Consider the following 57,671-nt stretch of genomic DNA (forward strand, 5'->3'; position numbering starts at 1 on the left):
TACCTTCGTTATTTAAAACTTTAGAGATTGTCATTTTCTCACAAATAACTTATACTCTATTTTTCAATTCCCTTATTTTTCATTGCTTCACAAAGAATTATCGGTAGATTTGCGTCATTATTTTTATTTGTTCTAAATTAAATATAAGTGCGCTACATTATAATTCTCTTACTGTTCACTCAAATACTTTTTTCTCAAAAAACCATTTCTGGTAAAGTTTTGTCGAAAGAAACATCTACATCATTATCTGGTGTTTTAGTTCGCGATACCAAAACCGAAAGCTGGACGATTTCTGATAAAAATGGAAACTTTTCGATTACGCTTCCTTATTTTCAGGATATTGAATTAAATTTTTCAATTCTTGGAAAAAAAGACATTAATCAAACTTTAAAAAACGACCAGAATTCAGTTACGGTTTATTTAGAAGATAATACACTTCATCTTAAAGAAGTAATGGTTACGGCAAATAAAGAACGTAAATATTCTGAATTAACTCTCGGAACAAATGCCATAAACAATGTTCAGGCTTTTTCTTTAGATGACGTTTTACAACAGCTTCCGGGACAAAAAACCGTAGATTTTACTTTAAATGAATATAAAAATATTGTTTTTCGTACAGCATCTGATGGTAATTCTTCTAAAGGCAGTAAAGCTTTCGGAACTTCATTTGTAATAAATGATATTCCAATTTCGAACAATGAAAATATGCAGGCACTAAGTCCAAATACACCTACTTTAGCCGGCAATGATTATGGCGTTCGCGATAAAATTTTCAACAATCCAAATGTAGGTGTTGATCTTAGGGAAATTCCAACTAATACTATTGAAGAAATAAAGGTTATTCAGGGAATTCCTTCTGCAAAATATGGAGATTTGACTTCAGGACTTGTTTTGATAACAACTAAAGTTGGAAACAGTCCGTACCGAGTTTCTGCTTCTATCAGAGATGCCACAAGTGAATTGAATTTAACTAAAGGCGTTAAATTAGATGCAAGAAACTCCATGAATTTTGGAATCAACTTTCTAGATTCTAAAGCAGATCCAAGGGATAATCTATTGAGTTACCAGCGCATAAGCGGAAGCTTAGCGTGGAAAACCACAGATAAACTTTCAAAAATAAAAAACACCCTGAATTTATCTCTAAGATCAAATCTTGATGATGCAAAACAGGATCCGGATAATATTACGGCGGATGTAGTAAAAAATGAAAAGCAAGGTTTTTCGATCTCTAACAATTTAATGTGGAAACCTTCCAATATTTGGCTGGATGGCATAAACATAAACAGCGGTTTCTCTTATGACAGGCAGTTTTCCAGAAAAGAAAGATGGATGAATCGATCTTTAACCGCTGCTACCGATTCTAAAGAAGAAGGGATCCATGAGGCTTTCGTTATTCCGTCTCAATATACCAGTATTAGTACAGTCGAAGGTATTCCGATTTCTACTTTTGTGAATCTTGAAACTACTAAAACACTTACCACCAAAACCAATTGGGTGCACAGTTTCTCGTTTGGACTATCAGGAAGATCAAGTTCAAACAAAGGAGAAGGAAGAAAAAGCAGTGCAACGGGTTTAATAAATTTTTATGTTCTTGCTGAAGGAGGTGACAGCAAATTAGGCTATAGAGATTATGATTTTAACAGAACCCGAACTGAAACCCAATTTTCTGGTTATCTGGAAGACAGGGTATATAAAAAATTTGAAGAAGATAAAATCCTGAATATTGATTACGGAATTCGATATGAAAATCAGTCGGGCAACGTATCCTTACAGCCGCGTATTAATTCCTCTTATTCTATAAACAAAACTTTTAGAGTCCGCGGTGGATTTGGATTATCGTCTAAAGCCCCTTCGCTTAATCAATTATATACCGGAGACCGATACTTAGACCGATTATTAGGCAACGGAATTTACAGCTATCCCGGTGTTTATCAAAAAGCATGGATTTTGACTGTAGTAAGCCCCGGTGACAACCTGAATTTAAAACCTTCTAAGTCATTAAAAACTGAAGGCGGAATAGATATAGACCTTCCTTTTGCCAATATAAATCTAACCGGATATTATAACAAACTGACAAATGGTTTTACAGGCCAGCAGGTTCCAGTCTCAAAAGAAATCCCACAGGCAAACGTCATTACAAACGGAACGGAAATTCCAACGTATGAGATTGTTGGCACAGCAAAATTGTATTACCTAACCAACAGCATTCAAAACAATACGAATTCTGAAGATATGGGTATTGAAACGATAATAAATTTCCGCAAGATCAAAACATTAAATCTGGATGTCAGCATGAATGCCTCTTATGTAAAAACTAATGATAATAGTAAGTCTATTAATTATTATGCTTCTACAAATTTGTTATCTACAGAAAAATACGGCGTATTTCCTTCAATGCCAACAACAAACGAAAACTTTACAGCAAGTTTCAATTTTAGTTATCATATTCCCAAAGCAGGCTTATTACTGTCCTTGAGAAGCGAGCATACTATATTGCGTACTTCCTACATTCCTACGAGTGAGTTTCCAAATGGTTATTTAGATGCGACATTGACTTACCACGAAATTCCGGTGGAAGAACGTAGTGATTTACAAAAATACGGTCACATTATTCGAACTGTAAAAGGTACTCAAACCAAGCTTGGAGATATACTGCACAATTTTCATCTGCGCATTTCTAAAGATTTCTTAAACGGATTTAGTGTTTCGTTTTATTCTACCAATTTTTTAAATCTAAAACCTTATTACGACAAAGACAATTTAAGAACCATGTATGATATTGCAAACTTTTCGTTTGGAACCCGACTTAATTATCAATTTTAAATCTATATACTATGAAAAAAACGCTCTCTATTTTTATAATACTCTTTGGATTAATTATCCAGTCTTGCAGCAATGACGATAACGAAAGTGAAGCATTAAAACCTGTAGACTTTAGCGTTTCGCTTAAATACGATGCCGCTTTTAACAGTCAGGTAGTTAAAAAAGGAAGTGTTACTATTGTGAATACAGAAACTGCTAATAAATATACAGTTGAATCTGACGAAAATGGTGTTGCTCTTTTTAAACAAATTTTACCGGGATCTTATTCTATTACGGCTACAAAAGTAATACAGTCTGCTGAATTTACTGAGACTTTTGGATATACTCCAACAGAGGCAGAAATTAATTTTAATGGAGCAGAAAGCAACGTTATTGTAAATGCCACTTCTATTACTGCAAACGTAGAAATGAAAACTTCTAAAGTAGGTGATTTTGTTATTAAACAAATTTACTACGGCGGTTCTGATACTAAAAAAGGGGCGGTATTTAGAGATCAGTTTATCGAAATTTACAATAACTCAAATACGGTTCAGTATGCAGATGGTTTATACATGGCGCAACTTACAGGATCTACTGCGACAACAGTAACTCCATACTCTTTAGCAAACGGTCAATTTGACTGGAGCAAATCAGATGGAATGACTATAGGAAATACTGCAAATACAGATTTTGTTTACGGAATTAACATCATCAAAATACCAGGAAACGGTACACAATATCCTGTACAGCCGGGAGCAAGTATTGTTATTGCTCAAAACGCAATCAATCATAAAGCCAATTATGTTGATAATAATGGTAAAGCAGTTAGTATTGTAAGCCCCGAACTGACTGTAGATTTAAGTACGGCAGATTTCGAATCATTTTTAGGAACTTATTCAGGTGATCTTTATCAATACGATATCCAAAATCCTGCTGTTCCGGATGTGGATATTGCATATTGGGGAAATAGTAATAATGATATGATCTTAGATTCAAACGGAAGACAGGCGTATGTTATTTTTAAAATGGAGAATGCTGCATTTACTGCTTTAAAAACATACAAAAACCCTAAAGGAGATAAAAACTTATTCCTTCAAATTCCTAATTCAGTTCTTATTGATGGTGTTGACACTACAAAAGATTTAGGATCTAATTTAATTCCTAAAAAATTACCATCTCAAATTGATGGGGGAAATACTTATCTGCCTTCTGGAGCGTATTCTTCAAAATCAGTAATGAGAAAAACTAAAACTACAATTGCCGGAAGAATTGTTCTTCAGGACACTAATAACTCTACAAACGATTTTGTGGAAGTAACTGCAAATCCTAGAGGATTCAACTAAAAATTTTCTTTAATGAAAATCAATAAGATTAAAACAAATAACATTAAAAGTAATGCCTGGAAATACTGGGCATTACTTCTTTTGTTGTTTTCTTTTGTTTTTAATGTAAAGGCACAAGACACTATCAAAGTGCAAAACCACATTGTTGACGATCAGATCAAAAATCAAGTTTTTAAATACCCCATTATTTATACAACTCCAAGCATTAAGGATTTTACTTTTACTCAAGTTTCTTATGAGCATCAGCAAAATGAATTTGCCCGAAAGCAAATTGCAAATGAGGTTAATACGTATCAATTTTCAGCACAGGGATATTTTACAACAAAATCTAAATGGAAGCTATTTGGCGATTTGACCATCAAAAAAATACTCGAAAAAAATCTCGGATTTGTTCTTTCTGATGATCGTGCCGAAGAACAGGAAGTCATTACACCGCATTATTTTTATGTTCCCAGAAAAGCCAATTGGGACAATCAGGTTTATGCGTTAAACGGCGGTTTTTCTAAAGACATTACCAATCATTTATCTGTTGCTGTTAAAGCTAATTATGGTGCCGAAAAATACAGCAGGACTTTAGATCCACGATCACAAATTATCAACAGAAAATTGGGAGGAGAATTGCAGCTTGGTTATCAAATTTCAAAAAACCATAAAACCTTTATTTTAGGCAGTTATGCCGAAAACCAAAAAGATTTCAGTTATACTTATAATAATAACACTTTAAATTACGAAGCCTATCCAGAAACGTATCTTCGTTTTAATGCAGGTTATGGAAGAATTCTAAATTATTTTAAATCTATTGAAGGCAGTTACTCTTACAACTATAAAGAACTTATAGACAAAGCAGGTTTAGGATACACTTTCTCAAATAAAAAAACAATTTTTACGGCTTTGTATTACAAGCAAAATTCAAACAATATTTTTTATCCCAGTTCTTATTCTCTTAAAGAATATGAAAGAATGAAAATAAAAACAAAAGCCAATCATGCAGAATTATTTGCTTTTCATAAATGGAATCAAAAAGAAATTCAGTCCACTTTACAATTCGATCAAAGTGATGCCCGCAATTTTGACAAACAAAGCAATGGTTACAATTATACCAATTCATTAAGTAAAATTAATTTGATAGCGTCATTATCAAAAAAAACAGGTTCAAAAATTGATTATTTGCTGGGTTTGAATATGCTTTACCAGCAAAACGAATACAATGATATTTTGGCGACAGCACATGTCGAATTAAATTCATTAAATACGGGAATTTACAGCAGTAAAGATTTTGCTTTCGATAAAAGTAAATTAAATACAACGGTAAGTTTCAATATGTATTTCCCGCTTCCATCAAAACTGGAATATTATGATACTTCGGGCGGAACGAATGCCCGTTTTTTTGATGAAGTAATTCTTTATGATTACGCTGTTAACACCACAAATTATTTTGCACCGGCATTACGCTTAGAATACAGTTATCCTGTAAAAAACAACAAAACCGTGGTTTTCTTCACCAATCTAAAAGAGAAAATTGCACTTAAAAAACAAACTGATTATCCAGTCAGCATCAATACCAATACCACCTATTGGGTTCAAATGGGTGTACAATTAAATTATTAAAAAATGAAACCAAAATTTATTGCTTTTACGGCAATGCTATTTTCTCTTGTTATCCTTTCTTATTCTAAGATTGAACCAACTTTTACAATTACAGAATTAAAAAGATTATACAGTAGCGGCGATTATCAAAAATGGCCAAAACCAGAAGTAGATTCGATTGTTTACGCGCAGGGATTTGAAGACATCGGAATTTTAGGTAAACCTGAATTTCCAGAAAATAATCAGTATACCGAAGAAAAAGCCGAATTAGGCAAAGTACTCTTCTTTGATCCTAGATTATCCAAATCTGGACAGATTTCGTGTGCCAACTGTCATGATCCCGAATTAAACTGGGGAGATGCCAGAAGAGTTTCCTATGGTGAAGGCAGACAACAGGGAAATCGAAATGCACCAAGTTTAGTGAATATCGCCTATTCTAAAGTTTTCTTTTGGGATGGAAGAGCCAAAACTTTAGAAGATCAGGCAGGTTTTCCAATAAAAGATACTAAAGAAATGAATTTCCACATTGACTTAGCAACAAAACGTTTAAATAAAATTAAAGGCTACAAACCATATTTCAAAAAGGCTTTTGGAAAAGAAAAGCTGACTCAGGAAGAAATTCTAAAAGCAATAGCAACATTCGAGAGAACTTTAATTACTCCTAAAAGTAAATTTGATAGATTCATTGAAGGCGATTCAACCCAATTAACCAACAGACAAGTTGAAGGTTTGCATTTATTTCGTACCAAAGCAAGATGCATTAACTGTCATAACACAGCCAATTTCGCTGATAATAAGTTTCATAATGTTGGTTTAACGTATTATGGAAGACAATACGAAGATTTAGGAAGATATAATGTTACAGGAAAAGCTGAAAATGTAGGGGAATTTAAGACACAGTCTCTACGCGGTGTTTCTCAAAATGCACCGTATATGCACAATGGTTTATTCCCGAATTTACGTGGTGTTTTAAATATTTACAATGCCGGAATGCCTCAGCCAAAAAGAAAAGAAAGTCAGCTGAATGATACTTTGTTTCCAACAACTTCTAAACTGATAAAAAAATTAGATTTGAGTCAATCAGAACTAGTTGCTTTGGAAGATTTTATTATGAGTTTGTCAACCACAGGGTATAGAATGAAACAGCCTCTTTTACCGCAGTAGTTTTTTGAGAAGAAGAAGAAGAAGAAGAAGAAGAAAGAAGAAAGAAGAAAGATTTTAAGAAGATTAAAAATAGGAGAGATTTATAAAGCAAAAAAGAGTCAAACTATCATTCTAGTCTTGACTCTTTCTTCTTTATTCTATTTTCAAAATTCTTTGCTCTTCCTTCTTTGCTCTTGCTTCTTTGTTCTTGCTTCTTTGTTCTTTAATTCTCTACTTCACCATAACTCCTTCAACAAACAAAATCGGCACTTCTTCCGTTTTATTTACGTCAAGCGAATTAGCTTTAAATATGAATTTCTTATCGTACAAAGTATTTCCGATAAAGAAAGTTACCATGAATTCGTTGTTAAGTACTAAAAGGCTCTTTTCTACCATTTCTATTTTCACAACAGAAACCGCTGGAACCTCAACAAAAGCATGACGCAAAGTAGATGTTTTTTTCATTTCCCCATCGATTGTTCCAAATGCTTTTGAAACCACCATAACACTGTCTAAGTTAAAATCGCTGTCATTAACCAAGTAAGCGTACCATACTTTTTCCATAAAGTCATCGCTCCATTCCTGCACTGCAGCAAGAAATACGTTTTCGACTTCCGGAATTATTATATCTTTTTTCATTGTTTTAGTGAATAGTAAAAGTAAATAGTGATTAGAAAGAAAGCTCTTTACTAATCACTATTTACTATATAACTTTTTTAAATATTTGCTTTAAACTGCTCTAAGAAACGAACATCGTTTTCATAGAACATACGAATGTCGCCAATTTGGTATAAAAGCATCGCGATACGCTCTACTCCCATTCCGAAAGCGAATCCGTTGTATTCATCTGGATTGATATCACAGTTTTTCAAAACATTGGGATCTACCATTCCGCAGCCTCCAATTTCTAACCATCCTGTTCCTTTAGTGATACGATAATCGGTTTCTGTTTTTAGACCCCAATAAATATCAATTTCAGCACTTGGTTCTGTAAAAGGGAAATAAGACGGACGAAGACGAATCTTAGATTTTCCGAACATTTCTTTTGTAAAATAAAGTAATGTTTGTTTTAAATCGGCGAAAGAAACATCTTTATCAATGTATAATCCTTCTACTTGATGGAAAATACAGTGAGAACGAGATGAAATCGCTTCATTTCGGAAAACACGTCCCGGAGAAATCGTACGAATTGGCGGTTTATGATTTTCCATGTAACGCACCTGAACAGATGATGTATGTGTACGCAGCAACACATCAGGATTAGTCTGAATGAAAAATGTATCCTGCATATCACGCGCCGGATGATATTCCGGCAAGTTCAATGCAGTAAAGTTATGCCAGTCATCTTCAATTTCCGGACCTTCAGAAACGTTGAATCCAATATTAGCAAAAATATCTATAATCTGGTTTTTAACGATTGATATTGGATGGCGCGAACCAATAATTACCGGTTCAGCTGCACGTGTTAAATCGCCAAAAATTCCTTTTTTCTCTTCCTTGCTTTCGAGTTCTTCCTGAATAACTCGTACTTTCTCTTCAGCAACTGCTTTTAAAGTATTTATAACTTGTCCGAAATCCTTTTTCTGGTCGTTTGGAATATTTTTAAACTCAGTAAAAAGCTCTTTTAATAAACCTTTACTACCTAAATATTTAATACGGAATTGTTCTAAAGATTCTTTATTTTTATCATTAAAGGCTTTAGCGTCCTCTATATGCTGTTTTATCTTATCTATCATTTTCCTTCAATAATTGAGAGTACAAATTTAGTGTTTTTAGTTTAAAGTGAACAGTCACGGCCGCAGTTTTAAGAATTTTACAACCGTATTTAAAGAATCACAGGAATTTTTGAATTACTTGATAAGTGCAATTTTATTTTCAATTTCTCTGACTTTTGTAAGCCAGTGATCGATACCTTCCTGATTTTTCACAATTTCTTTTCTATGTTTAGATGCTATACTGCCTAGTTTTGCCCAGTTTTTATTCCAATCTTTATCTCTTTCAATATTATTTGAAGGCTCAATTCTGGTACGCCAAAAGTCAAGATTTTTAAAATAACCTTCTTTCAGCTTTTCAAAATATTCAATTAATTTTTCTTTTGAATTTGGAATATAACCCGGTCCGCTGCAGCCACAAGAATGAAATGTAATACCAATGGAATATAGACTTTTAAGATGTTCCCACTTTTTGACATCATCTTTTTTAGGCGATTCAAAATCAAGCCCCATATTTGCCATCAATTCCCCGCACTGCGGACATTTGGCTTCAAAAACAGATGCTTCTCCTTTTTTGATGTCTCCCATTAATCTTCTTTTAAACGTCTTTCGACAATTAAAACAAGCATAATGCGGTTTATAAGAGGTCATTGCGTATCTACACATTTTCTTTAGTGATCAGTGATCAGGGTTTAGTGTCAGTATACAATGAGCAGTTACTGAAAACTGAAACTGTAAACCAAAAAGTTCTACTCAATCAATTTCCTTTCTAAAAAGTAACTCACGATGGCTTCTTTCATTAAAACCGATTGTTCTCCGGCTTTTAGCGGAGGTAATTGTTCTTTTACTTTGTAATGCGGCCAGCCTTCAGCATCAAAAAAATCAAACTCATAAAACCCATAAGGTTCAAGCAATCTGCAAATTGCAATATGCATTAAGTTTAATTTTTCATCTTTTTTGAATTCACGGTGTACTTTTCCGAGTTCCTGAACTCCAATTAGGTAAATTATGGCATCCAAATCTAAGTCTTCACCTTGCGAAAATTGATTTGAAAGTATATCAACGAGCTTTTCCCAGCGCTCTTTTAATTGTGTATCTCTGGACATTTAATTTATGTTTTTTGATTGTAGACTTTAGACTGCTGATTTAAAAATCAATTCTGAAGGGGACAGAATCGCAATCTGAATTCTAAAATTTGATTTGCAAAGATACACAGTTCAAATTTCAATCATACCAAAAATAAAAAATATAGGATTTTAAAATAATATTACAGGAAGTCTGCTTGTTTATTGATATTCAATAACCGTTTTTGAAATCACAAAATTATTTTCCTTTGCGATCTTTTTTATTTCAATTGGAAAATCATCAGCATTATATGTTATTTCAAAATTATAATAAACAGGAGTTTCAGTTGTAACAGGATAATAATATTCTCTTGATGTAACATTATTATTAGATATTCCGTCAAAGCCTTCGGTTTCAAAAACAAGTCGAAAATATTTATTCATAAATTTCATCGGGTTGTTTTTATTTTCATAAAAATATTTGCTTTTAGAAATTGTTTCGGGACCAAATAAAGAGGATTTGTCTGTAATTTCCGTCGCATTTTTATTCTGATCAAAAGAATATATTGATTGTTTCTGAACTATAAAATTTCCATCCGTTAAGTAACCGGATTTTTGTGAAGCAAGAATTCCATTTGTATAAGCATACTCAGTTCTTTCATCTTGATTTGCTCCTGATAAAGTATATTTTAAAAGATCTCCATCATAATTAAATGTTGTAGAACCATTTGCAATCTCATTTTTAAAATAATCTACCTTACTGATTTTATCTCCGTTATATAAAAATTCAGATCTGTTTTTATCCGAAGTAACACTTTTTAAAACATTATTTTCATATGAAAAATTTAATATTCGTGTTTCAGAATCGTTCGAAAAATAAATGGTTTCAGTTATTTTTTTTATCAGAATTGATTTTGGATCAACTGTATTATCTTTGTCTCCGTTGTCGTTTGAACAAGATGTAAATAATACAACAGCTAAAATTTTGATTAACAGTTTTTTTCTCATTGTGGTGTTTTTCACAAAAATAGAAATATAATTCATTTCATAACCTTACCATGAGTTTTTTTGATATTATCGTTGCCGCGCTTTTAGTTTATAGTCTTTATAAAGGAATTAAAAATGGGCTTTTTGTAGAAGTTGCTTCTTTTATTTCTTTGCTATTAGGAATTTATCTTGCCATTAAATTTTCTTCGTTAATGACTGGAATGATTTCAAAACACGTTTCTTGGAATCCAACCAATATTCAAATTACAGCTTTTATCCTAACTTTTATTTTGGTAGTAATTGGTGTTTATTTCCTTGCTAAAATATTAACCGGAATCGCTGATTTTGCAATGCTGGGATGGATGAATAAGTTAGGCGGAGGATTTTTCAGGATTTTAAAAACCATTCTTATTTTGAGCATTTTTATTGCTTTGTTCGAAAAAATCAATTTCAACAATACTTTCGCTAAAAAGGAAACTTTAGACAATTATATCTTTTATAATCCAGTCAAGAAAGTTGCAGCTTTTGTGTATCCGTCGATTGAAAAATGGTACGAAACTTTTAAAGAGAAACAGGCTGAGAAATCTGAAGAAGAAAAAGAAACTTCTAAAAAAGAATAATATTCTTTGCGCAAATTAAACCCGACACGTTTTAAAACGTGTCGGGTTTAGTCTAAAGATAATATTCATTTCCAAAATGACATTTAGAATTTCACTTCTAATTTTTCTCCTTTTTTCAAAACAATTTCCTGTTTTTTATCGCCAAAAATCAAAGTCGTTTTCGCTCCATTTTTAGAAGAAATAATTACTTTTTCTGGCTTTTTATTTTTCCATGTCATTTCAATTTCGAAACCGCCTCTTGCACAGATTCCTTTTACAGAACCTTCTGACCAAGTATCTGGTAAAGCAGGCAGTAATCGAATTTCGTTTTCGTCTGACTGAACCAGCATTTCAGCAACGGCTGCTGCGCCTCCAAAATTTCCGTCAATTTGAAATGGCGGATGTGCATCGAATAAATTCGGGTACGTTCCTCCTCCTCTTCTTGGTTTTTCTGTTTTCTTTCCGTCGGGATCTACGTAACGTAATAATTCACGATACATTTTATAAGCACGGTTTCCGTCCCAAAGTCTTGCCCAAAGATTGATTCTCCAGCCTTTTGACCAGCCTGTAGTTTCGTCACCTTTTATTTCTAGTGTTTTCTTGGAAGCTTCTGCTAAATCAGGAGTTTTTAATGGTGTAATATGGTCTCCAGGAAAAAGTCCGAATAACTGTGATTGATGACGATGTTTTGAATCATTATCTTCCCAGTCAAAATACCATTCCTGTAAATTTCCTTTTTTACCAATTTGATACGGATACAGTTTTGAAAGTGCTGTTTCGAGTTCTTTTCTAAAACCAGCATCTGTATTCAGTACTTTTGAAGCTTTTATCGTTTTATCAAAACATTCACGAATCATGGCTAAATCTGCTGTTCCGCCATAAAGTGTTGCACCAACAAAACCATCTGCCAGTTTATATTGATTTTCCGGTGAAGTTGACGGCGATGTAATTAAATTTCCGTTTTTATCGGTTACGAGCCAGCCTAAACAAAATTCGGCCGCACCTTTCATTAACGGATAACCTTCTTTTTTTAAGTAAGCTAAATCTTGAGTAAAAGTATAATGTTCCCAAATATGTGTACTCAGCCAAGCGCCTGCCATTGGCCAGCATGCCCACATTGGATCTTCTTTTCCAAACTGCCCAACCGGATTGGTCATTGCCCAAATATCTGAATTGTGCGCTGCAGCCCAGCCTTTATTTACACCATAAAAAGTCTTAGCCGTTATTTTTCCCGTTACCGAAAGGTTTTTTATAAAACTTAAAAGTGACGAATGCATTTCAGAAAGATTGGTGTTTTCTGCCAGCCAGTAATTTTCTTCCAGATTAATGTTCATCGTATAATTACTGCTCCAAGGCGGACTTAAATGCGGATTCCAAAGTCCTTGTAAGTTGGCCGGAACTCCTAAAGTTCTGGAAGAACTTATTAATAAATAACGTCCGAAATTGAAATATAGAATTTCAAGGTTTTTATCTTCTTTCCCATCAGCGTAGCGCAATAAACGTTCGTCTGTTGGTAAATCCGGAGCAGTTGTTTTACCTAAATCTAAAGTAACACGATTGAAGAATTTTTGATAATCAGAAATATGAGATTCTTTTAATTTATCGAATGGTTTTGCATAAGCTTTATTCAGGTTTTGTGCTGCAATTGCCACATCGTCTAAACCTTCGGTTGCGGGGTTTTTGTCAAAACCATTAAAACTTGTCGCAGCAGCAACATAAATAATAGCTTCTGTCGCATCTCTTAAACTTAAAGTTTCTCTGGAACTTGTAATTTTTCCGTCTGTTTTTTTGATTTGCACTAAGCTGGTAAATCTTGTTCCTCTATCTGGTATAGTTAGATATTTTGGTACTACATTATATCCGGCATTTTCATGAATTGGCGCAGAACCTCTCATAACCAAAATATTATTTCGTACTTCAACATTTGATTTTAAAAGGCTTTTTAAAGTGATGTCAAAATTTAAAGCACCTTTTTGATCAGCTGTTAATTTGATCATCATGATTTGGTCTGGTGCCGAAACAAAATATTCTCGTGTATATTTTATGCCGGCCATTTCATAACTCACTTTTGATATGGCGCTCGAAATATCCAGTTCACGATGGTAGTTTACCGCTTTTCCTTTCTCAGTATTATTAATTTCTAATGTTCCTAAAGGTGCATACGATTCGGAGTTTTTTCCTTGTACTTTTTTGTTGAGTTCTTCGGCCAGTTTGTAGTTTTCATTCTGCAAAGCTTCGCGAATTGTCGGAATGTTTTTATAAGCTTCCGGGTTCATATTGGCATTTACGGGTTCGCCTGACCAAAGTGTAATATCATTCAAATAAATTTTATCTGAATTGGCACCTCCAAAAACGGTTGCTCCTATTTTTCCATTTCCTAAAACCAGGCTTTCTTCAAAAAATTCTGCTGGTTGTTTGTACCATAAAACATTTTTTGATTGTGCGGAGATGTTTGTATAGTACGATGTGAGAAGTAAAATGAAAAATGTTTTTTTTATGATTTTTGGATTCATAGCCTTGTTGTTTTGGTCATGTTTTTTTACATCTGGTATTTATTCAATCTTATTATTCCGAGGAACGAGACCCGGAATGACAAAACTATCGTGTTAATCTTGCACTACCAAATAATTGTTACTAACGGAAAATTTCTTATCACCTTTGTTCGCGTGAGGGATAGGAGCAAACTACTGAAGTAGTGTGGATAGCCCGACCATAATGAGATAAGAAGGCGTATTTACACAAAGTATATTTGCCTTCTTATCTCGTTATGGTCACGCCCTTATAATTAATTTGATATGTATCTAAAATTTCTAAATGTAACCTGACCTTCGCCAACAGCAGAAAGTCCTAAACGCAGGCTCATAAAACCGCTTAAAACATTATGGTGAAATGCCGAAACTTCGGCTGAATTTTCAATTTTTGTCCACTCTTTTCCGTCGATGCTGTAAAACATATTTACAAGCTGTTCTTTCTTTTCTAAACGAAGAAACAAATGTGTTTTGTTAATCCCTTTTTGAGTAGGAAACTGCCAGGATCTTAGAATCGCCAGAATATTTTCTTTATCGGCTGCGATTCCGGTGTACAATTTACTGTCGTAAAACAAGATAAGTCCTGCCGTGGTATTTCCTTCTATTTCGACTTCTACTTCGGCGGTATAAGAATGGTCGGGAGGCGTGCATAAAAGCGGTGAGCTTTCGCCGATGTTTTTTCCTTTGGCTTTAAGCTGTAAACCGTTATTGGTAAGTTTGAATCTTTGCGAATCAAATTCATTAAAAAACTGCCATTGTGGTTTGAGTTCTGATGCTGCAAAATTATCTGAAAGTGTGAAATTGCTTTTACTATTTTTTCCTGCGGGTTTCTTAATTGGTTCTTCGGTTTTGATATTTTCCGGACTTTTAAACCAACCGTCTTTTGTCCATTCTACAGGTTCTAAAAGTGTCTGGCGCCCCATATTGTGATAGCCGTTTTCGTAACCGTGAAAAACCATCCACCAGTTTCCGTTTATGTCATCGATTAGGGTTGAATGCCCTTTTGACCACCATTTTTCTGATTTATCTTTTGTGCGGATAATGGGATTGTTGGGTGAATTTTCCCAAGGTCCTAAAGGCGATTTTGATCTTGCCGAAATTACCATATGACTTGTAGCCGGACCGGCCGTTCCTCCTTCGGCAACGGTTAGGTAATAATAATTACCGTGTTTGAGCACTTTTGGTCCTTCCATACAAAAACATTCAATTGACCATTCTGATGGAATTTTCCATCCGTCATAAACATGTTTGCCTTTTCCGGAAACGGATAAACCATCTTTTGATAACGGAACATAATCTCCGTTACTGAAATAGAGATATCGATTTTCTTTTTCGTCTGTAAAATGTCCCGGATCGATATTTCCAATTTTTAAATCTATAGGATCGCTCCAAGGTCCGTTGATGGAATCTGCCCAAACTACATAATTGGTTTCGTTAGCCGGAAAATAGATGTAGAATTTATTGTTATATTTTACCAAATCAGGTGCCCAGACTGAACCTACACTTTTTTTAAGTGCATGAGTAACGGGTTTCCAGTTCACCAAATCTTTAGAAGTCCAAATTAATAATCCCGGATAATAATTGAATGACGAATGTACAATGTAATAATCTTCGCCATCCCGAATAAGAGAAGGATCTGCATAGTCTCCCGTAAATATGGGATTCTGGTAAAATCCATCGGGCACTTTTGCATTTTGCTGCTGTGCCGTAATTGTAAATGAGAAGGAGAATAGAAGGATGAGAATGGTATTTTTCATATTCAAAAAAAATTACTTGCTGATTTTATATTTCTCATTCTCTGTAATCATTTCCCAATTATCGGTTCTAAATGGCGATGCCGGGAATTTTTCTTTATTAAAAAGATTGATTTCGGTATCATCGTCTGCCCAGCCGTAATGAACGGCAGCAGGATTTTGAACCTGATCGCTGGAAACTATTATTTTGTTGTCTTTTATTATCGCTTTCGCGGAATGAAAAATTTTGTCTGCACCAGCAATTTCAAAACCTTTTAATTCATCTTTATTTGGCGTTGATAATCCGCTGCCAATATTATCGAAAGTCAAAATAATCTGATTACCTTTTATTTCCTTCGATTTATAAGCTGGCCCGCTGTGAACTTGTTTTTTGCCGTAAATAGTATTCATCGCAATTGCTGCCAAACGCAATCCAATGTCTTGTTTATTGGTTGGATGAATATCTTTTGCATTTCCAATATCAGTCGTAACGGCCATTCCTGTATTTGGTACTTTTAAAGTTTCAGCCTGCGCTTCACGAAGTTCTGCCCATCGGCTTCCTTTTTGACTGTTTCCTCCAAATTCATCAAAAGTGGATAATTGAACGAAATAAAAAGGAAAATCGCCTTGTTTGAACTTATTTCTCCAATCCTGAATTAGTAACGGAAATGATTTTTTATATTCTTTTGATCTCCAAACATTGGCTTCGCCCTGATACCACAAAACGCCTTGAAACGCATATGGCACTAACGGATTTACCATAGCATTGTATAATAATGACGGATAACTGTTTGGCGAAACTTCGATTCTTACTTTTACTACATTGAATTTCCATAGTCCTTCCAACGGTAAATTTGAATCTTTAAAATCGATTTTTAAATCGGCCGGATCGCCGTAAATACCGCCTCCGCCACTGTAATCTGTAATTCGTACTGCGATTACGTTTGTTCCTTCTTTTAAAACATTTGCAGGAATTTTGTAAACCCTTAGTTTGTCCCAAAGATTATTGGTTCCTATTTCAACTCCGTTTATATAGGTTTTGTCTTCGTCGTCTACTTTTGCTAAATGCAGAACGGCTTCTTTTTTAGCTTGTTCGGCGGTTAAAACAATTGTTTTTCGCATCCAGACGATTCCGTCGATATTTCCTAATTGCTGGTTTTCCCAAAGTGACGGCACTTTTATTTCCTGCCAGTTTTTATCCTGAAAATTGAGTTCTTTAAACTGGTTTTCGTTTTCCATAGAAACATCAAAACCTTGTACTTTTTTCAGATTTTCTAAAATCGATTTTTTATAGTTTTCAAAAACAGCATCCATATCAACAACCGGAACATCGGCAATCATGGCTTTAAAATCGGGGCTGTTTTGAAATGCTTCACGGCTTGTCCAGGTTTCTACATTGGTTCCGCCCCAGGAAGTATTGATAATTCCGATTGGAATTTTTAATTCTGAATATAGTTTTCTGGCAAAATAATACCCAACGGCTGTAAAATTCCCAACGGTTTCTTTATTTGCTGTTTCCCATTTTCCGGCTTTTAAATCGTCTTTTGGTTTGCCGCTTAAATCTTGTGCAGTTCCAAAATGACGAATCATTGGATAATCTGAATTTTTAATTTCTTCGGATGCATTCATGGTTTTGAAAACCTGAAATTCCATATTCGATTGTCCGCTGCAAATCCAGACTTCACCAACCAAAACATTTTTAATGGTGATTTTATTTTTTCCGATGATGATTAACTCAAAAGGACCGCCGGCTTTTTCGGGATTCAAATTAAGAGTCCATTTTCCGTTTTTATCGGTCGTGGTTTTTTGAATTTGTTTATTAAAATGGACTTCTATTTTTTCATTCGCGTCAGCAAAACCCCAAATTGGAATTTTCTTGTTCCTTTGCAGCACCATTCCGTCTGAAAACAATAAAGGCATTGTGACATTAGCATTAACAAATACGCTAAATATCAACAAAATAGACAGAAAATGTTTTTTCATATCTCATAATTTAAAATAGTTAAAACTACATAAGTGATATAAGAAAACATAAATTCAAAATTGAGTTTAAACTTAAATTATCTTATATCACTTATATGGTTTAGAAAGTTTTTTTACTGTAATCCTTCTTTCAAAGCGGTCAAGGCCTGAGTATCAAAAACGGTGTTATCACTTCTTTTAAAAATTCCAAAACCGTTATCTCCAGTACTTCCTTCGTCCCAATAAAAAGGTAATAATCCGTTTGCCCGAGCTGTTTTTACCACCGTTTTTAAATAATAGGCTCTCGAAGCTAAATGTAAAGTTAAAGCATCTCCCGTTAAACTCGTTCTTCTGATTGCTCCAAACTCTCCTAATAAAACCGGAATCCCTTTATCTACGAATTGGGTTTTCATTAATTTGAAATTTTTATCTAAATCTGCTTCTTCACCCCAGCTTGCATTACGTTCTGTATCAGTAGCTGAATGATATCCTGAACCCCAATAATAGAACATTTTACCCCAGGATTCATCTTTGGTTAAACCGGCAAAATTCCACGGTGTATAATAATGAACTTCAACCATCATTCGGCTAGCTGCTGTATCTGTTGGTAAAACGGTCATTAATTTATTTGTTTTTTCAATGTCGGTTGTTGGTCCCTGAACTACTAAAGTACGATATGCATTTTTTCCTCCTGTTGAACGAACAGCATTAATGAAAGTTTGATGATACGATGTTAAAACAGCCATTTGTGCTGCATCTTCAACAGCAGGTTCGTTGGCGCTGGCAAAAAGTAAATGTTCGTCGAAGTCACGTAAGTGTGTGGCAATTTGTTCCCAGAAAGCTTTTTGCCTGGCATTGTTTTCTTCTTTTTTGGCTTCGGTAATATTATTTTCCAGCCAGCCGCCGTCCCAGTGAATATTCACCAAAACATACATATCATTATCAACACAATATTGTACAACTTCTTTAACTCGGTTAAGCCAAACGGTTTGGATTTGAGCTGTTGAAGCATTTGCTAAATTTTGATTCCAAGAACATGGAATTCTAATGGCATTAAATCCATTTGCTTTTACAGCATCGATCAACGCTTTTGTAACTTTTGGATTTCCCCAAGCAGTTTCTCCGCCTGTTGCTTCCATTGTGTTTCCGATATTCCATCCTAGTTTTATTTTAGCCGCTAACTGTACCGCATTACTTGACATTCCGGTTTGGTCTGCCGCAATTGGATTGGTATTGTAACTTGGATATAAACCCGCAACAACTGCACCTCCTGCCTGAGAAACCGCAATTTGTATTGGCGAAGTTTCATCGGAAGTAAGAGTAATAACTGCTGTTCTCGCTTCTTTTCCAGTATTTTCTAACGCTGCAATTTTTACTAAAACTGATCCTGTAACACCAGAAGTCTGGCTTAGTTCGAGCCATTTAGCATCGGTACTGCTTATTTTCCATGTTCTGGCATTTGTTGTCACTTTTATATTGACCTCATTTGCTGTGTTGGCAAAATCGATTTTATTGGCATCAACCGTAAGTGTTTTTTCAGTTGTTTTCTCTGCTTCTTCCTTATCAGAGCTGCAGGCCCAAATACTTAAAAAAGAAAAACACAATACAAAACTAAAGAGGTAACCTTTGATTATCTTTTCCATATTATTTGATTGTAAAGTTGATTTCCTTTTTAATATCTCTTGATGAATTTCCAATTTTCAAACTATATTTTCCAGTTTCAACTACCCATTTTTTAGAAGCTACGTCATAATACGCTAATTCTTTTACAGGAAGTTTAATGCTAACCGTTTCAGATGATCCAGCTTTTACCAATACTTTTGCAAACCCTTTTAATTCTTTTGAAGCACGGGTTACTTTTGAATCTAATTTTGAAGAATACACCTGAACAACTTCTTTCCCATCTGCTTTTCCTGTGTTTTTTACTTCAACAGAAACTGAAATAGTTTCATTTTGAGCATAAGACGTTTTATCTGTTTTAGCATTTTCTAAAGCAAAAGTGGTGTATGATAATCCGTATCCGAAAGGATATAATGGAGCCACATTTTTTGTATCAAACCAACGGTATCCTACCAAAATTCCTTCAGCATAATTAACCGTTTTATCTCCTGGAAAGCTGTTTGTCGCGTGCGCTGGAGAATCCATTAGTTTTTTTGGCATTGTCCAAGGCAGTTTTCCTGACGGATTTACTTTTCCTAACAGAACATCGGCTAAAGCATTTCCTCCTTCAGAACCATTAAACCAAGTCCATACCAAAGCTGACGTTTTTTTACTGACTGCATCAATATCAAAAGGTGCTCCGGCAACAAAAACTACAATCGTTTTTGGATTTACGGCCAATACTTTTTGAATTAATTCTTCTTGCCCGAATGGCAATTTTAAATCTCTTCTGTCTGATGCTTCTGTTTCATAATCACGGTTTGAACCGGCAAAAATAATTGCAACATCAGATTTCTTTGCTGCTTCAACCGCTTCCTGAACTTTTGCAGGATCTAACTGGTCTATTGTTACCGGACCGTTTGAAGTAATGTTTCCTAAGTTTCCTTTATTTTTTTCATCATAACGCTCTAAATATCCTTCGGCGTAATTGATTTTAACTGAAGATGGTAATCTGTTTTTTAAACCTTCAAGAGGTGTAATTTCTCTTTTGGTTTTTACGCCTGCCCCAAATCCGCCAAGAGCATTTTTCTTTGTGGCATTATTTCCAATTACAGCAATAGATTTCACTCCGTCTAACTTTAAAGGCAGTACGTTGTTTTCATTTTTTAATAAAACCACTGATTCTGCAGCAATTTTGTAGGCATCCTGATAATGTGCTTCGGTTGAAATACTTCCTTTTACACGTTCTTTTCCGCCCATTGCTTTTACCTGAAATAATACGCGTAAAATTCTTTTTACGTGTTTATCGATTTCTGCTTCTGTGATTTCTTTATTTTTTGCTGCGGCGATTAATTTATCAGCAAGGAAAAATTCATTGAAAGGTTTTGGAGTTCCCATTTCAATATCCAATCCGTTTTCAAGTGATTTTACTGTAGAGTGCACCGCTGCCCAATCTGAAACTACAACGCCTTTAAACCCCCATTCGTCACGAAGGATTTTATTCAGCATATAATCGTTTTCACATAAATATTCTCCTCTAAATTTATTGTAAGCGCCCATTACGGCATAGGCATGACCTTCTTTAACGGCTGCTTCAAAAGTAGGCAGATAAATTTCACGAAGTGTACGCTCATCAATTTGCACATCAACAAAATCACGATTGGTTTCCTGATTGTTGGCTGCGTAATGTTTTATACAAGCCATTACGTCATTATCCTGTAAGCCTACAACCAAAGGCACTGTGATTTTTTTATTCAAAAATGGATCTTCAGTCATATATTCGTAAGTTCGTCCTCCAAGCGGCGTTCTTACAATATTAATTGCAGGAGAAAGTAACATATCTTTGTCTCTGGCGCGTAATTCCTGTCCTACACTATTCCCGAAAGTATAAGCCATTTCTGTATTCCATGTTGCGGCCAAAGCACCTCCTGCCGGATAATAAGTAGCAAAATCATTGGTTAAACCTGCCGGAGCCCAATTGTCACGAGAAATTTCTTCACGAACACCAAGCGGTCCGTCGGCCATTTTTAGTTCCGGAATTCCCAAACGTTTTACACCGCCGCTGGTAAACATACTGTTTCCGTGCAGCATTCCAATTTTTTCCTCAAGTGTCATTTGAGAAACTAATTTATCTATTTCGGCATCGTATTCTGATCCGATTTCTTTTCCCTGATATTCTTTCTTAACAGATTCAGAACCTGAATTTTGTGTTTCATTTTTGCACGAAACAAAAAACATAAGCGTCAGCGCCGCTGAGAAGTATATAAATTTGTTTTTCATTGATTGTGGTTTTTAGTTTTGAGATTATAGTTATAGAATTACTGTTTTACAAATCTGAACATATAAACATCATTTTCGTTAATGGTAATTTCTCTGCTAAATGTTCCTTTTGCATCTATTTTTATTTTTTCTTTAGAGAGTAAACAATCTTTGTTTTTCTCTTTAAGAAGTTCTACTTGTTCTCTGCTAAGCTGTTTCGGGCTTTTCATCGCCATATAATCGGCATAAACATCATGTGTTTTGTACCCCACTTTGTAGATTTCCAGATCGTATTTTCCTTTTGCTAAATGGTCTAGTTCAATTTTCACAATACCTTTTGCTTTTGCTGGATTATCCTGAAGATAAAAGGTTTGATTTAAAACTTTATCACCCGGATGTGTATTGGTAAAATCCCAGAATAAAAGCTGCACATCACCTTTTTCATTTTTAGTTATCCACGAATTTTTATCTGCATTCTGAAGTTCTGTTTCTCCTAATTTATTCATCAAATAATAAGAGAAATAGGCTGGCTTTTTAATTCCCTGCGTATTCAACAATCCAAAACCGCCGTGAAAGGGTGTAAATCTTGGTCCGGCTTCTTCAAAAATATCAGTAAAAACCCAATATGACATTGAGTTTGCCGCATTTCCTACTTGTTTTATTTTCTGCAAAATATATGCTGCGGAATGATAACTATCGTGAATTGGATCTGCCGGTGTGTAAGAAGAGCTCCATTCTGTATAATGCAATTCTAAATTGGGTTTTACCGAAGCTTCGATTTGTTTTCTTGAATTTAAAATATCGCCGCTTACGCTGAATTCATCCTGACTCAAAATAGTTCCTGATGTGCCGAATTCATCCAGATATCCATGGTTTACACCGTAAGTATGTGTTGAAATAAAATCAATTGGTACTTTATTTTCTTCACAAAAAGCAATGGTTTCCGGAACCCATCCTGCACCTGCCGTTGCTGGTCCGCCAACTTTATACAATGAATTCACGGCTTTTACACCGCGGGCTGCATAATCGTATAATTTAAAATATTCCTGTTGTGTTCCTGTCCAGAAACCTGGTGATAAATTCGGTTCATTCCAAACTTCAAAATACCATGTTTTTACTTCGTCATCTCCATAACGTTCCTTAAAATGCTGAGTTAGATTTCGAACTAAATCTTCCCATTTTTTATAATCTTTTGGCGGCGTTACATTTCCCTTCCACCAAAAAATAGTTTCTTTTCCGCTTGCCAATGCATTCGGCATAAAACCTAATTCTACAAACGGTTTCATTTTTAAACTAACAATATAATCAAACAAAACATCGACATATTGGTAATTGTATTCTGGATTTCCTTTTTCGTCTTCGCGATAAACGGCCATATCGTCTGTCAATAAACCGTGCATTCTAATATATTTAAAGCCGCATTCTTTTTTAACCAATGCCAATTGCTGCTGCCAGTCGGCACGCAGACCTTCGTTTGCACGTCCGGCACCAATGCATTCTTTAAACATAGTGTTTAATTTTCCTGCTTCTTTATTGTAATCGACTTTTATGATTCGGTTTTCAGCATTACTGTTTTGTCCAAACAAATTAATATTGATTAGATTAACGAAAATCAGGAATGTTATTAAAATTCTTTTCATATCTGTTCGGAATTACATTGGGTTAGACACACTGCTGTGCATCTCTACGAATTACGTTTCTATAAATTGTTCGTAATTGTTCTGTTGAGTAAACCTGACAGGTTTTTAAAACCTGTCAGGTTTGACATTCTATATCTAAAAATTACAATTTTTTAAATCTAATAGCTGTTCCGCCAGCTCCTCCTAATTTTAATTTCAGCGAATCGGATGATTTTACGGTTTTCTTCGAAATTGCAACTGCTTCCGGATTGTGTTTTTGATCTGTTCCTTCGGCATCAGCATAAATCTGAGCTTCGTAATTTGCATTTTTATCTAAAAACGAAAGTGAAACTTCCAGTTCTCTTGGGTTTTCATTTGTGATACTTCCTAAAAACCAATCAGCGCTGTTTCTGTCTTTACGGGCTGTTGTGATGTATTGACCAATTTCTCCGTTTAATACTTTAGTATCTTCCCAATCTGTCGGTACATCTTTTAAGAATTGTAAAGCTGGTTTTCCTTCGTAGTTTTCAGGAAGATCAGCCAGCATTTGAATTGGAGAATAAGTGGTCACATAAATCGCCAATTGCTGACCAACGGTTCCCTGAATTCTTTTTCCCGGATAACCTTGTTTTACCTCAACATCAAAAATTCCCGGTGTAAAATCCATTGGTCCCGAAAGTAATCTTGTAAACGGAATAATGCTTAAATGGTTTGGCGGATTTCCTTCGCTCCATGCATTGTATTCTTGTCCGCGCGCTGCTTCTCTCGAAACCATGTTTGGAAAAGTTCTTCTTTCTCCCGTATCTTTTATCGATTCGTGGTATAAAACAGCCAAATCATATTCTGCTGCTTTTTCTAAAATATATCTGAAATAATTTACTCCAAACTGCCCGAAGTGCATTTCTTTCATATTCAATTTAGAACCTACGTGACCAATTTTTACGGTATGAATTCCCAGTTTTTTGTATAAGGCAAAACCTTCGTCAACTTGTTTTAAGTAATTAATCAGGTTTGAACCTGTTTCATGATAACCGATTAATTCGATGTTCTTTTTCTTTCCATACTCTACAACTTTTTCTAAGTCGAAATTGTCTGCGTTTTTGGTGAAACTAAACATGTGCATTCTGTTTTCATACCAACCCGGCGTCCAGCCTTTGTTCCAGCCTTCGATCAATAAATGATGAAAACCTTCTTTTGCCGTGAAGTCAATATACTCCTCGGCGTGTTTTGTAGTTGCGCCTTGTTTGTCGCTTTCCCAAAAAGTGTATTTTCCAATGTGCATTCCCCACCAAATTCCTAAATATTTATAGGGTTTGAAATAGCTGTTTGTATTTTTTAATTTGTTTGGTTCATTCAGATTTAAAATCAAATAAGAAGTGATTAAATCGGTTGGTTTTTCTCCAATTTGAATTGTTCTCCAAGAAGAAGTGAAGGTATCTTTTACACGAACTTTTACGCCGTCTGACCACGGAACCAAATCGGTTTTAAGTTGTGTTCCAACATTGTTTACCAAAGTTGTACTGGCATAATCAATTAGATTTGCTTCGTGAAAACTCAAGGCTAATCCGCTTTTACTTTCTATTGTAAGCGGGGTTAAAACGGTGTCCAGTTTACTAACCGGTGCTGCTTCAAACAAATATTCGTCGCGGTTTTCTCTATTGGCCGGAATCCACCATGCTTTTCCATCTTCTTTTAAATTAAAAGTCGTTTTTTCATCCATAATGAAAATACTGTCTTTTACATTTTGTTTTGGATATACATATCGAAATGCAACTCCGTCATCGAAAGCTCTAAACTGAATTTCGAGTTTACGTTTGTTTCCTGTTTTTTGCTGTAACTCTACAGATAACTGATTATAATGATTTCTGATATTTTTCTTTTCTCCCCAAACTTGTTCCCAAGTTTCATCAAAAGTGGAATTTTTGACATTTTTGATTTCAAAATTGGTACTGAAATCTTCATTTCCTTTCAATAAAAATCCTAAATCCGATGGTGTAATTACTTCGGTTTTTCCGTGTGAAACGGCATATTTCGGGGCATTTTTTACAAGCTCAAATTTGATTTTATTTTGTCCGTTTGGCGAAGCGAGTTCGTAAGCGTTTTTTGCTTTTTGGCTGTAGCCAATCGAAACTGAAAGTAATAAAGCGGGAAAAATCAGGTGTTTTTTCATGATATTTTTCTTAATTCATTTTTTAATAAATCGGGCGTTGGCAGGGCTTTCACCCGATTTAGAAACTCAACAAAAACTTATTTTTATCCCTTGTTGGGATTGTTTTTTAGGCCACAGATTTCACAGATTAAAATGTTTATTTTTTAATTCTTTGTGTTTATTTTTTTCAAGCAGATTTTTTAATTTTTCTAATCTGTGACTTTTTTTGCCACGAATTACAGCAATTATCACAAATTCAATTCGTGCAATTCGTGGGAAACTTTTTATTTTATCCACTCGGTTTTAAAAGTGGTTTTTCCGTTTAATGGATTTGCAGCTACTTCAAAATTGTTTCCAGTTTTGTTCACTTTTATTTCTTGTACTGCATCGCCTTCTGGTAAAAATACTTTGGCTGTCGCCGAAGTGTTTTTGTCGCTTGCGTAAACTTTCAAAGTCAACTTGCTCCAATCCATATCTTTTGTAGACTGCGCTAAACCGATGTGCGGAATTGCAGTTCCATCTTTGATTAAAACGATAATTGGTATTTCACCCGCTTTGATTTTATGCCAGCCCGATTGATACACTTTTTTAGTTTGGTAATCGATCCAAGTTCCTTCCGGAAGGTAAACGTCTCTTTCTTCAACCTCTTCAAAAAGCGGTGCAACCAACATACTTGAACCAAATAAATATTGATTATCAACTAACCAAGCTCCCGGATCGTTTGGATATTCTACAAATAAAGCACGCATCATTGGCAATCCTTTTTGAGAACTTTCTTTTGCCTGAGCGTAGATATATGGCATTAATTCGTAACGCATATTATCTGCTTTTCTAAATCCTTCCAAGAAATCTTTGCTGTACAACCAAGGTTCGCGAGGCGGTTCTCCGTGGCTTCGTACGTGTGAAGTCAACATTCCGAATGGTGTCCATCTTCTGTAAATGTTCTCAGGAGATTTAGTTGCAAATCCTCCAACATCATGACTCCAAAAACTGAATCCGCTTAAACCTAATGAAAGTCCGCCGCGTAATTCTGCCGACATCGCTCCGTTTGTAGTTTCAGAATCTCCTCCCCAATGTAAAGGATAACGCTGTGATCCTGCCCAAGTACTTCTCGCCCAGATTAACGTATATCCTTTTTCTTTTTGAGTGATTTCTGCAACTGCTTTATTGTATCGTAATGGATATAAATTATGTTCGTAGAAACCGGTTCTACCAGAATGGTAAATTCCGTCTGGCGGAGCAGCTTCTCCAAAATCTACTTTGAAAACGGCAACGCCTTCATCAAATAATTTTTTCAATTTACCTTGGTACCAAGTTACCGTTTCCGGATTTGAGAAATCTAAAACAGCATCTTCGTACGGAAGATTTCCTTTTCTGTCTCTTACGGCTAAATTTTTATCCATGATTTCAGGAAACAAAGTATTCTTTGGCGTGAAATAAGGCAATTGCCAAAGACAAACCTGGAAACCGTCTTTCTTTAAATCAGACATCATTTTTGTCGCGTCTGGGAAACGAGATTTTGCAAACTCGTAATTGTTTCTCCAATCTACATCAAACCAGCCGGTATCGAAGTGAATAACATCTGTTGGGATTTTGTATTTACGTAAATCTCTGGCTACTTCACGTCCTTCTTTTTCAGAGAAATAAGTAATTCTACTCATCCAGAAACCGAAAGACCAAAGTGGTGGCATTGCCGCTTTTCCAGTCAAATTCGTGTATTGGTCTAAGATATCTTTTGGTTCTCCGATAAAGAAAAACAAATCAGCTTCGTCGTCTCCAATGTACATTTCGTTAGCACTTGAAAAGTATTTTCCGAAGTCAACTGTAATTGGTGTTGAATGATGCATAAAAACCCCATAACCACGGCTGCTCATGTAAAACGGAATTGGTTTGTACATGGTTTCATTTTGGATTCCGTTGGCGTCATCCGTCCATAAAACTACTTTTGAACCGCGTTTGTTGAATTGCGTGAATGATTCTCCACAGCCAAATATTTTCTCATCTGGTTCTAAGCTGAAAGCCGCGCCCATACTTCTTGAATAATCGCTGTTTCTGCGAACATAAGAAAACGGAAGTGTGGGTGTATATGTATTTTTAAAATCGGTATCGTGAAGTGTGCTTGTCAATAATTTCCCTTTTTCATCGTAGATTTTTACGTGCCAAGGTTTTGTCAAAATTTCAACTTTTCCGTGTTTGCTTGTATAACTGTGACCGCCTTCAATTTTAGCATATTTCCATAATTCAGGATGATTTGGCGCAACGCCGTCAACCAGCATTAGAGATTCTTTTTGCGGATGAAATTGCGGTCCTGAAGTCGTTTTTATTCTAACTGTTCGATCTGAAACAAATTGAATTTCGAATGGTAAAACAGGAGATTCTGCATATTCAGTTGTTGGAAATTCGTTTGCTTTTTCCACATCCGGTTTCATCATCATGTTGTTGAAAGCCTGACGTGTTTTATAATTGTATCGCAGATATTTGATTGTTCCTTTTCCCGTTGCAGGATCAAAAGAAGCCAATTCGTCTGCGAAATAAAAAGTATTCAGATAATTCTGAAAATCTTTACTGATATCTATTGGAGCATTCAGTACGTCTGCATTTTGGATTTGAGCTGATGCTTTTGGCGTCAAAACAAATCCAAGCATAAAAGCTGAAAACAATGTGGTTAGTGATGTGTTTTTCATTAGTTTAGTTTTTGCATTTCGTTCCTGTAAGGTTTTCAAAACCTTGTAGGTTTACTATTTTTTATTCTATACTTTACTATTTATACCTACAAGGTTTTGAAAACCTTGCAGGAACGTAACTTATTATTCTGCTGTAATTACGATTGTGGCTTGTTTTAGTCCATTCGCTTTAGCAGTCAATTCTAATCTTCCAGATTGATCTCCAGATTGTACAATTACCAGACATTTTCCTGCTAACGCCGTATGTTTATTTCCTTTATACGATTCGTGGCTAACTGGATCACCGCTGCAAACGCCAACAATTTTTCCGTTTCCTTTTAAAGAGAAATTAATTTCGTTATTGGCATTTGGAGCCAAAGTTCCTTTATCATCTAAAATATCAACTGTAATAAATGACAAATCGTTTTTATCAGCTTTGATGGTACTTCTGTCTGCTGTCAGTTTTAATTGAGATGGATTTCCAGCTGTTTTGATTTCTTTTTCTAAAACCACTTTTCCACCTTTACGAGAAATTGCTTTTAAAGTTCCCGCTTCAAAAGGAATTCGCCACATTACGTGTAAATCGTCTCCTTTTTTGCTTCTTTTTCCAACTGATTTTCCGTTTACGAAAAGTTCAACCTCATCAGCTTTATTGTAATAAGCCCAAACATCAACAGTTTGTCCAGCTTTCCAATTCCAATGCGGAAAAATGTGAAGAACGGTTTTATCTGTCCATTCACTTTGGTACATATAATACACGTCTTTCGGGAAACCGGCTAAATCTGCAATTCCGAAATACGAACTGATTGACGGCCATTCGTAAGGAGTTGGTTCTCCGATATAATCGAAACCTGTCCAAATGTACATTCCAGAAAGGAAATCGTGTTTTTTAATGACTTTCCAAGTCGCTTCGTGCGTAGAACCCCAAGGAGTCTGAACCTGATCGTAAGCTGAAACTGTATTTCCAGGATTTCCTCCATCAAATTTTTTATCCCAACTAACTGGCCATTTTTTGATAGTATCTGAAACCGCATCATAATAACCTCTAGTTTGTAAACCTGAAGTAGTTTCGGTTGCGATGAAAGGCGTGTTTGGAAAGTTTTTTAAATGATGTTCGTACGTTTGATGCGCATAATTGTATCCGATTAAATCTAAAACTCCAGATCCTGCAAGCGGATTAATTGATACGTCTTTTTTCTCAAATTGTAAAGTTACCGCATCAATATTCATGTTTACCGGCGGATTCATCGCTGCGGTCAACGGACGTGTTTTATCGTATTGACGCGTAATTGCCGCTAATTCTTTGGCAATTTCAACCCCTTTTTCATTCCATTGTTCCGGAATTTCATTTCCGATGCTCCAAACAAAAATACTTGGATGATTTCGGTCGCGAAGCAATTGATCAATTAGATCTTTTTTGTGCCATTTGTCCCAATCGTTTCCGTAATCGTATTTGGTTTTGGTTTGTTTCCACATGTCGAAAGCTTCATCCATGACAATGAAACCCATTTTATCGCAAAGGTCTAAAAGTTCTGGAGCTGGAGGATTATGAGAAGTTCTGATTCCGTTTACCCCCATTTCTTTCATGATTTCCAATTGACGTTCGATAGCGCGCGTATTAATCGCCGAACCTAACGGACCTAAATCGTGATGTAAACAAACACCTTTTATTTTGACCTGTTTTCCATTCAAAATAAAACCTTTGTTTAAGTCAAATTTAAAATCTCTGATTCCGAAATTGGTTTTGTATTGATCGATGATTTTATCGTCAAGCGAAATTTCGGTAACTGCTGTGTACAATTCTGGTTTTTCAACCGACCATAAAATCGGCGTTTCAACTTCTGCCGATTGTTTTAGGGTTTGATTGGCATTGGCACCGATTGTTATATTTTGAGTAACTGATGTTACTTTGGTATCTTCTTTAAAAATAGTAGTCGTTACAACTGCCTTTTTTTCTTCAGCGTATTGATTCTGAATAGTTGTTTCAAAATTAATCGAAGCTTTTTCTGCTGTAACTTTTGGAGTTGTAATATACGTTCCCCATTGTCCTACATGAAGTTTATCTGTCGTTTCGATCCAGACATTTCTAAAAATTCCTGAACCCGAATACCAGCGTGAATTGGGTTGTTTTGAATTGTCAACCTTAACAATTATTTCGTTGTTTTTATCTCCGTAGTTTAAATATGAGGAGATTTCATATTGAAAACCTATATATCCGTTTGGACGTTTTCCTAAATAATGTCCATTTATCCAGACTTCGCTGTCTTTGTAAACGCCGTCAAAAGTAATAGATGTTATTTTTGTGCTGTCTTCTGCAGCGACTTTAAAAGTTTTTTTGTACCAGCCTAAACCGCCGTTTAATGCTCCGCCTCCATAACCTGCCGGACTTTTTTCGTCAAATTTTCCTTCGATGCTCCAATCGTGAGGCACATCTAAAGTTCTCCATTTTGTTGAAGTTCCAATTGTATCTTTATCGATGATGCTGTCATTAAGATGAAAACTCCAATCTGAATTGAAAGAAACTTTTCGGTTCTCAAATTTTTGATTGTTTGATGTTTCACATGCTGTCAATAAAAGAAAGCCTGCGATTAATAATCCTAGTTTTTTATATGAAGTGATCTGCAGCATTGTTTTGTAAATTTTAAATAACCCGGAAGCAGTTTTAATACTGCTTCCAAGTTATTAGTAAAATGAAATCTATTAATTTTTATGGAATTATATAGTGGAATACAAACCATTCGTCTTTTCCTTCATCATAAGAGGTTCCAAACCAAATACCTTTTTGAAGGAAATCAGTATTATAAGCTTTTACAACTTTAATAACATTGACTGTTGGATTCATCCAGCTTGTCGAATTTTGTATAAGCGTATTACTTCCTAAATTAATTTCATTCTTTGCTTCATCAATTGTAAATAATCCTGTGGTTACTACTCCGTTTTGGCTTCGGGTGTAATTAAGTTTACCTCCAAACTGATCAAAACGAATCCATGAATTATCTGCTGCTTCTGCCCAGTCATCATTCCATCCCCAGTTGTAAGAACTATTAGCATCTGTTGTCCATCCTTTTCCTTTTCCTAACCAGTCAATCGGATTACCTTTTCCGTCTAAACTCCAAACTCTTCCTGCACCAACTCCTCCGGTAATCATTTTTAATAATTCGCCTGAAGCAAAAGTTGGGTCAAAACCTTCATCGTAAGTTGGTCCTGTAACAGGCGGTACATAACTGTCTGCATATTCTTTTGAAACAAAGTTCCAGATATACCACCAAGGTCCTTCGCTGTTGGTTCTTAAAATGGCAATTCTTAACTGGTTTTCAGTAAGTTTTAAGATCTTGATGTTATTATTCCAATTACTTGCGTTTGCAATATAATTGTCTGGTCTTAAAATTGTTGCTCCTGTTGTAGTTAAAGTATGCGTATTAATATCTAAGAAATAAGTACCGCTTTCTTTAAGTGTTCCGTCAGCTTCATGAACTTTCATAAATGGCCCTCCTTCAAGGCTGAAAGTCATTGTTCTTCCCCAGTGCATATCTGCATCTGTACTTGAATTTGCATTACCTTCAGGTTCCCAGTTTGGCGTAAAGTTGTTCCATTCAACTGGTAATTCTGGTTTATTTGGATCAGCAAAAGACATTGCTCCAGGAGCCATTCCGTATTTACCATTGTCAGCAATCCAAACTTTTTGTTTTCCTACTCCTCCAGACAAGGCCGTCCAAAGCGGATCATTAACATAATTTAAATTATCCTGACTTACAGTTACGGTTACAGGATCTAGTTCTACAATTCCGCCTCCGGTTACAGCTGAGATTTTTATCGTATAATTTCCTTTAAAGGCATATTGTACAGTTTCTACCGCTTTGTCTGATTTTCCGGTTACATAATCCCAATTTAGCACAACTCCCGGAGTTGTATTTTTTAAGATTACGGTATTTCCTCCCGGATCTTTTACTAAATCCTGAGTGATTTCAAAATGTATATCCGATTTATCTAGCGCACCGTCTAAAGAATAACTATCAGGCGAACAAGATGATACCAGCATTGCCAGCATCAAAAATGATGTAATTAATACTTTTATATTTTTCATTTGTTTCTTTTTTAGTTAAAATTACCAGCCTTCATTTTGTTTTAAAACTCCATTAGATAATGTAATCTGCGTATTCGGAATTTGCTGTAATCCTTTTGTTTTTTGGATATTTCCTGCCGAGATAGTTTTTGCAGTTTGTGTTCCTCCATTAAGCAGAGTAGTAGATTCTGCAATAGTTGAAGACGCTTTGCTGATTCCCTGACGCAATAAGTCCCAATATCTGATTCCTTCAAGCGCAAATTCTAAATGTCTTTCGGCTATAATATTATCAGCGGTTACAGGAAGAGGCGTGTAACCCGTTTTATAAGCTCTTTGTCTTACTTGATCAAAATAAGCTTGTGCATTTCCGCTGCCTAATTCTGCTGCCATTAAAAGTACATCAGCATATCTTAACACAACATAATCCTGAAACTGGCCAATATCCCAAAACTGGCTTCCCAGAGTTAAAGGCAGGTCTTTTCCATCTTTATCAACCATTGGAGAATACTTTTTGTTGTAGTAACCGGTGTATTCACGTTGATTGTTTATTTTATCAAATGGTATTTTTTCTTCTGTAATTCCAATAATCGATGCTGTACGTCTTGTATCATTAGCTGCATAAGCATTCCATAATTTAGAATTTACAGTAACTCCCCAGCCTCGTCCGTATGGGTAAGATGAAAACTCTCTCATTCCAAACATTACCAGCCAATGGTTACTATCTGTGTTTCCATCATAATCACTTGTATAAGTATATTTGATAGAAAATACTATTTCTTTGTTGTTCTCTCCTGCATATTTTTCTACAGAAGCAGCCGGCCAAAGCGTTGAAAAATCATCTAATAAACCATGTCCGCTTAATGCCACAACATCTTCTATATGAGCCAGTGCTTGTGCTCTAGTCACTACTCCTGCTAAATCGGTTTTACCATAATATCCAGTATAGTATAAATAAACACGTCCAAGCAAAGATTTCGCTGCCCATTTTGTAACACGTCCGCTAACTGTAGCAGTGTAAGCAGATGAAGGTAAGTTTTCTGAAGCAAAAACTAAATCTTGTGCAATTACTTTATACACTTCTTCAGGTGCTGCCTGAGGAACATTTTCAGTTGAAGGCGCTGTTAATAATGGAATATTCCCCCATAAACGCACCATTTCAAAATACAGGTAAGCTCTGATAAATTTTGTTTCAGATTCGTATGTATTTCTTAAAGCAGTATCACCTTTCCAGTCGATTTGATCCAACTTAGATAATAAAACATTACAACGATAAAGTGCTTTGTAATAAGCAATCCAGTTATCATTATACATATCGATTTCAGAGGGAGCACGAGAAATATCGAACTCATCTATTGCTGCATAATCGTATTTATCTGAATTACCGGTTCCGCCAAAACAATCATCAGACATTATCTCGCTTGTTACCGGAACTCCTTTTCCAGAAGCTCCTGTAGCCACCTGCATTCCGTCATAACAACCTACCAGAGCAGTATAAGCATCATCTGTAGTTTTATAAAAGTTGGTATCTGTTTGTTGTGTCAAAGGTTCTGTTTCTAAACTGCAAGAACCAAGAGAAAGTAAACTCAAACAGAAAATATATAAATAGGTCTTTTTCATTTTTTTAATTATTAAAGTTTAACATTTAGACCTAACATAAATGTTCTTGGTCTTGGATAGTACCCCACATCAACCCCTGATGAAAACTTTTGATCATCATTTGAAGAACCAAATCCTATTTCTGGATCCATTCCGTCATATTTCGTAAAAGTGTAAAGGTTTAATACTGAGAAATACACTCTAAACTGACTTGCAAAAAATGGTTTTGATTGTTTCATTTTTGCTAAATCAAATCCTAATGTTACGGTATTAATTCTTAAGAAATCACCGTCCTGAACGTATAGATCTGAAAACTGCGTAAAGTTTCTGTTATCTTCAGTTACTCTGGGCATTGTGTTTGAAGATCCTTCTCCATGCCAGCGGCTTAATATTGCAGATGTATAATTTCCATAAGCATTTGCCTGATTTCTGTACGATTGTACAATTTGGTTTCCTGCTACTCCATTTGCATTAAGCGAAAAATCGAAAGCTTTGTAGTTTGCTGATAAAGAGAAACCATAAGTAAAATCAGGATTTGGATTTCCAATACTTGTTTTGTCTGAAGCATCAATTTTATCGTCTCCGTTTGTGTTTACATAAATAATATCTCCAGGAGCTGCGTTTGGCTGTAATACCACTCCGCCTGCTGATTTGTAGTTATCAATCTGTGCCTGATTCTGGAAAACTCCTCCAGTTTTATATCCCCAGAAATATCCTAACGGATGTCCGTTTTCTGCTCTGTAAAATTCACCTGAATTATCATAAAGTTCACCATTCAATCCATGAATGATTCCGTCCGCATTTGGTATTTTTCCAACTGTATTTTTGTTGTACGCACCATTTGCACTTACGCTGTAATTGAAATCTCCAATTTTATTTTGGTAATTTAAGCTTAACTCCACCCCTTTGTTTACTACATCTCCACCGTTAATAAATGGTGCATCGGCACCGGCAGTTGCTAAAATTGGAGCCAGAATCAACCAGTCTTTATTTGTTTTTTTATACACATCAAAGTTTACACTTAATGCATTGTTTAAAAATCTGGCATCAAAACCAAGGTCAATTTGTTCTGAAGTTTCCCATTTTAGGTTCGTATTGGCTAAATTTTCAAGATAAGCTCCCGGTGTAAGGATACCTTCTTTATCTCCAAAACTATAATTGGTAGTATTTGATTTTACAAGAGACAAAAATTGAAATGATCTGATACTTTGATTACCAACCTGACCCCAGCTTGCTCTTAATTTAAGGAAGTTTATTGCTTTTGAATCTCTCAAAAATTCTTCGTTTGAAACAACCCATCCTCCAGATACTGATGGGAAATACCCCCATTGATTACCTGCAGCAAATTTTGATGAACCATCGGCTCTAAGGGTTGCATTTAACAAATACGTTTCTTTGTAGTTATAGTTTAATCTTCCAAAATAAGACATTAATATATTTTCGAACTTATTTCCTTTTAATATTATTCTTGCACCATCCTTGTTCGTAGTATTATCTAACCAAGCATGTTCTAAATCATTAAAAACAGAATCAGCATTGGCTACTTCCATTAAAGTTTTGTCGTACTTAATATAAGAAGTTCCTAATAAAGCTTCAAAGTGATGATTATCGGCTACATTAAATTTATACGTTAATAAATTGTCCCAGTTAATACTTTTACTCTTATCCATATTTTGAGTAACTCTATCAGAAGTTCTGTTTGCATAAATTGATAAATTATAAACAGGAAGATAAGAGTGGCCTTCGTTAACATTATAGTCAAGACCCAATGTAGTTCTAAAAGTCAGGTTTTTGAATGGCTGAATCTGCAGATAAACGTTTCCTAATAATTTTTGATTATTGCTTTCATTCTGGTTGTTGTAAACCATTAAAGCATAAGGATTTGCTACACCAGATAACCACGCTTCTGTATTATTTGAAGTATTGTAGTAATCACCATTTGCATCGTACATTGGCAATAAAGGGGTTGCCTGAAAAGCACTTCTTAATGAATTGTTGTATTGATTTCCAACGCCAATTCCATTTTTATCAACATAAGCAAAACTCAAATTTTCTCCTATTGTAAGAACATCTTTGTACAATTTATGTTCTGAATTGAATCTGAAATTGTAACGTTGGTAGTTAGATAAATCTTTTCCGCCCACTACACCTTCCTGACCTAAATAAGACAATGAAGTAGAATAAACAGAGGTCTCTGAACCTCCAGATGCACCAAAAGAGAAGTTTTTAGTTGCTGCATTATCAGTCAGCATTTTGTCCATCCAGTTTGTTCCAGAACCCATTCCGGCAATTTGTGCATTCGTAAAATAAGGGCTTTTGCCAGAGTTTACAGCTGCTTCGTTTAAAATAGTAGCGTATTGAGTTGCATCTAATAAATCTACTTTTCTCGAAACTGACTGAACACCATAATACTGATCAAATGTTATTTGTCCTGTTGCACCGCGTTTTCCTTTTTTTGTAGTTACCAAAACCACCCCGTTTGAAGCCTGTGAACCGTAAATCGCAGCCGAAGCAGCATCTTTTAAAACAGAAATAGATTCGATATCTGAGTTATTCAAATATGAAATATCTCCTGTAAGGATTCCGTCAACCACATAAAGCGGATTGCTTCCTGCGGTAGAACCTACACCTCTAATTACAACATTCAAACTTTCTCCCGGTTGTCCAGAAGTAGAAGTAATTTGAAGTCCGGCAGCTTGTCCCTGCAATGCCTGAAGCGCATTTGTAGTGTTGGTTTTGGTTAAACTTTCACCGCTAACCTGAGTTACAGCATTGGTTACTAAAGTTTTCTTTTGAGAACCGTACCCAATAACCACAACTTCTTTAAGTTCTGAAGTTTCTTCTTGTAAAGTAACCGTAATTGTTTTTTGAGTTCCTACGGTTACTTTTTGAGTTTTAAATCCAATAAAAGTAAATACAAGCACATCGCCTGTTTTTGCTTCTATTTTATAATTTCCATCAAAATCAGTGGCGGCACCAATTTTGGTTCCTTCTACTGCAACAGTCGCTCCGGGAATTCCCATTCCGTCAACAGCCGATATTACATTTCCACTTACAGATCGGGATTGCGCCTGAGCAAAACCCGACTGTAACATAAATAAGCTAAACAACAGCGTCGTACAAAACGAGAACACGGTTGTTTTCATACAATCTTTGCTTTTCATAGTAAATAAGAGTTGGTTTAAATTTAAGTTAGTTACGGTTTTTATTGATTAAAGTGTAAGTTACATAGAGAATGGTTTGTAGTGAATCATCAAATTATTTAAAATAGTTTCGACTGATTTTGTTTAGCATAAAATGGTTCTTTTAAAACTTATAGTCATACTGAACTTATCTTATGGTAAATTTGACTACAAGTGTAAAACTTTTTTTCTATTTTAGCAAAATATTAAGGTTATTTTTTTTTGATTCTGATTTATTGAGAGGTCTTTTTAGCAATACAACAAGAACTCTGACTAAATGGAAATAAAAGTTTCAGAAAAAACTTCCAATTATATTTTTGACTATCAAGCATTTAAACAAAAGAGAATTGTAGAATCATTTTTTTAGTAAAATTTAAATCACTGAATGTCAATTTTTTGCTTTGTTAAAAAAATATTAAGTAATCAAAAAAGACAGTTATGCATTTTATTTGTTTAATTTGTCAAAATTTATTTCGCACATGGATAATAAAGTAGATGCCGAATCTGTTGCAAAAAGCGAACAAAATGCAATGAATGCAATCACCATTGACTGTGTTGTTTTTGGTTTTGATGAAGGAAGTCTTGAAGTACTTTTGGTGCAGCACGCAGAGGGTATTAGTAAAGGAAAATGGGGGCTTCCCGGCGGATGGATTTATAAAAAAGAAAGTACAGATAGTGCCGCGCATCGTTTATTGAATGAACTTACCGGTCTTGATAATATTTATCTGGAACAGCTTAAGGCTTTTGGAGATCCTGATCGTTTTCCGCTTCGACGTGTTATTACTATTGGGTATTATGCTCTTGTAAAAAGAGAAGATTATAATATTAAAGCCGGTTTTACAGCCTCTGATGCCAAATGGTATAAGATCAACAGTATTCCGGATTTAATTTACGATCACAACGAAATTTTATCTTACAGTATACAAAATCTTCGTAACCGCGTTCGTCAGGCTCCAATTGGATTTAATTTACTGCCGGAAAAATTCACCTTATTGCAATTGATGCATCTTTATGAAGAAATCCTAGGAATTGAAATGGACAAATCTAATTTCCGAAGAAAAATTCTGCATATGAAATTATTGGTGGCTTTAGATGAAAAACAACAAGATGTTTCACACAGGGCTGCAAAACTTTATAAGTTCGATCCGGATATTTATAAGAAACTGACTGAAAAAGGATTCAATTTTGAATTTTAAAAAACGCTTATAAAAGCATAAAATGGCAATATCATCATCTAAAAAAAACTCACAAACAAATAGCAGCATTGCCGCGAATACTGTAACGCCCGAAATTGACGGCATTTCTGTGGACTGCGTTATTTTTGGTTTCAAAAAAGAAAGCCTCGAAGTTCTTTTGGTACAACATGCCGGAGGAGAAAGTGAAGGAAGCTGGGGATTACTTGGAGGCTGGATGAAAAGAGAAGAAAGCGCCGATGATGCCGCGCAACGAATTCTTTATGAGCTTACAAGTCTTGATAATATCTATCTAGAACAGTTAAAAGCCTTTACAAATCCAAGCCGTGTTTTAGATCGTCGTATTGTAACCATAGGATATTATACGCTTATAAATCAAGAGGATTATGATGTAAGGACAAGTCTCGATGTACGAGAAGCGAGATGGTGCAAGATTAAGGAAATTCCTAATTTAATATTTGATCATAACGAGATTTTAAATTTCAGTTTACTGCAGCTTCAAAACCGTGTACGACAGGCACCAATTGGTTTTAATCTTCTGCCGGAAAAATTTACTTTGCTGCAATTGATGCATTTGTATGAAGAAATTCTTGGAATTGAATTGGATAAATCCAACTTCCGAAGAAAAATTCTGCACATGAAATTATTAGCCGCACTTGATGAAAAGCAGCAAGATGTATCGCATAGAGCAGCAAAACTCTATAAATTTGACCCTGATATTTATAAAAAATTGACTGAAAAAGGTTTTAACTTTGAGTTTTAAAATACAAAAGAGGTATCAATAAAAGTTGATACCTCTTTTTTTTATACTAATTGTCTCTCACTATAAGCAAGTCAGGACACAGGTATAACCGTCGAGCATAGGGTAAGAACTTCCCTGACAACCCGTTGCAACCAAACCGTATCCTGAAGCACAAATGCTTTTAGGAACAGTAAATCTGCCCACAGGCGTTACGCCGCCTGTAATGTTTTTCATTTCCTCATTTGAAAGCCTGCCAAATTTAGCGGCAAGCAGCATGGTTTGTTTTTTCATAATTTGTTGGGGTTTAATTAGTAAATAATAAAAACTCAGTTATTTCATTCCAGGATCTATCTTGTGCACAGATAAACTCTAGGAAAAATAATTAAAAACCAAAGTCGACTAATCTTATGGTAATAATGACTACAAGTATAATCATATTTGGCTAAACCGACAATTATTCGCACAAAATTTACAAATTTATCAGCTAAAATTCATTTTTGATATTTTTTTAATAAACAACCATTCAAACAAGTCTATTAATAAAAACATTCTTCAACTTTTTTTCTCAAAGCCAGGTGCCGTTTAAAAAGCAATTGACAAGTTGAGGCATTGAAAAACAGCTTTTTGGCATCAAATCCCAAAATCCTGTAACTAAATTCCAGAATCCAAAACTTTGCGTTATCTTTGCCCCTTAATAAGACGCGTTAAAGCAATTGCTACAGCGCGCTTTACATCAAAAAAAATACTTAAAAACTCGTTAGAGAACTGATATATTAAAATGAAGAAGATTCGTAACTTTTGCATTATTGCACACATTGACCACGGTAAAAGTACACTGGCAGACCGATTATTGGGCGCTACTCAAACTGTTACAGCTCGTGAAGAAAAAGCACAATTGCTTGACAACATGGACTTGGAGCGCGAGCGCGGTATTACCATAAAAAGTCACGCCATTCAAATGGAATACACTTATAAAGGTGAGGAATATATCCTGAATTTGATTGATACTCCGGGACACGTTGACTTTTCATATGAAGTTTCGAGATCTATTGCTGCCTGCGAAGGTGCACTTTTGATTGTCGATGCGGCACAAAGTATTCAGGCGCAGACTATTTCTAACTTGTATTTAGCTTTAGAAAATGACCTTGAAATTATTCCGGTTTTAAATAAAGTAGACTTACCAAGTGCTAACCCAGAAGAAGTAAGTGACGATATTATTGATTTATTAGGATGTAAATTAGAGGATATTATTCACGCTTCAGGAAAAACAGGTTTTGGTGTAGAAAATATTTTAGCAGCGATTATCGAAAAAATACCTGCTCCTAAAGGAAATCCTGATGAACCGTTGCAAGCTTTGATTTTTGACTCGGTTTACAATCCGTTTCGCGGGATCGAGGTAATCTTTAGAGTTGTAAATGGTGAAATCAAAAAAGGGCAAAAAATTAAATTCATGGCCACTGGCAATGAATATTTTGCTGACGAAATTGGAACTTTAAAATTAAATCAAGTTCCTAAAAATGTAATTTCCAGCGGTGATGTTGGTTATTTAATTTCTGGAATTAAAGAAGCCAAAGAAGTAAAAGTTGGAGATACATTAACAGATGCTAAAACGCCAACTACCAATATGATTACCGGTTTTGAGGATGTAAAACCAATGGTATTTGCCGGAATTTATCCTGTTGATACTGAAGATTATGAAGATTTGCGTTCTTCTATGGAGAAATTGCAATTGAATGATGCTTCGTTAGTTTTTACACCTGAAAGCTCTGCAGCGTTAGGTTTTGGTTTCCGATGCGGATTCTTAGGAATGCTTCACATGGAAATTATCCAGGAACGTTTAGAGCGTGAGTTCGACATGACGGTAATTACTACGGTTCCTAACGTTTCGTACTTAGCTTACACCAAAAAAGATCCTGAAACTGCATTTGTAGTAAACAATCCTTCTGATTTACCTGAACCTTCTCGTTTAGATAGAGTTGAAGAACCTTTTATAAAAGCAACAATCATTACAAAAGCTGATTTCGTAGGAAACGTAATGAGTTTGTGTATTGAAAAACGTGGTCAAATTACAAATCAAACGTATTTGACTACAGAAAGAGTTGAATTGAATTTTGATATGCCATTGGCCGAAATTGTATTCGATTTTTACGATCGTCTTAAAACAGTTTCTAAAGGTTATGCTTCTTTTGATTACTCTCCTATAGGAATGAGAACTTCGAAATTAGTAAAACTGGATGTTCTTTTAAACGCACAGACTGTTGATGCACTTTCTGCATTGATTCACGAAGATAACGCTTACAACATCGGTAAAAAAATGACCGAGAAATTACGTGAATTAATCCCAAGACAGCAATTTGATATTCCGATTCAGGCGGCAATTGGAGCTAAAATTATCGCACGTGAAACGATTAAAGCACTTCGTAAAGACGTTACCGCAAAATGTTACGGTGGAGATATTTCGCGTAAGCGTAAACTTCTTGAAAAACAGAAAAAAGGTAAAAAACGTATGAGACAAGTAGGAAACGTAGAAATTCCGCAAGAAGCTTTTATGGCTGTTTTGAAATTGAATGACTAGTTTTTTTTAGAGAATAGAAGAAAGAACAAGAATATAGACTAAACCCGATAACGAAAGTTGTCGGGTTTTTGTTTAGATTTTCGCAAGTGTTTTTAAAACATTAAATTATAAATCTTTGCTTTCCTTTTTCAATTTAGACACTACATATTTTACCAGAATTGCCGGACCGAAAGAAACAAATGCTGAGATTATAACTCTAACTAAGTCTGCTTCTACATTTTGCAAACAAGACCAATATAAAAATGGCATCATAACAGCCCCAATAACAAATCCTGCAATAGCAAGTAATCGTTTCTCTGGGAATCCAAAATAGCCTGATACAAAAGCCAATGCCACCGGAATTAAAGTTAAAAACAAATTGTTTTCTCCCAACACTGTATTAAAGACAGACGATATTATCATAATCGCTCTGAAAAATTCCTTTTTATCACTTGCTTCTTTTGCTTCTTTTACTTCATTTAAAAACTCATCTTTAAAACCAAGTACTACATTACTAACCAGCAAATCTGCAATATCAGGATGATATCCCAATCTTATTAAAGTTTTTATTTCATACTCACTGTCAAAAGTACCATTTCGCATTCTGTTTCTTAACTCTACTATCTGATCAATAGATAATTTATTATGCATTTATCATTCTTTTTAATTAACCAAAAGTATCAAAAAACAATAATTAATTTGACAATAAAAACAATTGCAATTTTGTTTTTTCTACATTAAAATCTAACCGTATTTATTACTCTTTATGTCCAAATAACTTATTCTATTGAATATTTTTATTCAAGTAGAGAACTTATCTGCAATAAAAAAAGTTAAAATACCTGCCAAAATAAACAGGTAAATACTTATAAAAAAGTAAGAATATTAACTCAATAGCTTCTTTTTTAATGCATATGCTTAGTATTCTTAGATGTTTTAGCATTAAAATATAATTTTAATCCTACAACTTTTAAAACTAATATTATGAAAACTAGATTTTTTATTATTTTATCAATGCTTACTTTTTCATTTGCAAATGCTCAGCAAGACGAAGTCGATTCTGAAATGAATTCTGCAAAAGGTGTTACCTTTCAAAAAGGGGATATGATTCTCGAAGGTTCTATAAAAATCAGTACTGGAGGCGAGAACGATTATTATGGATTCAGCCCAAAGTTTGGTTATCTATTGAATGATAAATTTGCCGTTGGAGCAAAAATAGATTACTCCAGCAATAAAGAAGAAGCAACTGGAATTAAAACCAATGTGTTTGGAATTGGAGGTTTTGCACGTTACTATTTCTTAGAATTAGACAAAAAGCGTTTAAAAACTTATGCTGAAGTTGGTTTGGGCTTTGGAAGAAATAAAATTGACACACCACTTGTTGGCAGCGATACAGACAACAGTTTAACTGCTGATATTAATGTGGGATTAAATTACTTTGTTACCAAAAATATCGCAGTAACTTTTGTTCTGGCAAATGTTTTGGCTTACAATAGTGTTTCTCCGGAAAATGGTCCATCATCTGATACTTTTCAATTAAATATCAATTTATTTGAAAATATCTTTGATCAGCCTCAATTTGGAGTTTTGTATAGATTTTAGATTCACACAGAAATCAAAGTTTAAAAAAACTGTCTCAATTTGGGACAGTTTTTTTATTTCTTTAAGCAGTAAACCTTTGTAACTTTGAACTTCTGAACTTTTGAACTAAAAAGAAAAATGCTCGACGAAACACCAAAACGATTTGATAGAATTGTTGCTATCCTGATTCAGTTACAATCTAAAAAAATTGTAAAAGCACAGGAATTGGCCGATCGTTTTGACTGCAGTTTAAGAACAATTTACCGGGATATTAGAACTCTTGAAGCTTCGGGCGTACCAATTTACAGTGAGGCCGGAGTTGGTTACGCTTTAATGGAAGGTTACCGATTACCGCCTGTTATGTTTACGCGTGAAGAAGTAAGCAGTTTTATTGCGGCTGAAAAACTGATGCAGAAATTTACAGATCCGTCTTTAGGAAGCCATTATGCATCGGCGATGTACAAACTGAAATCAGTATTAAGGAGTACGGATAAAGACTGGGTTTCGAACATAGAATCGAGAGTCGTAATGCAAATGCAGACTACTGAACCTATGTTTAACGATAATTCGCCCAATACGTTAGCCGTTCTTTTTGAAGGTATTGCCGAGAAAAAACAGATTTTATTGTCGTATAAAACTTTTGATAAAGACGAAACTACACAACGAAACATTGAACCGGTAGGTGTTTTTCATGATCATAATAATTGGTATTTTTTAGGTTATTGTCATTTACGAAAAGATTATCGTCAATTTAGAACAGACCGAATTCTGGGAATCAAAAAAACAGAATGTGATTTTACAATTGAACATGATTCTTTAGATTCCTATTTAACCAAAACTGAAACAATCCCTACAACAAAAGTCAGGGTTTTAATTGATAAAAAAATTGCAAGATATTTATCAAGCGAAAGAAAATATCACGGCTATATTTCTGAAAAAGAAACTGACGGAAAAATAGAAATGACGTTTATGTGCCGGGATATCGACAGCGGTTTTCCTCGCTGGTTTTTAATGTTTGGGGATTACGCCGAAATCCTGGAACCGGAAAGTTTAAAAACGCGCGTTCTAGAATTATTAGAAATAAATAGAAAAAGACTTTTATAAAAAAACTCCCGAGAGATTATCTTCGGGAGTTTTTTGTTTCTATTTCTGTTTCACAACATTGTAAAAATTATAATCTGTATTGGAGGCATCCGTAATTCCAATATTTCGTCCCATTGTTACAATCTGGCCTCTATGGTAAGTGCCGTGATTAATAACCTGAATTAGATATTCAGAAATGGGCAGTTCGCACTCAAACCACGGATTAATGATTTTAACTTCTTTATCCAAATCTTCTTCTGACAATGAATTAATAAGATGCTTCAATTTTGTTGATGAATTTAACAGTCCTTCAAATATCTCTTCTTTAGATAATTCATTTTCTGCTTTTTTTTCAGACATTGCAGTCTCTGAAATTACAGAAAACCAATATTCTTCGGTAGACCAGATATGATCGAGGGTTTTCATAATGGTTGAAAAACTCGAAGGAACTTCGGCATAAAGCAATTCATCTGACTTCGGCGAAAGCCAATTTACAAACTGCTGGTTTACCCATAAATTATAATCTGCATAATTGGACATTATCTTTTTTAAACTCATAGTCGTTAATTTTTAGTTTTTCTTGATAAAGTTATGAAAATCAAAATTTTATCTTTCCCAAAAAAATGGAGGTTCAATATTTAAAGCTCTTAAATATACATAAGCTTGTCCACGGTGATGTACTTCATTATCAATAAAATACAAGATATTTTGAATAACAGGAAATTCATATTGCCCAAAAAGGTTAAAAGTTTCGCTGAAATCCTCAATTGACAATTCTTCCCAATATTTATTGATTTCTTCTGTTGCCTTATCCCATTTTTCAAGATACTGTGCTTTAAAAATCAGTTTTTCTGCGCCTTCAGAAAATGGTGCAGTTTCTTTAGTTACAATTCCTTTCAAACCCGGAACCGCAATTGCTAAAAGTTCATCAACCAATTTTGCAAAAGGACGCATCCCTCCAATTGAAAATTCGAAGAAATCTTTCTCAGGAAAAAGCTCGATTAAACGACGAGTAAGTGCGCGGTGACCTTGCCAGTGTTTTAGTAAATCTTCTGAAGTAATTACTTGTGCTTCTAACGTTTTCATAATTTTTAAGTTTTTAAATTTCTATACTTCAAAAGTAAAATGCGTCGGTGACAACAGTTTGTCAGCAGGAAAAAATATTTTTTTAAAATATTTTTTCCTGCTGTAGAAACGCATCGCAGTACGTCTCTGCAATAATGCGTCTTTACAGGATAAATATTTTAGAAAAAGTTTAATCCAGACAGCTGTCGGGATAGTATCTCAGTTCCGATAGCTGTCGGGATAGCATCTTTAAAAAAAACCTTTGTACCTTTACGCCTTACAAACTTTGGAACTCAGAAAAAAATGATCGAAGATAAAAATCCGCAGCGTACCAGTTTAGCACAATTAGGCGAGTTTGGCTTAATTGACCACTTAACCCGAAATTTTGATGTTACTCAAGAATCTACTCTAAAAAGTATTGGCGACGATGCCGCTATTCTTGATTTTAAAGACAAAAAAGCCGTTATTTCAACTGATTTATTAATTGAAGGCGTTCATTTTGACCTGGCTTATATGCCATTAAAACATTTAGGCTATAAATCTGTAGTAGTAAACCTGTCTGATATTTGCGCGATGAATGCAAAACCGACTCAAATTACGGTTTCTGTTGCAGTTTCTAATCGTTTTCCGTTAGAAGCATTAGAAGAATTATTTGAAGGAATTACGCACGCAGCAAAAGAATATAAAGTAGATGTTGTCGGTGGTGACACAACCTCATCTCAAAAAGGATTAATTATCAGCATTACGGCAATTGGCCAAGCTGATGAAAATGAAATCGTTTACCGAAACGGTGCCAAACAAACTGATTTATTGGTTGTGACCGGAGATATCGGTGCGGCTTATATGGGATTACAGGTTTTGGAGCGGGAGAAACAAGTTTTTCAGGTAAACCCAAACAGTCAGCCGGATTTAGATCCTTATACTTATTTGGTCGAAAGACAATTAAAGCCGGAAGCAAGAACAGATGTTCGTACGCTTTTGCATGCTCTTGAAATTAAACCAACTTCAATGATCGACATTTCTGACGGGTTATCTTCAGAAATTATTCATTTGTGCAAACAATCAAAAGTGGGCTGTAATTTATATGAAGACAAACTTCCGTTAGATCCTCAGTTTATTTCGACTTGTGAAGAATTTAATATTGATAGTACAACGGTTGCTATTAACGGCGGAGAGGATTATGAACTCCTTTTCACGATTGATATTAATGATTTTGATAAAATAAAAGGGAATCCAAACTTTTCTATCATTGGCCATATGGCAGATGAAAGCGAAGGAGTTCATTTGGTAACCCGTGCCAATACTAAAATTGCTTTAAAAGCACGAGGATGGGATGCTTTGAGTGAGTAGTTTTCAGTCTCGAGTTTGAGTTCTCAGTTGAGATCCACATCAATATCCTAAAAGGCTTTAAAAAACCTATTAGGATATTTTTTTTGTTAATGATACTAATCTAAACTTCTAAAAAAGCCCTTTACTTTTTGCTTCTTTTACCAAGTCTTCATCTAAACCTGATCTAACTTTTAGCAATTCTTTAAGACTTACTCTTCTTTTTTCAATTTCGGTTAAGGAAATAGGGATATATTGCGGCATTTCCCAGAGTTCTGTTCCTTTTGATAAATGAAATAAAATCTGTTTATCAAACTCATCAATTTCTATTGAATTATGCGGCGACTGATTGAGCATTTTAACCACTGACTGGCTGTAGTATTTTTGGTTATTCATTACTTTATCAAAAGCCAAAAGCAGTTCGTCAAAAGTAAGGTCGTTTTTGATGACCAATCCGTTAGGATTAATGGTTCTTATAATTGTTTTTATCTTGAGCAGCTCTGTATACATTGTCAAGAGAATGATCTTGCAATAAGGCATTTTTTTCATGATAAGCTTAGCAAGGTCTTCGCCCGAAAAAAGATTTTTTTCTTCATAAGCCGGCATACTGATATCCAGAAAAGCGATTTCGAACTGCGGTGTGTTTTGATCTTCTAATAAATCATAAGCTGATCTGCAATCATGGGCTTGTGCTATTTCAAACTCATATTCGCTGGGTTTGTAACGGGTTATAGCATTTTTATATCCTTCAATTATAAAAGGATGATCATCCACAATTAAGATGTTGGGCTTAATTAATTCCGAAATTGGGGCTTTGAAATTAAATGTCATTTTTTTGCAGGTTAATTTTTTGATCAATTGGGACTTTTACAACAAGAAGCGTCCCTTCTCCTTTGGCAGATTTTATAGTAACTGTGCCTTTACATTCTGCTGCTCTATATTCTATATTATGCAAACCGATACCGTTTTTAGTACGTTTAACATTAAACCCTACTCCATCATCCATAATCGACAAAACTAAATGATCGATTTCACTTTTAAATTCTATTTTAATAGTATCAGCCTCGGCATATTTATTACAATTTTGAAGTGCTTCCTGGATTATTCTATATAAATTAATTTTTACAATGTTGTTTACAAGCTCCCATTTTATATGCGAATCAAAAGAAGTTTCTAATTTTGAAGAATGTGTATTTTTCTGACTATCAAATAGTTTATTTAAAATTACTACAAAATTATTAATTAATTCAGATTTTTCCCTATTTAAGTCATGCGAAATTTCACGAATGTCTTCTTCAATATATTTTAATTCTGCCAGGTATTTCTTTCTTTTTGAAGCTGCTTCTGCTTCATCAATTTTATCTAAGCTGTCTAAGCTGATTCTAACCCCAAACATTCGGCCTAAAACTCCATCGTGTAATTCCTGGGCTACCTTTTTCTTTTCTTTAATTCGGGTTAATTCGATTTCATTTTGCTGAGAAATCATCAAATTGTAAATATCTTCATTTGCAATTTGCTGTTGTTGTTTAAAAAGAAGTTCTCTGTTTTTTGCCTGCTGTGTTTTGTAAACATAAAAAAATAAACCAATCAAGGTGCAGATACTAAAAACATATATTAGAGTTTTGTTTTTTTCCTGCAGATTAGAATTTTGATCTTTTATTTCGTTGGTTTCATATTCAATTCTGGAGAATTTCTCTCCCATACTTCGTTCTGCTTTTAGCATTTTATCATTCAATTGAATATATTCTTTTGAATATTTTGATGCATTTTTGGGATCTACTATAGCTATTTGTTTGAGCGCATCTAAAGTATTTCTTATTTTACTTGTACTTCTGGATAAGTTTAAAGCTTGTTTTGAGAATTGAATTGCTTTCAAAGTATCTTTTTTAAAAGCATAATATTCAGACAAATGGATTTTATTTAATATAATACCTGATTCCTGTTTTAAACTATCCCTGATTTTCAGTGCATCATAAAACTGTTCTGGCAAACCATTTAAATCTTTGGATTTAAATTTAGAAAATGCTAAATTATCTAAAAGCATGGCATACAAAACAGGATTACCGTTAAAGAGGTCTTTTTGGTCTAAACCTCTCCGGAAATATTCTTTTGCTTTGCTAAAATTATTCATCCTTAAATAAACAAAGCCGATATTATTTAATGAAGTTGCTTTTAACTGAAGGTCCTCTGCAAGTGATTTGTCATCAAGTGTAATTAATGCTTTATTATGATATTCAAGCGCTTTTTCATATTCTTCACGTTGGTTATATATAATTCCCAATAAATTGTAACTATCATAAATATCCATTGCCCCGTCTTTTTCATCCTTTAATATCTTAAGGGCTTTAAAAACGGTTATTTCACTTTCAAAGAAATCACCTTCAATTAATTGAAGATCTGCCTTTGTTAAATACGTTTTTGCTAAATGAAAATTATCATTGGTCTCCAAATATATTTTCTCTGCCCGAAAATAATTTAAAAAAGCACTATCTGAAATTGCCTGCGATTGAAAATAATCTCCGATATAAGTATATGCTTTAGCAATATTGACAGAATCTTTACTGCTTATTGATATTTCTAAGGTTAATTTTGAGACATCATGAAATGATTTCCAATCACTCATATTAAAATAGCGGTTGGCTATTTTAAAAAGGTTTACTTTTTTAATAGAGTCGTCTTTCTGACTCTTTACAATATCAAATGCTTTTTGGTTATACTTTTGTTTATATTGAAAAGGCAGATCTACATCATTTGCCAAAGAAAAATAAATAGAAAGACTGTCTTCAGAAGAGCTTAAAGGTAAGTTTTTCTCTTTCTTGCTTTTATTTGTACAAGCAAATAAAACTAGAAATAAAAACAATAGTATCTGTAGGTGTCTTTTCAATTTATATTTTTGATTTTTATCAAAAATACTAAAACTATAAACACAAAAAAAAAGCTGCCAAAAAACTGACAACTTTTTCTTTATAATTTATTTGTGTTACTTAATTAGTCTAATTTTATTCTAGATTTTGTTAATTGACTATCAGATGCGAAACTATTTAACTGACCATTATTTAGATCAAATTGATTAGGTGAACTATATACATCTTGTTTTCTTTTATTTTTTCCATACTCTCCGCCAAGATCAATATCAATATCAATTCCAATTTTAGATTTAGAAGTTACCTGTGTTGGATTTGCAAAAGAAGTTGCTACCATTACTAAAGAAAATAATCCGAAAGTTAAAGCTGTTTTTTTCATGTTTTGAGGTGTTTTATTTTTTTATATTTATTTGGGGCTTAATGATTGTTTTGGTGTCAATCATGGTGTAAAACTAAGTCCGAAATCAAAAAAAATGTATATGAAAAAATCAGTTTATGGTAGATCGTACCCAATTGATAGTCAATGGATAGCAAATTCATGTAATCATCTAATTATTAGACTTCTAAGTAATTTCCTGCAGAAAAATCGGAGATAATTAAATCAACATTTGATTTATAAGTTTTCGAAAAAGGAATCTTTTTCGATGAGTTTTTTATGTAACAAATTGAGTTTCCGTTATGAATCCTTGCAATGTAATTTCGATTGATAATATAACTGTTATGAATTCGGATAAATGGATATGATAAAACCTGCTCAAAATGTTTTAAAGTTTTAAAAGCGGTTATCATTTCTCCCGAATTTAAGTAGATATCGGTCGAATTATTGTCTGCCTGAAAATAACTAATATCATCTGCATTTATATAGCGATGATCTCCGTACGATTTAATGCAGATTATAAGCGGTTTTTCAATAGTTTGACGCTCTTTTGCATGAGAAGTTACAACGACAGGCAATTCTTTCTTAAAATCAATTGATTTTGTTTCTTCTACCAGTCGGTTTAATTTTAAAACTGTTTTTAATAATTCAGTTTTAACCAACGGTTTTAATATGTAATCAAAAACACCGTATTTAATTGCATCAAAAGCGGCTTCTTTTTTTGAAGTTAAAACAACAATCCGTGGCATTACACTTAAAAAACGATGAAGTTCATTAATAAACAGAAGTGATAAATTGCTTGAAGAATGTGTGGGTTCGATTTCAAGAAAAACAATCGATGGTTTATATTCTAAAACTATACTTAAGCCGTCCTGATAATTTACAGCCGATGCCAGAAAAGACAATTCCGGAAAACCTTCTGCAATAGCTTGGGTTTTCGAAATACTTTCTGCGTCATCATCAATAATTATATACGAATACTTTTTCAATTTTAGTTTTATTGACTTTCTACGAATATAGGTGACTATTGTCTATTTAGATAATGATTTATCATGAATTCGCTTAAAAAATAGATTCTGCACTTTTATTCGCAATTAAAAATACATTTTTCATTGTTTTAAATATTTCATTGTTAACAGATTACAATCAAATGTTAACACATAAGGATGAAATACAAAAATTACCGACGAAATACATTTTTTTAAAATTAAAAAATCCCAAACTCTTTAAGGAATTTGGGATTTGTATGTTGTAATATCTTAAAATTACATTTTCATTAACCAGTTTTTCATCGAAACTTCGTTTTCAATAATATCTTTTAAATCAGCTATTTTTACACGATCTTGTTTCATTGTATCTCTATGACGAATCGTTACCGTTTCGTCTTCAAGAGTTTGATGATCTACTGTAATACAAAATGGCGTTCCTAATGCATCTTGTCTTCTGTAACGACGACCTACTGCATCTTTTTCATCATAAGAAACATTGAAATCCCATTTTAAATCTTCGATAATTTTCTTTGAAATTTCTGGCAGGCCATCTTTTTTGACTAATGGTAAAACCGCTGCTTTTGTTGGTGCTAAAACTGCCGGCAATTTTAGAACAGTTCTTGTAGAACCATCTTCTAAAGTTTCTTCTTGTAATGATGTTGCAAAAACAGCCAGGAACATACGATCTAAACCTACTGAAGTTTCTACTACGTATGGCACGTAGTTTTCATTTAGTTCAGGATCAAAATATTGCAGTTTTCTACCTGAATATTGTTCGTGTGCTTTTAAGTCAAAATCAGTACGAGAGTGAATACCTTCTAACTCTTTGAAACCGAATGGAAAATTAAATTCAATATCTGCCGCAGCATTTGCATAATGCGCTAATTTTTCATGATCATGAAAACGGTAATTTTCTTTTCCTAATCCTAAAGACAAATGCCAGTTTAAACGAGTTTGTTTCCAGTGTTCGTACCATTGCATTTCTTCTCCCGGGCGCACGAAAAACTGCATTTCCATTTGTTCGAATTCACGCATACGGAAAATGAATTGTCTTGCGACAATTTCATTTCTAAAAGCTTTACCGGTTTGAGCAATTCCAAAAGGAACTTTCATACGACCTGATTTCTGAACATTTAAAAAGTTTACGAAAATACCCTGCGCTGTTTCCGGACGTAAATATAAATCCATTGCAGACTCTGCAGAAGCACCTAATTTAGTACCAAACATTAAGTTGAACTGTTTTACATCTGTCCAGTTTCTGGAACCTGTTTCAGGATCAGCGATTTCAAGCTCTTCGATTAAAGCTTTTACATCTTCAAGATCTCCATTTCCTAAAGAACGTCCTAAACGCTCTCTGATTTCTCTTTCTTTAGCAAAATATTCAACTACTCTGGCATTTGTAGTTACAAATTCCTGTTCGTTGAATGCATCACCAAAACGAGCTTTTGCTTTTTCGATTTCTTTTTGCGCTTTCTGGTGAATTTTTTCAGCAAAATCTTCCACTAAAACGTCAGCTCTATATCTTTTTTTAGAATCTTTATTATCAATTAACGGATCATTGAATGCATCTACGTGGCCTGAAGCTTTCCAGGTAGTTGGATGCATTAATATTGCAGCATCAAGGCCGACAATATTTTCATTCATCTGAACCATTGATTTCCACCAATATTCACGGATATTCTTTTTTAATTCGACACCATTTTGTGCATAATCATACACTGCACTCAATCCATCGTAAACTTCGCTTGACGGAAAAATAAATCCGTACTCTTTTGCGTGCGAAACCACATTCTTAAATAAATCTTCTTGTTTTGCCATAGTAATGCAAAAATATAAAAAGTACTTATAAAAAAAAGAAAAATAAAAAAGATTGAAGCTCAAATTTGATTAGTTTTGTAACTAAATTCTTTCTATTTGTGTTTAATTTCATTATTGATCTGTTTTTTCCTAAAGTCTGCTCTGGATGCCACTCTGTTTTAATGACTAACGAAATGGTTTTATGTACAAACTGCCGACATGAAATGCCTCTAACACAATATTACTTAGACTCAAATAACCAAGCTGTCAAAAAGTTTTATGGTAAGGTTGATGTTGAACATGCATCTGCTTTTTTATATTTCAACAAAAAGGGTATTGTTCAGGAACTCATTCACAATTTAAAATACAAAGGTCATGAAGAAATTGGAACGGTTCTGGGAAACTGGTATGCAGAAGATCTGAAAGAACTAAAACTCGAAAACACTTTTGATGCTGTAATTCCGGTACCGCTTCATCCCAGAAAATTTAAAGAAAGAGGTTATAATCAAGTTACAACATTTGGAAAAGCTTTGGCTGAAAGCTTAAAAATTCCTTTTGATGATACTGTTTTATACCGAAAGAAATATTCTAAAACGCAGTCAAAAAAGAATCTTTTAGGAAGATCTGAGAACATCGAAAACATTTTTGATGTTTATGTATCAGAAGAAAATCAAAACAAACATTTTTTAATTGTAGATGATGTTTTAACGACCGGAGCAACTCTCGAAGCTTGTTCTCGCGCTTTATTAAAAATTTCGGGAGCAAAAATCAGCATTGTATGCATGGCGATGGCGAACTCTTAAAACCAAATTCCAATAAAAAAATTCCAAACACCAACATAAAAAATTGGCATTTGGAATTTAAAATATTGAGGTTTATATCTCTTAATTTAAAATGATTTTCTTCACCGTTCTTTTGTCACCGTCAATAATTGTCAGGAAATATACTCCTGATGAAGAACCTATTGGCAATGTGATTTCTTTTCTAAAATTATCTGCATGTTCAAAAGATTCAAAATAAACTGTTTTTCCCAGAATATCGTGAACATATATTTGTACGCCGGCTTTTGACTGACTCTTGAATTCTACTGCAAAAGTTCCTTTACTTGGATTTGGATATGAAATCACTTCTTCAGTTACAGGTGTATCAACGCCTAAAGTAAAGGTTTGATTACAGATATTTATTGCAGCCGAATTTATGGTGCCAAAACTTCCCACAACGGCATCACGAACTCTTAACGTCCAGTTTCCTTCTGGATTTTCTCCATTAAAAACGCTTAACGCATCTATTGGAAGAACAATCTGACTTGTTGTGGTTGAACATTGTAAATTAGATCCGGAATCGTCAAATTGCAATGCCAAAGTTGAATTTGTGCTGGCGCAGCCTCTATTAAATAAACGAACTACAGTTCCTTTTGGACTTACAATTTGAATTTCAAGATCGGAAAATCTTGCATGTGTAACATTGATTGAAACATTTACATTAGATATTGTCCCTGTGGATGAAGGAACGGCAATGTTTCTTGTTGTAAATGAAGTTCCGTATGGAATATTAAAAGAACTTCCGAAACTATAATCATTACAGCTTGTTGTTGAAGTGTAGCCAATTGCAAATGATTTGCTATTTAATGCATAATAAATATTAGCAGTTGGTTCAATCAAAATTCTAGAGTTCGTTGCAGCTTCAATACTTTCAGGAATTAGTACGGTTTCTGAGCCATCATTAGCTGTTGCTGCTGCGAGAATGATTGGAAAAGTTAAACCTCCATCTGTAGATAATTTAATATTTACCGTTGATGAACCTTGAAGGGTATTGGTATTATTAACACTCCATGTAATATTTTGATATGATCCTTGCTGCCAGCTTACGTTATCAATATTTTGAGAAGTTACTGCAAAAGGTCCTGCAGAAGGTGTTACAGTTACTACCATTCCATCTGTATTGGTTTGAGCATTCCCTAAAGCACCATTATCTCTTCCTGTTAAAGTAAAATTTAATGTTCTGGCAATCGACGAAACAGATTCCCAAGTTGTAGTAAGTTTATTTTGAAGTACAGAATTAAAACTTGGCATATAACGAACAGGAGAACTACCCGGCGCTACAGACCTAAATAACGGACCATTTGGTTTTGTCGCATACGTAATACTATTATCACCAGAAGTCGATGTTGCATTATCATTTTCTTCCCAAGTATAAGTAAGCGTATCAGCACCTGAACCAGTTCCGGTTAAAACAAATGGTGTACTGATTGGAATTGTAAAATCGACACCGGCAATAATTGTTGGCGGATTATTGGTTATATTAGTACTAACCGGACAACTTTTTCCTGCAAGGTTATTTTGTATTTGAAGAATACTGGCGTATGCAAAATAGTCATCTGAATTATCTTGTATATCATAATCATCTGTTACACCGGCATATCCCATAATAGTAGAACCGCTTCCTGGTTCAACACTAACTCCTGTACCTTCAATATCGTAAGAAAATGTATGATTAGCTCCTAATTGATGACCAATTTCATGAACCACAAAATCTACATCAAATGTATCTCCTTTAGGTATTGCATTTGATGGAGAGGTATAGGCACTTCCTTTTCCTATTACATTTGACTGGCTTGGACTCACACAAACACAACCAATACATCCCGCATTTCCTCCTCCACCGGAAGCTCCAAATAAATGACCAATATCGTAGTTGCCTTCACCAATTACGTTTGTAATTGTAGTTTGAACTTCTTTACTCCAAAAATCATTTCCATCTGTATCTGTAGAAGTTCCTTTACTTGCATTCGAATAAGGATCTGTAGAAGTATCTGTATAAATTAGGGCATCGCTGTTTGCAATTAAAATTAATTGCACTGCTAAATCTTTATTTAAAATCCCGTTAACTCTTGTTAAGGTAGCATTCATTCCTTCTAATGCCCCGGCTTTTGTGCCTCCAAAAAAAGCAGTATATTCTGCTGTGCAAGATAATGCCAAACGCATTGTTTTAAACACTTTATTGTTTGAACTTGTTTTTGCTGTTTTTGAAGTATTATCATTTTGCGAAACCAAGTCTGTAGTTTTACAAGATAGTTTTGCTTTTGAGAATTCACTTTTTGAAGAAAACAAAACATATTCTGTTTTATTATCTGGATTTTCTTCTATAAACTCAGTTGCTTTATCAGCTCGAAAAACCATGGTTTGCAAGCCTTTTGGAGAAAAACTAAAATGAATTTTTGCCGATTTATCATCTAAACCAGTTCCTTCATACGCTCTGATTTCCGGATATTTTGCCTGAAGCTGGGGATCAAAGTTTGAAGATTCCCAAACTTGAAATCTTTCTAAGATCCCTTTTGAATTAGGAATTGTAATTTCAGAACGACTGTTTTTTGATTGCTTATTTGTTGTAGATGAAAGTTTTGCTTTTAAAAAATCTGTGTTTAATCGATAATACAATTTATCAGGATCGTCAACATCTGCCTGTTTTTTTAAAGACGAAACAGAACTCGATCGCTGCCATACATCATCATTTTGAGCATGAAGTTCTACACAACAAAATATAAAGATTAAAAAGAGTAGTTGTTTTTTCATACTTAAAGAGGCTTTTATATATATCAAAATTAATAGAATTAAATCAAATTCTTACATGCAAACGACAATTAACGTTTTTTAATCGACGAATCAAATGATTTTTCGACAAAAGAAAGGGAATCTTCTTAAAAAATCAATTCCACAAGGCACAAAATTTAAAATAGATACTATAAATTTGCAGCATCTTAAATAATTTGTTTTGAAGCTCTTTCATTCTATAAACGATTTCCATACGACCAAGAAAACAATTTTAACTCTTGGAACTTTTGACGGCGTACATATTGGTCATAAAAAAATTCTGGAAAGAATTACGGAAAATACCGAAAACGGAAAATATGAAAGTTTAGTGCTTACTTTTTTTCCGCATCCAAGAATGGTGCTGCAGGAAAAATCAGAAATAAAACTTTTGAATACGATTTCTGAAAAAACAAAACTTTTAGAAGCTACCGGAATTGAAAATCTGGTTATTCATCCTTTCGACGAAAGCTTTTCCAGACTTACGGCAGAAGAATTTGTGCACTCCATTTTAGTAGATCAATTTCATATTCAAAAAATAATTATTGGACACGATCATCGTTTTGGAAGAAACAGAACGGCAAATATTGACAATTTAATTGCTTTTGGGATTGAATATGGTTTTGAAGTTGAACAAATATCGGCCGAAGAAATACAAGATGTTTCGGTAAGTTCTACTAAAATCAGAAAAGCGCTTAATGATGGAAATATGGCTTTGGCCAATGAATATTTGGGCTACGACTATTTTTTAACGGGCGAAATTGTAAAAGGAAAACAATTAGGAAGAACAATTGGTTTTCCTACCGCTAATATTCAAATTAATGAAGAGTACAAATTGATTCCAAAAAACGGCGTTTATGCAGTTCGAACTTTAATTAATGAAAAGGAAGTTTTTGGAATGATGAATATTGGTTTTAATCCAACTGTTAACGGACAAAAACAAACTATTGAAGTGAATCTTTTTGATTTTGACGCTGACATTTATGGTGAAAAAATTGAAGTTTCGTTGCTGCAATATCTTCGCGAAGAGCAAAAATTCGGTTCAATTGATTTGTTAAAAGCGCAGTTAAATCAGGACAAACAAAATGCTTTGGCCTTTGTAAGCAAAATTCAATAAAGTTTCAAAAAACACTTTTACTTCTTTTTAGATCATCGTAGTTATTTTTTTAGTAAATTTGATATAGAACTCTGTTTTTCAAATATTTACTATTAACTTCTTTAAAAATAACCACTATGAAATTACCTAAAGAAATTACAAACGGTTTTTTAATATTCCTCGGAATTGGCATTTATTTTTTATTGATGAATGTATTAGGCTTAGCAGATTTATTCTACCTGCGTACTCTTAACGTATTCTTTATATTTTATGGCGTAAACAGGACTATGCAAATGAATCTTCATGAAGGGGAAACAAATTTTGTATCCAACGCGGTTTCTGCAATGGCAACTTCTGTCGTTGGTGTATCTCTAAGCGTTTTTGGATTGTTAGTGTACAGTTACGCCCGAGGCGGTGATGCTTATGTCGAAACATTATCAAAAACGTTTATGTTTGGAGGAAATCCCTCTGTACCCACTTATTGCATCTGCCTGCTTTTTGAAGGACTTGCTTCTTCGGTAATTGTTACTTTAATGATGATGCTGTATTGGAATAATAAATATGCTGCCGATTGATTAAATCAAAATAAAACCAGTATTTAGGCGTTTTAAAATCATAAAATTTATAATTATATGATTTTAAAACGCTTTTTTTATGAAATTATTTAACAAATATTCATTTACATTAGTCAATGTTGTTGATTCAAAAATTTAATTACATTTGAAGCTTCAAAACAAATTTATCCATGAGCATGATTACAAAACACAACTGGACAAAAGAAGAAATAATCTCAATCTACAATAAACCGTTGATGGATTTACTTTATGA

42 protein-coding genes (1 of these 42 running past the window's edge) are annotated in these 57,671 nt (G+C 34.3%); 15 read left to right on the plus strand and 27 right to left on the minus strand.

Annotated features, from left to right (window positions below; genetic code table 11):
• Positions 1–147 precede the first annotated feature (147 nt).
• Genes L1276_RS16420 through L1276_RS16435 form a run of 4 tightly spaced genes read left to right on the plus strand, consistent with a single transcriptional unit; the run spans position 148 to position 6,896 of the window.
• A complete protein-coding gene (locus L1276_RS16420) occupies positions 148–2,823 on the plus strand; it encodes a TonB-dependent receptor domain-containing protein (RefSeq protein ID WP_253789607.1) in 2,676 nt (891 codons plus the stop codon).
• A gap of 11 nt (positions 2,824–2,834) precedes the next feature.
• A complete protein-coding gene (locus L1276_RS16425; protein WP_253789609.1) occupies positions 2,835–4,145 on the plus strand; it encodes a DUF4876 domain-containing protein in 1,311 nt (436 codons plus the stop codon).
• Between the two features lie 12 nt (positions 4,146–4,157).
• Entirely contained in the window at positions 4,158–5,753 is a 1,596-nt protein-coding gene (locus L1276_RS16430) for a DUF6850 family outer membrane beta-barrel protein (RefSeq protein ID WP_253789611.1), read from the plus strand.
• Positions 5,754–5,756: 3 nt separating this feature from the next.
• Positions 5,757–6,896 (plus strand): cytochrome-c peroxidase, encoded by a 1,140-nt coding sequence (locus L1276_RS16435; protein WP_253789613.1) that lies wholly within the window; start codon positions 5,757–5,759, stop codon positions 6,894–6,896.
• Positions 6,897–7,106: 210 nt separating this feature from the next.
• Here the strand turns inward: L1276_RS16435 and L1276_RS16440 are convergent, their stop codons facing one another.
• From L1276_RS16440 to L1276_RS16460, 5 genes are all read right to left on the minus strand, one after another.
• Positions 7,107–7,514 carry a hypothetical protein gene (locus L1276_RS16440; RefSeq protein ID WP_253789615.1) on the minus strand — a complete coding sequence of 136 codons (408 nt, stop codon included), beginning with the start codon at positions 7,512–7,514 and terminating at the stop codon, positions 7,107–7,109.
• A gap of 77 nt (positions 7,515–7,591) precedes the next feature.
• Positions 7,592–8,611, minus strand: a complete 1,020-nt coding sequence (gene pheS, locus L1276_RS16445; RefSeq protein WP_253789617.1) for a phenylalanine--tRNA ligase subunit alpha — start codon at positions 8,609–8,611, stop codon at positions 7,592–7,594.
• A gap of 114 nt (positions 8,612–8,725) precedes the next feature.
• Positions 8,726–9,175 carry a hypothetical protein gene (locus L1276_RS16450; RefSeq protein WP_253789619.1) on the minus strand — a complete coding sequence of 150 codons (450 nt, stop codon included), beginning with the start codon at positions 9,173–9,175 and terminating at the stop codon, positions 8,726–8,728.
• 161 nt (positions 9,176–9,336) lie between these two features.
• Positions 9,337–9,693: a hypothetical protein gene (locus L1276_RS16455; RefSeq protein ID WP_253789621.1), complete on the minus strand. Its 357-nt coding sequence runs from the start codon at positions 9,691–9,693 to the stop codon at positions 9,337–9,339.
• 180 nt (positions 9,694–9,873) lie between these two features.
• Positions 9,874–10,659 (minus strand): hypothetical protein, encoded by a 786-nt coding sequence (locus L1276_RS16460; RefSeq protein WP_253789623.1) that lies wholly within the window; start codon positions 10,657–10,659, stop codon positions 9,874–9,876.
• A 50-nt stretch (positions 10,660–10,709) separates the two neighbouring features.
• On the opposite strand from L1276_RS16460, the gene L1276_RS16465 reads away from it, so the two are divergent.
• Positions 10,710–11,258: a CvpA family protein gene (locus L1276_RS16465; protein ID WP_253789625.1), complete on the plus strand. Its 549-nt coding sequence runs from the start codon at positions 10,710–10,712 to the stop codon at positions 11,256–11,258.
• Between the two features lie 83 nt (positions 11,259–11,341).
• Here the strand turns inward: L1276_RS16465 and L1276_RS16470 are convergent, their stop codons facing one another.
• The 12 genes from L1276_RS16470 to L1276_RS16525 form a co-directional block, all read right to left on the minus strand.
• Entirely contained in the window at positions 11,342–13,750 is a 2,409-nt protein-coding gene (locus L1276_RS16470) for a glycoside hydrolase N-terminal domain-containing protein (protein ID WP_253789627.1), read from the minus strand.
• Between the two features lie 272 nt (positions 13,751–14,022).
• Complete coding sequence (locus L1276_RS16475; RefSeq protein WP_253789628.1) at positions 14,023–15,522, minus strand: family 43 glycosylhydrolase; 1,500 nt, start codon at positions 15,520–15,522, stop codon at positions 14,023–14,025.
• A 12-nt stretch (positions 15,523–15,534) separates the two neighbouring features.
• A complete protein-coding gene (locus L1276_RS16480; protein WP_253789629.1) occupies positions 15,535–17,481 on the minus strand; it encodes a sialate O-acetylesterase in 1,947 nt (648 codons plus the stop codon).
• 113 nt (positions 17,482–17,594) lie between these two features.
• A complete protein-coding gene (locus tag L1276_RS16485; protein WP_253789630.1) occupies positions 17,595–19,103 on the minus strand; it encodes a cellulase family glycosylhydrolase in 1,509 nt (502 codons plus the stop codon).
• Between the two features lies 1 nt (position 19,104).
• Positions 19,105–21,339, minus strand: coding sequence for a glycoside hydrolase family 3 C-terminal domain-containing protein (locus L1276_RS16490; protein ID WP_253789631.1), 2,235 nt, complete (start codon positions 21,337–21,339; stop codon positions 19,105–19,107).
• 38 nt (positions 21,340–21,377) lie between these two features.
• Entirely contained in the window at positions 21,378–22,958 is a 1,581-nt protein-coding gene (locus L1276_RS16495) for a glycoside hydrolase (protein WP_253789633.1), read from the minus strand.
• Between the two features lie 142 nt (positions 22,959–23,100).
• Positions 23,101–25,107 (minus strand): glycoside hydrolase family 97 protein, encoded by a 2,007-nt coding sequence (locus tag L1276_RS16500; RefSeq protein WP_253789636.1) that lies wholly within the window; start codon positions 25,105–25,107, stop codon positions 23,101–23,103.
• A gap of 263 nt (positions 25,108–25,370) precedes the next feature.
• A complete protein-coding gene (locus L1276_RS16505; protein WP_253789638.1) occupies positions 25,371–27,770 on the minus strand; it encodes an alpha-xylosidase in 2,400 nt (799 codons plus the stop codon).
• A gap of 123 nt (positions 27,771–27,893) precedes the next feature.
• Positions 27,894–30,377, minus strand: coding sequence for a glycoside hydrolase family 2 TIM barrel-domain containing protein (locus tag L1276_RS16510; RefSeq protein WP_253789640.1), 2,484 nt, complete (start codon positions 30,375–30,377; stop codon positions 27,894–27,896).
• Between the two features lie 79 nt (positions 30,378–30,456).
• Complete coding sequence (locus L1276_RS16515) at positions 30,457–31,833, minus strand: hypothetical protein (protein ID WP_253789642.1); 1,377 nt, start codon at positions 31,831–31,833, stop codon at positions 30,457–30,459.
• A gap of 21 nt (positions 31,834–31,854) precedes the next feature.
• Complete coding sequence (locus tag L1276_RS16520; protein ID WP_253789644.1) at positions 31,855–33,429, minus strand: RagB/SusD family nutrient uptake outer membrane protein; 1,575 nt, start codon at positions 33,427–33,429, stop codon at positions 31,855–31,857.
• Positions 33,430–33,440: 11 nt separating this feature from the next.
• Positions 33,441–36,554: a TonB-dependent receptor gene (locus L1276_RS16525; RefSeq protein ID WP_253789646.1), complete on the minus strand. Its 3,114-nt coding sequence runs from the start codon at positions 36,552–36,554 to the stop codon at positions 33,441–33,443.
• 515 nt (positions 36,555–37,069) lie between these two features.
• Here L1276_RS16525 and L1276_RS16530 point away from each other — a divergent pair.
• Together L1276_RS16530 and L1276_RS16535 are read left to right on the plus strand one after the other, a co-directional pair.
• Positions 37,070–37,786 carry an NUDIX domain-containing protein gene (locus L1276_RS16530; protein WP_253789648.1) on the plus strand — a complete coding sequence of 239 codons (717 nt, stop codon included), beginning with the start codon at positions 37,070–37,072 and terminating at the stop codon, positions 37,784–37,786.
• Between the two features lie 22 nt (positions 37,787–37,808).
• A complete protein-coding gene (locus L1276_RS16535) occupies positions 37,809–38,546 on the plus strand; it encodes an NUDIX domain-containing protein (RefSeq protein ID WP_253789650.1) in 738 nt (245 codons plus the stop codon).
• 60 nt (positions 38,547–38,606) lie between these two features.
• Here the strand turns inward: L1276_RS16535 and L1276_RS16540 are convergent, their stop codons facing one another.
• A complete protein-coding gene (locus L1276_RS16540) occupies positions 38,607–38,816 on the minus strand; it encodes a hypothetical protein (protein WP_253789653.1) in 210 nt (69 codons plus the stop codon).
• A gap of 487 nt (positions 38,817–39,303) precedes the next feature.
• Between L1276_RS16540 and lepA the strand changes: the two genes are divergently transcribed.
• Positions 39,304–41,100 carry a translation elongation factor 4 gene (gene lepA, locus L1276_RS16545; RefSeq protein WP_095953833.1) on the plus strand — a complete coding sequence of 599 codons (1,797 nt, stop codon included), beginning with the start codon at positions 39,304–39,306 and terminating at the stop codon, positions 41,098–41,100.
• A 105-nt stretch (positions 41,101–41,205) separates the two neighbouring features.
• Here the strand turns inward: lepA and L1276_RS16550 are convergent, their stop codons facing one another.
• The gene (locus L1276_RS16550) at positions 41,206–41,730 is read right to left on the minus strand and encodes a hypothetical protein (RefSeq protein WP_253789655.1); all 525 of its coding nucleotides are present in this window, start codon (positions 41,728–41,730) and stop codon (positions 41,206–41,208) included.
• A 333-nt stretch (positions 41,731–42,063) separates the two neighbouring features.
• On the opposite strand from L1276_RS16550, the gene L1276_RS16555 reads away from it, so the two are divergent.
• Both L1276_RS16555 and L1276_RS16560 read left to right on the plus strand, forming a co-directional pair.
• Positions 42,064–42,681: an outer membrane beta-barrel protein gene (locus L1276_RS16555; RefSeq protein WP_253789656.1), complete on the plus strand. Its 618-nt coding sequence runs from the start codon at positions 42,064–42,066 to the stop codon at positions 42,679–42,681.
• Between the two features lie 117 nt (positions 42,682–42,798).
• A complete protein-coding gene (locus L1276_RS16560) occupies positions 42,799–43,764 on the plus strand; it encodes a YafY family protein (RefSeq protein ID WP_253789658.1) in 966 nt (321 codons plus the stop codon).
• 39 nt (positions 43,765–43,803) lie between these two features.
• Here L1276_RS16560 and L1276_RS16565 read toward each other — a convergent pair whose 3' ends face one another.
• Positions 43,804–44,301 (minus strand): DinB family protein, encoded by a 498-nt coding sequence (locus L1276_RS16565; protein ID WP_253789660.1) that lies wholly within the window; start codon positions 44,299–44,301, stop codon positions 43,804–43,806.
• A gap of 48 nt (positions 44,302–44,349) precedes the next feature.
• Complete coding sequence (locus L1276_RS16570; protein ID WP_253789662.1) at positions 44,350–44,829, minus strand: DinB family protein; 480 nt, start codon at positions 44,827–44,829, stop codon at positions 44,350–44,352.
• 282 nt (positions 44,830–45,111) lie between these two features.
• Here L1276_RS16570 and thiL point away from each other — a divergent pair, with 282 nt between their 5' ends.
• Positions 45,112–46,158: a thiamine-phosphate kinase gene (thiL, locus tag L1276_RS16575; RefSeq protein ID WP_253789664.1), complete on the plus strand. Its 1,047-nt coding sequence runs from the start codon at positions 45,112–45,114 to the stop codon at positions 46,156–46,158.
• A 108-nt stretch (positions 46,159–46,266) separates the two neighbouring features.
• Here the strand turns inward: thiL and L1276_RS16580 are convergent, their stop codons facing one another.
• From L1276_RS16580 to L1276_RS16600, 5 genes are all read right to left on the minus strand, one after another.
• Positions 46,267–46,965: a response regulator gene (locus L1276_RS16580; protein WP_253789666.1), complete on the minus strand. Its 699-nt coding sequence runs from the start codon at positions 46,963–46,965 to the stop codon at positions 46,267–46,269.
• Complete coding sequence (locus L1276_RS16585) at positions 46,955–49,018, minus strand: tetratricopeptide repeat protein (RefSeq protein ID WP_253789669.1); 2,064 nt, start codon at positions 49,016–49,018, stop codon at positions 46,955–46,957. The genes L1276_RS16580 and L1276_RS16585 overlap by 11 nt, the downstream gene beginning before the upstream one ends.
• A gap of 104 nt (positions 49,019–49,122) precedes the next feature.
• Complete coding sequence (locus L1276_RS16590; RefSeq protein WP_253789671.1) at positions 49,123–49,377, minus strand: hypothetical protein; 255 nt, start codon at positions 49,375–49,377, stop codon at positions 49,123–49,125.
• A 176-nt stretch (positions 49,378–49,553) separates the two neighbouring features.
• A complete protein-coding gene (locus tag L1276_RS16595; protein ID WP_253789673.1) occupies positions 49,554–50,363 on the minus strand; it encodes a LytTR family DNA-binding domain-containing protein in 810 nt (269 codons plus the stop codon).
• 276 nt (positions 50,364–50,639) lie between these two features.
• Positions 50,640–52,181, minus strand: a complete 1,542-nt coding sequence (locus tag L1276_RS16600) for a glycine--tRNA ligase (RefSeq protein WP_253789675.1) — start codon at positions 52,179–52,181, stop codon at positions 50,640–50,642.
• Positions 52,182–52,342: 161 nt separating this feature from the next.
• On the opposite strand from L1276_RS16600, the gene L1276_RS16605 reads away from it, so the two are divergent.
• The gene (locus L1276_RS16605) at positions 52,343–52,963 is read left to right on the plus strand and encodes a ComF family protein (RefSeq protein ID WP_256527406.1); all 621 of its coding nucleotides are present in this window, start codon (positions 52,343–52,345) and stop codon (positions 52,961–52,963) included.
• 81 nt (positions 52,964–53,044) lie between these two features.
• Here L1276_RS16605 and L1276_RS16610 read toward each other — a convergent pair whose 3' ends face one another.
• The gene (locus L1276_RS16610; RefSeq protein WP_253789679.1) at positions 53,045–55,732 is read right to left on the minus strand and encodes a reprolysin-like metallopeptidase; all 2,688 of its coding nucleotides are present in this window, start codon (positions 55,730–55,732) and stop codon (positions 53,045–53,047) included.
• Between the two features lie 199 nt (positions 55,733–55,931).
• Between L1276_RS16610 and L1276_RS16615 the strand changes: the two genes are divergently transcribed.
• The 3 genes from L1276_RS16615 to bioB all read left to right on the plus strand — a co-directional run.
• Positions 55,932–56,864 (plus strand): bifunctional riboflavin kinase/FAD synthetase, encoded by a 933-nt coding sequence (locus tag L1276_RS16615; protein WP_253789681.1) that lies wholly within the window; start codon positions 55,932–55,934, stop codon positions 56,862–56,864.
• Positions 56,865–56,980: 116 nt separating this feature from the next.
• Positions 56,981–57,418: a hypothetical protein gene (locus tag L1276_RS16620; protein ID WP_253789683.1), complete on the plus strand. Its 438-nt coding sequence runs from the start codon at positions 56,981–56,983 to the stop codon at positions 57,416–57,418.
• A 170-nt stretch (positions 57,419–57,588) separates the two neighbouring features.
• Positions 57,589–57,671, plus strand: the 5' end (the start) of a protein-coding gene (gene bioB / locus L1276_RS16625) for a biotin synthase BioB (RefSeq protein ID WP_253789685.1). 1,009 nt of this gene lie beyond the right edge of the window; only the first 83 of its 1,092 coding nucleotides appear in the window; its start codon is at positions 57,589–57,591; the stop codon falls past the right edge of the window.

It is taken from the genome of Flavobacterium sp. HSC-32F16 (assembly GCF_024171645.1).
Lineage (GTDB): Bacteria > Bacteroidota > Bacteroidia > Flavobacteriales > Flavobacteriaceae > Flavobacterium.

What these genes read in the sequence shown, in the direction of transcription:
- L1276_RS16460 (WP_253789623.1), bottom strand. Translation starts at nt 10,659, where the DNA reads ATGAGAAAAAAACTGTTAATCAAAATTTTAGCTGTTGTATTATTTACA.
- L1276_RS16515 (WP_253789642.1), bottom strand. Translation starts at nt 31,833, where the DNA reads ATGAAAAATATAAAAGTATTAATTACATCATTTTTGATGCTGGCAATG.
- L1276_RS16465 (WP_253789625.1), top strand. Translation starts at nt 10,710, where the DNA reads ATGAGTTTTTTTGATATTATCGTTGCCGCGCTTTTAGTTTATAGTCTT.
- L1276_RS16620 (WP_253789683.1), top strand. Translation starts at nt 56,981, where the DNA reads ATGAAATTACCTAAAGAAATTACAAACGGTTTTTTAATATTCCTCGGA.
- L1276_RS16510 (WP_253789640.1), bottom strand. Translation starts at nt 30,377, where the DNA reads ATGCTGCAGATCACTTCATATAAAAAACTAGGATTATTAATCGCAGGC.
- L1276_RS16455 (WP_253789621.1), bottom strand. Translation starts at nt 9,693, where the DNA reads ATGTCCAGAGATACACAATTAAAAGAGCGCTGGGAAAAGCTCGTTGAT.
- L1276_RS16440 (WP_253789615.1), bottom strand. Translation starts at nt 7,514, where the DNA reads ATGAAAAAAGATATAATAATTCCGGAAGTCGAAAACGTATTTCTTGCT.
- L1276_RS16605 (WP_256527406.1), top strand. Translation starts at nt 52,343, where the DNA reads ATGACTAACGAAATGGTTTTATGTACAAACTGCCGACATGAAATGCCT.
- thiL (WP_253789664.1), top strand. Translation starts at nt 45,112, where the DNA reads ATGATCGAAGATAAAAATCCGCAGCGTACCAGTTTAGCACAATTAGGC.
- L1276_RS16470 (WP_253789627.1), bottom strand. Translation starts at nt 13,750, where the DNA reads ATGAATCCAAAAATCATAAAAAAAACATTTTTCATTTTACTTCTCACA.
- L1276_RS16590 (WP_253789671.1), bottom strand. Translation starts at nt 49,377, where the DNA reads ATGAAAAAAACAGCTTTAACTTTCGGATTATTTTCTTTAGTAATGGTA.
- L1276_RS16570 (WP_253789662.1), bottom strand. Translation starts at nt 44,829, where the DNA reads ATGAAAACGTTAGAAGCACAAGTAATTACTTCAGAAGATTTACTAAAA.
- L1276_RS16435 (WP_253789613.1), top strand. Translation starts at nt 5,757, where the DNA reads ATGAAACCAAAATTTATTGCTTTTACGGCAATGCTATTTTCTCTTGTT.
- L1276_RS16550 (WP_253789655.1), bottom strand. Translation starts at nt 41,730, where the DNA reads ATGCATAATAAATTATCTATTGATCAGATAGTAGAGTTAAGAAACAGA.
- L1276_RS16520 (WP_253789644.1), bottom strand. Translation starts at nt 33,429, where the DNA reads ATGAAAAAGACCTATTTATATATTTTCTGTTTGAGTTTACTTTCTCTT.
- L1276_RS16490 (WP_253789631.1), bottom strand. Translation starts at nt 21,339, where the DNA reads ATGAAAAACAAATTTATATACTTCTCAGCGGCGCTGACGCTTATGTTT.
- L1276_RS16475 (WP_253789628.1), bottom strand. Translation starts at nt 15,522, where the DNA reads ATGAAAAATACCATTCTCATCCTTCTATTCTCCTTCTCATTTACAATT.
- L1276_RS16555 (WP_253789656.1), top strand. Translation starts at nt 42,064, where the DNA reads ATGAAAACTAGATTTTTTATTATTTTATCAATGCTTACTTTTTCATTT.
- L1276_RS16430 (WP_253789611.1), top strand. Translation starts at nt 4,158, where the DNA reads ATGAAAATCAATAAGATTAAAACAAATAACATTAAAAGTAATGCCTGG.
- L1276_RS16580 (WP_253789666.1), bottom strand. Translation starts at nt 46,965, where the DNA reads ATGACATTTAATTTCAAAGCCCCAATTTCGGAATTAATTAAGCCCAAC.
- L1276_RS16450 (WP_253789619.1), bottom strand. Translation starts at nt 9,175, where the DNA reads ATGGGAGACATCAAAAAAGGAGAAGCATCTGTTTTTGAAGCCAAATGT.
- L1276_RS16600 (WP_253789675.1), bottom strand. Translation starts at nt 52,181, where the DNA reads ATGGCAAAACAAGAAGATTTATTTAAGAATGTGGTTTCGCACGCAAAA.
- L1276_RS16500 (WP_253789636.1), bottom strand. Translation starts at nt 25,107, where the DNA reads ATGAAAAAACACCTGATTTTTCCCGCTTTATTACTTTCAGTTTCGATT.
- lepA (WP_095953833.1), top strand. Translation starts at nt 39,304, where the DNA reads ATGAAGAAGATTCGTAACTTTTGCATTATTGCACACATTGACCACGGT.
- L1276_RS16560 (WP_253789658.1), top strand. Translation starts at nt 42,799, where the DNA reads ATGCTCGACGAAACACCAAAACGATTTGATAGAATTGTTGCTATCCTG.
- L1276_RS16565 (WP_253789660.1), bottom strand. Translation starts at nt 44,301, where the DNA reads ATGAGTTTAAAAAAGATAATGTCCAATTATGCAGATTATAATTTATGG.
- L1276_RS16425 (WP_253789609.1), top strand. Translation starts at nt 2,835, where the DNA reads ATGAAAAAAACGCTCTCTATTTTTATAATACTCTTTGGATTAATTATC.
- L1276_RS16610 (WP_253789679.1), bottom strand. Translation starts at nt 55,732, where the DNA reads ATGAAAAAACAACTACTCTTTTTAATCTTTATATTTTGTTGTGTAGAA.
- L1276_RS16530 (WP_253789648.1), top strand. Translation starts at nt 37,070, where the DNA reads ATGGATAATAAAGTAGATGCCGAATCTGTTGCAAAAAGCGAACAAAAT.
- pheS (WP_253789617.1), bottom strand. Translation starts at nt 8,611, where the DNA reads ATGATAGATAAGATAAAACAGCATATAGAGGACGCTAAAGCCTTTAAT.
- L1276_RS16505 (WP_253789638.1), bottom strand. Translation starts at nt 27,770, where the DNA reads ATGAAAAACACATCACTAACCACATTGTTTTCAGCTTTTATGCTTGGA.
- L1276_RS16485 (WP_253789630.1), bottom strand. Translation starts at nt 19,103, where the DNA reads ATGGAAAAGATAATCAAAGGTTACCTCTTTAGTTTTGTATTGTGTTTT.
- L1276_RS16495 (WP_253789633.1), bottom strand. Translation starts at nt 22,958, where the DNA reads ATGAAAAGAATTTTAATAACATTCCTGATTTTCGTTAATCTAATCAAT.
- L1276_RS16540 (WP_253789653.1), bottom strand. Translation starts at nt 38,816, where the DNA reads ATGAAAAAACAAACCATGCTGCTTGCCGCTAAATTTGGCAGGCTTTCA.
- L1276_RS16480 (WP_253789629.1), bottom strand. Translation starts at nt 17,481, where the DNA reads ATGAAAAAACATTTTCTGTCTATTTTGTTGATATTTAGCGTATTTGTT.
- L1276_RS16535 (WP_253789650.1), top strand. Translation starts at nt 37,809, where the DNA reads ATGGCAATATCATCATCTAAAAAAAACTCACAAACAAATAGCAGCATT.
- L1276_RS16525 (WP_253789646.1), bottom strand. Translation starts at nt 36,554, where the DNA reads ATGAAAACAACCGTGTTCTCGTTTTGTACGACGCTGTTGTTTAGCTTA.